Source organism: Bacillus sp. FSL M8-0350 (genome assembly GCF_038593345.1).
GTDB lineage: Bacteria > Bacillota > Bacilli > Bacillales > Bacillaceae > Bacillus > Bacillus safensis.
Map to the genome: position 1 here is coordinate 2,701,295 of NZ_CP151985.1, position 57,671 is coordinate 2,758,965.

Annotated in this window: 53 protein-coding genes (2 of these 53 running past the window's edge); 15 read left to right on the top strand and 38 right to left on the bottom strand. The window is 41.6% G+C overall.

Going from position 1 to position 57,671, the window contains the following annotated elements; genetic code table 11:
- The 10 genes from coaE to NSS80_RS14205 form a co-directional block, all read right to left on the bottom strand.
- A protein-coding gene (gene coaE, locus NSS80_RS14160) for a dephospho-CoA kinase (RefSeq protein ID WP_024426138.1) crosses the window boundary here: on the bottom strand, positions 1-390 show its 5' portion. Its footprint begins 216 nt before the window's first position; the window shows 390 of its 606 coding nt (coding positions 1-390); it begins with the start codon at positions 388-390; its stop codon lies off the left edge, out of view.
- 13 nt (positions 391-403) lie between these two features.
- Complete coding sequence (ytaF, locus tag NSS80_RS14165; RefSeq protein WP_025092255.1) at positions 404-1,036, bottom strand: sporulation membrane protein YtaF; 633 nt, start codon at positions 1,034-1,036, stop codon at positions 404-406.
- 174 nt (positions 1,037-1,210) lie between these two features.
- Positions 1,211-2,044 (bottom strand): DNA-formamidopyrimidine glycosylase, encoded by an 834-nt coding sequence (gene mutM / locus NSS80_RS14170; protein WP_024426140.1) that lies wholly within the window; start codon positions 2,042-2,044, stop codon positions 1,211-1,213.
- Positions 2,045-2,071: 27 nt separating this feature from the next.
- On the bottom strand, positions 2,072-4,711 hold the full coding sequence (gene polA, locus NSS80_RS14175; RefSeq protein WP_342498330.1) for a DNA polymerase I: 2,640 nt from the start codon (positions 4,709-4,711) through the stop codon (positions 2,072-2,074).
- 255 nt (positions 4,712-4,966) lie between these two features.
- Positions 4,967-6,709, bottom strand: a complete 1,743-nt coding sequence (locus NSS80_RS14180) for an ATP-binding protein (RefSeq protein WP_342498331.1) — start codon at positions 6,707-6,709, stop codon at positions 4,967-4,969.
- Positions 6,702-7,430 (bottom strand): response regulator transcription factor, encoded by a 729-nt coding sequence (locus tag NSS80_RS14185; protein WP_024426141.1) that lies wholly within the window; start codon positions 7,428-7,430, stop codon positions 6,702-6,704. Before NSS80_RS14185 ends, NSS80_RS14180 begins: the two co-directional genes overlap by 8 nt.
- Positions 7,431-7,615: 185 nt before the next feature.
- Positions 7,616-8,554, bottom strand: coding sequence for a malate dehydrogenase (gene mdh / locus NSS80_RS14190; protein ID WP_008356047.1), 939 nt, complete (start codon positions 8,552-8,554; stop codon positions 7,616-7,618).
- Positions 8,555-8,588: 34 nt separating this feature from the next.
- The gene (gene icd / locus NSS80_RS14195) at positions 8,589-9,860 is read right to left on the bottom strand and encodes an NADP-dependent isocitrate dehydrogenase (RefSeq protein WP_024424789.1); all 1,272 of its coding nucleotides are present in this window, start codon (positions 9,858-9,860) and stop codon (positions 8,589-8,591) included.
- Between the two features lie 148 nt (positions 9,861-10,008).
- On the bottom strand, positions 10,009-11,127 hold the full coding sequence (gene citZ, locus NSS80_RS14200; protein ID WP_024424790.1) for a citrate synthase: 1,119 nt from the start codon (positions 11,125-11,127) through the stop codon (positions 10,009-10,011).
- 376 nt (positions 11,128-11,503) lie between these two features.
- Positions 11,504-11,968 (bottom strand): DUF441 domain-containing protein, encoded by a 465-nt coding sequence (locus tag NSS80_RS14205; RefSeq protein ID WP_024424791.1) that lies wholly within the window; start codon positions 11,966-11,968, stop codon positions 11,504-11,506.
- Positions 11,969-12,068: 100 nt separating this feature from the next.
- Between NSS80_RS14205 and ytvI the strand changes: the two genes are divergently transcribed.
- Positions 12,069-13,187 (top strand): sporulation integral membrane protein YtvI, encoded by a 1,119-nt coding sequence (gene ytvI / locus NSS80_RS14210; RefSeq protein WP_041115023.1) that lies wholly within the window; start codon positions 12,069-12,071, stop codon positions 13,185-13,187.
- Between the two features lie 26 nt (positions 13,188-13,213).
- Here ytvI and NSS80_RS14215 read toward each other — a convergent pair whose 3' ends face one another.
- The 7 genes from NSS80_RS14215 to dnaE form a co-directional block, all read right to left on the bottom strand.
- A complete protein-coding gene (locus NSS80_RS14215; RefSeq protein ID WP_024424793.1) occupies positions 13,214-13,603 on the bottom strand; it encodes an FxsA family protein in 390 nt (129 codons plus the stop codon).
- A 99-nt stretch (positions 13,604-13,702) separates the two neighbouring features.
- Positions 13,703-15,463, bottom strand: a complete 1,761-nt coding sequence (gene pyk / locus NSS80_RS14220) for a pyruvate kinase (protein WP_024426143.1) — start codon at positions 15,461-15,463, stop codon at positions 13,703-13,705.
- A gap of 27 nt (positions 15,464-15,490) precedes the next feature.
- Positions 15,491-16,450: a 6-phosphofructokinase gene (gene pfkA / locus NSS80_RS14225; protein WP_024424794.1), complete on the bottom strand. Its 960-nt coding sequence runs from the start codon at positions 16,448-16,450 to the stop codon at positions 15,491-15,493.
- 342 nt (positions 16,451-16,792) lie between these two features.
- A complete protein-coding gene (accA, locus tag NSS80_RS14230; protein WP_024424795.1) occupies positions 16,793-17,770 on the bottom strand; it encodes an acetyl-CoA carboxylase carboxyl transferase subunit alpha in 978 nt (325 codons plus the stop codon).
- Positions 17,755-18,630: an acetyl-CoA carboxylase, carboxyltransferase subunit beta gene (gene accD / locus NSS80_RS14235; protein WP_342498332.1), complete on the bottom strand. Its 876-nt coding sequence runs from the start codon at positions 18,628-18,630 to the stop codon at positions 17,755-17,757. The genes accA and accD overlap by 16 nt, the downstream gene beginning before the upstream one ends.
- A 304-nt stretch (positions 18,631-18,934) precedes the next feature.
- Positions 18,935-20,167, bottom strand: a complete 1,233-nt coding sequence (locus NSS80_RS14240) for a malic enzyme-like NAD(P)-binding protein (RefSeq protein WP_025092260.1) — start codon at positions 20,165-20,167, stop codon at positions 18,935-18,937.
- A gap of 141 nt (positions 20,168-20,308) precedes the next feature.
- Positions 20,309-23,644, bottom strand: coding sequence for a DNA polymerase III subunit alpha (dnaE, locus tag NSS80_RS14245; RefSeq protein WP_041115021.1), 3,336 nt, complete (start codon positions 23,642-23,644; stop codon positions 20,309-20,311).
- Between the two features lie 137 nt (positions 23,645-23,781).
- Between dnaE and NSS80_RS14250 the strand changes: the two genes are divergently transcribed.
- From NSS80_RS14250 to NSS80_RS14260, 3 genes are all read left to right on the top strand, one after another.
- A complete protein-coding gene (locus NSS80_RS14250; protein WP_024424798.1) occupies positions 23,782-24,123 on the top strand; it encodes a YtrH family sporulation protein in 342 nt (113 codons plus the stop codon).
- Positions 24,120-24,623: a sporulation membrane protein YtrI gene (gene ytrI / locus NSS80_RS14255; RefSeq protein ID WP_024424799.1), complete on the top strand. Its 504-nt coding sequence runs from the start codon at positions 24,120-24,122 to the stop codon at positions 24,621-24,623. The genes NSS80_RS14250 and ytrI overlap by 4 nt, the downstream gene beginning before the upstream one ends.
- A 108-nt stretch (positions 24,624-24,731) precedes the next feature.
- Complete coding sequence (locus NSS80_RS14260) at positions 24,732-24,917, top strand: hypothetical protein (RefSeq protein ID WP_003216400.1); 186 nt, start codon at positions 24,732-24,734, stop codon at positions 24,915-24,917.
- Between the two features lie 52 nt (positions 24,918-24,969).
- Here the strand turns inward: NSS80_RS14260 and NSS80_RS14265 are convergent, their stop codons facing one another.
- Positions 24,970-25,911 (bottom strand): bifunctional oligoribonuclease/PAP phosphatase NrnA, encoded by a 942-nt coding sequence (locus NSS80_RS14265; protein WP_024424800.1) that lies wholly within the window; start codon positions 25,909-25,911, stop codon positions 24,970-24,972.
- A 147-nt stretch (positions 25,912-26,058) separates the two neighbouring features.
- Between NSS80_RS14265 and NSS80_RS14270 the strand changes: the two genes are divergently transcribed.
- Positions 26,059-26,361, top strand: coding sequence for a YtpI family protein (locus tag NSS80_RS14270; RefSeq protein ID WP_003216665.1), 303 nt, complete (start codon positions 26,059-26,061; stop codon positions 26,359-26,361).
- Positions 26,362-26,398: 37 nt separating this feature from the next.
- Here NSS80_RS14270 and NSS80_RS14275 read toward each other — a convergent pair whose 3' ends face one another.
- The 14 genes from NSS80_RS14275 to sppA all read right to left on the bottom strand — a co-directional run bounded on the left by NSS80_RS14275 (position 26,399) and on the right by sppA (position 39,956).
- Positions 26,399-27,721: a CBS domain-containing protein gene (locus NSS80_RS14275; RefSeq protein WP_041115019.1), complete on the bottom strand. Its 1,323-nt coding sequence runs from the start codon at positions 27,719-27,721 to the stop codon at positions 26,399-26,401.
- A gap of 148 nt (positions 27,722-27,869) precedes the next feature.
- The gene (locus NSS80_RS14280; protein WP_024426146.1) at positions 27,870-28,553 is read right to left on the bottom strand and encodes a metal-dependent hydrolase; all 684 of its coding nucleotides are present in this window, start codon (positions 28,551-28,553) and stop codon (positions 27,870-27,872) included.
- 65 nt (positions 28,554-28,618) lie between these two features.
- A complete protein-coding gene (locus tag NSS80_RS14285) occupies positions 28,619-29,374 on the bottom strand; it encodes an SDR family oxidoreductase (protein ID WP_034624202.1) in 756 nt (251 codons plus the stop codon).
- A 95-nt stretch (positions 29,375-29,469) separates the two neighbouring features.
- Positions 29,470-30,375, bottom strand: coding sequence for an aminoglycoside phosphotransferase family protein (locus NSS80_RS14290; protein WP_342498333.1), 906 nt, complete (start codon positions 30,373-30,375; stop codon positions 29,470-29,472).
- Positions 30,376-30,493: 118 nt separating this feature from the next.
- On the bottom strand, positions 30,494-31,867 hold the full coding sequence (gene argH, locus NSS80_RS14295) for an argininosuccinate lyase (protein ID WP_342493630.1): 1,374 nt from the start codon (positions 31,865-31,867) through the stop codon (positions 30,494-30,496).
- Positions 31,864-33,075, bottom strand: coding sequence for an argininosuccinate synthase (locus tag NSS80_RS14300; protein WP_024424806.1), 1,212 nt, complete (start codon positions 33,073-33,075; stop codon positions 31,864-31,866). Before NSS80_RS14300 ends, argH begins: the two co-directional genes overlap by 4 nt.
- 173 nt (positions 33,076-33,248) lie before the next feature.
- Positions 33,249-33,764, bottom strand: coding sequence for a MogA/MoaB family molybdenum cofactor biosynthesis protein (locus NSS80_RS14305; protein ID WP_056768188.1), 516 nt, complete (start codon positions 33,762-33,764; stop codon positions 33,249-33,251).
- A 105-nt stretch (positions 33,765-33,869) separates the two neighbouring features.
- Positions 33,870-35,054, bottom strand: a complete 1,185-nt coding sequence (locus tag NSS80_RS14310; protein ID WP_024424808.1) for an acetate kinase — start codon at positions 35,052-35,054, stop codon at positions 33,870-33,872.
- A 412-nt stretch (positions 35,055-35,466) separates the two neighbouring features.
- Entirely contained in the window at positions 35,467-36,441 is a 975-nt protein-coding gene (locus NSS80_RS14315; RefSeq protein WP_025092266.1) for a class I SAM-dependent methyltransferase, read from the bottom strand.
- A gap of 88 nt (positions 36,442-36,529) precedes the next feature.
- Entirely contained in the window at positions 36,530-37,030 is a 501-nt protein-coding gene (gene tpx, locus NSS80_RS14320) for a thiol peroxidase (RefSeq protein ID WP_024424810.1), read from the bottom strand.
- Between the two features lie 112 nt (positions 37,031-37,142).
- Positions 37,143-37,595, bottom strand: coding sequence for a GerW family sporulation protein (ytfJ, locus tag NSS80_RS14325; RefSeq protein WP_007501733.1), 453 nt, complete (start codon positions 37,593-37,595; stop codon positions 37,143-37,145).
- A 14-nt stretch (positions 37,596-37,609) separates the two neighbouring features.
- Positions 37,610-38,317: a DUF2953 domain-containing protein gene (locus NSS80_RS14330; RefSeq protein ID WP_342498334.1), complete on the bottom strand. Its 708-nt coding sequence runs from the start codon at positions 38,315-38,317 to the stop codon at positions 37,610-37,612.
- A gap of 98 nt (positions 38,318-38,415) precedes the next feature.
- Positions 38,416-38,940, bottom strand: a complete 525-nt coding sequence (locus NSS80_RS14335) for an RDD family protein (RefSeq protein WP_024424812.1) — start codon at positions 38,938-38,940, stop codon at positions 38,416-38,418.
- A 14-nt stretch (positions 38,941-38,954) separates the two neighbouring features.
- Positions 38,955-39,956, bottom strand: a complete 1,002-nt coding sequence (sppA, locus tag NSS80_RS14340; protein WP_024424813.1) for a signal peptide peptidase SppA — start codon at positions 39,954-39,956, stop codon at positions 38,955-38,957.
- A 445-nt stretch (positions 39,957-40,401) separates the two neighbouring features.
- On the opposite strand from sppA, the gene NSS80_RS14345 reads away from it, so the two are divergent.
- The 8 genes from NSS80_RS14345 (at position 40,402) to NSS80_RS14380 (ending at position 48,778) form a co-directional block, all read left to right on the top strand.
- Positions 40,402-41,205, top strand: coding sequence for an NAD kinase (locus tag NSS80_RS14345; protein WP_024424814.1), 804 nt, complete (start codon positions 40,402-40,404; stop codon positions 41,203-41,205).
- A gap of 114 nt (positions 41,206-41,319) precedes the next feature.
- Complete coding sequence (locus NSS80_RS14350; RefSeq protein ID WP_224426968.1) at positions 41,320-42,762, top strand: DEAD/DEAH box helicase; 1,443 nt, start codon at positions 41,320-41,322, stop codon at positions 42,760-42,762.
- 188 nt (positions 42,763-42,950) lie between these two features.
- Positions 42,951-44,006 carry a fatty acid desaturase gene (locus NSS80_RS14355; protein ID WP_342498335.1) on the top strand — a complete coding sequence of 352 codons (1,056 nt, stop codon included), beginning with the start codon at positions 42,951-42,953 and terminating at the stop codon, positions 44,004-44,006.
- A gap of 118 nt (positions 44,007-44,124) precedes the next feature.
- Complete coding sequence (locus tag NSS80_RS14360; protein WP_024424817.1) at positions 44,125-45,261, top strand: sensor histidine kinase; 1,137 nt, start codon at positions 44,125-44,127, stop codon at positions 45,259-45,261.
- Positions 45,258-45,857 (top strand): response regulator transcription factor, encoded by a 600-nt coding sequence (locus NSS80_RS14365; protein WP_041115006.1) that lies wholly within the window; start codon positions 45,258-45,260, stop codon positions 45,855-45,857. The genes NSS80_RS14360 and NSS80_RS14365 overlap by 4 nt, the downstream gene beginning before the upstream one ends.
- Before the next feature lie 197 nt (positions 45,858-46,054).
- Positions 46,055-46,975, top strand: coding sequence for an iron-hydroxamate ABC transporter substrate-binding protein (locus tag NSS80_RS14370; RefSeq protein ID WP_034279589.1), 921 nt, complete (start codon positions 46,055-46,057; stop codon positions 46,973-46,975).
- A 109-nt stretch (positions 46,976-47,084) separates the two neighbouring features.
- Positions 47,085-47,774, top strand: coding sequence for a response regulator transcription factor (locus NSS80_RS14375; RefSeq protein ID WP_025092270.1), 690 nt, complete (start codon positions 47,085-47,087; stop codon positions 47,772-47,774).
- On the top strand, positions 47,774-48,778 hold the full coding sequence (locus NSS80_RS14380; RefSeq protein WP_041115005.1) for a sensor histidine kinase: 1,005 nt from the start codon (positions 47,774-47,776) through the stop codon (positions 48,776-48,778). Before NSS80_RS14375 ends, NSS80_RS14380 begins: the two co-directional genes overlap by 1 nt.
- 57 nt (positions 48,779-48,835) lie before the next feature.
- Here the strand turns inward: NSS80_RS14380 and NSS80_RS14385 are convergent, their stop codons facing one another.
- Together NSS80_RS14385 and NSS80_RS14390 are read right to left on the bottom strand one after the other, a co-directional pair.
- Positions 48,836-50,089, bottom strand: coding sequence for an FtsW/RodA/SpoVE family cell cycle protein (locus NSS80_RS14385; RefSeq protein WP_041115004.1), 1,254 nt, complete (start codon positions 50,087-50,089; stop codon positions 48,836-48,838).
- Positions 50,080-50,424, bottom strand: coding sequence for a PadR family transcriptional regulator (locus NSS80_RS14390; protein WP_041115002.1), 345 nt, complete (start codon positions 50,422-50,424; stop codon positions 50,080-50,082). The genes NSS80_RS14385 and NSS80_RS14390 overlap by 10 nt, the downstream gene beginning before the upstream one ends.
- 327 nt (positions 50,425-50,751) lie before the next feature.
- Between NSS80_RS14390 and NSS80_RS14395 the strand changes: the two genes are divergently transcribed.
- Positions 50,752-51,513: an ABC transporter ATP-binding protein gene (locus NSS80_RS14395; protein WP_041115000.1), complete on the top strand. Its 762-nt coding sequence runs from the start codon at positions 50,752-50,754 to the stop codon at positions 51,511-51,513.
- Complete coding sequence (locus NSS80_RS14400) at positions 51,503-53,440, top strand: ABC transporter permease (protein WP_041114998.1); 1,938 nt, start codon at positions 51,503-51,505, stop codon at positions 53,438-53,440. The genes NSS80_RS14395 and NSS80_RS14400 overlap by 11 nt, the downstream gene beginning before the upstream one ends.
- 38 nt (positions 53,441-53,478) lie before the next feature.
- Here the strand turns inward: NSS80_RS14400 and NSS80_RS14405 are convergent, their stop codons facing one another.
- The 4 genes from NSS80_RS14405 to NSS80_RS14420 all read right to left on the bottom strand — a co-directional run.
- On the bottom strand, positions 53,479-54,831 hold the full coding sequence (locus NSS80_RS14405; protein ID WP_041114996.1) for an amidohydrolase family protein: 1,353 nt from the start codon (positions 54,829-54,831) through the stop codon (positions 53,479-53,481).
- A 264-nt stretch (positions 54,832-55,095) separates the two neighbouring features.
- A complete protein-coding gene (locus NSS80_RS14410) occupies positions 55,096-55,710 on the bottom strand; it encodes a LysE/ArgO family amino acid transporter (protein WP_041114994.1) in 615 nt (204 codons plus the stop codon).
- 128 nt (positions 55,711-55,838) lie between these two features.
- On the bottom strand, positions 55,839-57,422 hold the full coding sequence (locus NSS80_RS14415) for an acyl--CoA ligase (RefSeq protein WP_041114992.1): 1,584 nt from the start codon (positions 57,420-57,422) through the stop codon (positions 55,839-55,841).
- 226 nt (positions 57,423-57,648) lie between these two features.
- Positions 57,649-57,671 carry the final stretch of an alpha/beta-type small acid-soluble spore protein gene (locus tag NSS80_RS14420; protein WP_024424829.1) on the bottom strand. Its footprint extends 190 nt past the window's final position, so only the last 23 of its 213 coding nucleotides appear in the window; its start codon lies beyond the right edge, outside the window; the stop codon is at positions 57,649-57,651.

Consider the following 57,671-nt stretch of genomic DNA (forward strand, 5'->3'; position numbering starts at 1 on the left):
GATGCGGTCGACGAGGCTTTCCAGCTGACTTTCAAATAAAAGCGGGATATCGAGGACAACGAAGGTTTCCTTCTGACTAACCCCTTCCTCTCGCTGTTTGAGCATTTCTTTTCTCACTTCAGGATGAACAATCGCATTCAGCTGCTTTCTTTTCTCTTCATCAGAAAAAATGATGGCTCCAAGCTGCTGCCGGTTCAGCTCCCCATTTGGCAGAAGAACATCCTCACCAAAGGTTTGAACGATTTGTTGAAGAGCTGGTGTACCTTTGGCAACCGCTTCTTTTGCAATGACATCTGCGTCCACGACCCTGATGCCCTGCTCTTTTATCATTTGCGAGACGGTGCTTTTTCCACTAGCAATCCCGCCTGTTAATCCAATGACAAGCGTCAATTGATTTCCTCCTTTACAGCTTCCACACCCCAATTAAAATGAGCAGAAGCCCTGGTAAGCATGCAAGTTTATCGATCCAGCGCCAATTGGCCAAGTAATGACCGGCACGGAGCCCGATACACACAAAAAGTGAGCTCATCACGGCCACAGTGATACTCATGACAATTGGAGAAAAGCCTAGAATCGCAGCGCCAATCCCTGCGCCAAATGCATCAATGGATAAAGCAATCCCAAGAAGCACCGCTTCCATTCCATTGATCGTCCCAGAACGGTCAATATCTGCACTTGTCGGCTTTCGCAAAATTTGAATGACAAGACCAAGTGACTGCACTTCCACATTAAGCAATGTCTTTTCATGAAGAAGCAAATCACGCTCTTTCGCTGGTTTGTAAAATTGATAAAGGACCCAAAGTCCAATGGCGATCAAAATGCCTCCACCAAGTTTATCTGTCACTGAGACAGGGAGGAATGTCGTCAGCAGGCTGCCAATCAGCATGGAAATGAGCAGCACAATCCCTGAACAGCATGCAATAATGACAATCGCTTTAAATGGAATCTTCATTTTACGAAGGCCATACGTAAAGCCTACAGAAAAGCTGTCAATGCTGACTGCAATAGCTAAAAACAGGAGCGAAATCGAAATCATACCTGAACTCTTCCTTTCTGTTCATGCAACGATGATCAAGAGTCTCTAGGCGTCCTTAGACTCTTCTTCACTATATGAAGAGCAGGTGGGCTGTGTGTCAGTCTACACCTTGCTGAAAAATGAATGTTTTTTATCGTATGCACAGCAAAAAGGAAGCATGCTGATGGCTGATTTTTATTGAGGACGTTTTTGGCAGGTTACACAAAAATGAGTGCCGCGCCCTCCGACTACTGTTTTCTCAATGATGCTTCCGCATGTTTGACAAGGCTCTCCCCGCCGGTCATACACAAGAAGCTGCAGCTGAAATGTTCCAATATCACCTTGTGAATTGATATATGATCGAATCGTGCTGCCTCCTGCATCTACCGCCACTTGAAGTGTATCGATAATATGCCTGTGAAGCACTTTACAGGATTCAAGGCTGAGCTGATTCGCTTTTGTTTCTGGATGAATGCCCGCTTTAAACAAAACCTCATCTACATAAATATTACCTAGTCCCACGACAATCTTTTGATCAAGTAACGCTGTTTTGACCACACGGGATGTTTTTTTCAATTGCTCCCATAAATATTCCGGAGTGAATTGATCATCAAAAGGCTCATATCCCAGCTGTGAGAGCGGGAGTTCCTTTTCTTCTTCACCCGGCTGAAATAAATGCATCGTGCCAAATTTACGCACATCATGATACCGAAGCTCAGTACCGTCTGTAAACGTAAAGACAACGTGGACATGTTTATCGTATGGCTCATGCGCTTCATGTACACGGTATTTCCCTTCCATCCTTAAATGGGAGACCATCACGTAATGGTCTAAATGAAAGAGCAGGAACTTCCCTCTTCTTTCAATGGTTTGTATCGTTTCTCCTACCATCCTTCTTGCGAACTCTTCCGGCTCCCCAGGACGTTTGATGATATTTGGCCATTTAATATCGACCGTTTCAATCGTTTTTCCTTCGACTAACCGCTTGAGTGTGCGCCGGACGGTTTCAACTTCTGGTAATTCCGGCATGCTCCTCGCTCCTTTTTCTCTCTCTAATTATTTTGCGTCGTACCAAGATGGGCCTGAAGCAAAATCAACTTTTAGCGGCACATCTAGCTGAAGTGCATTTTCCATGACTTCAGGGACAATTTTTTCAAGTATGGCAATTTCTTCTTTCGGTGCTTCAAAGATCAATTCATCATGCACCTGTAATAAAAGATTTGCCTGCAAGTTTTCTTCTTTTAACTTTCGCGCCATATCAATCATGGCTTTTTTAATAATATCAGCTGCACTTCCTTGGATCGGTGTGTTCATGGCTGTTCGTTCAGCAAAGCTTTTGATATTAAAATTACGGCTTGTGATATCCGGGATATACCTTCTGCGTTTGAGAAGCGTCGTGACATATCCTTTTTGTTTCGCTTCCTGCACGATCTCTTCCATATAGGTTTTCACGCCTTTAAAGCTTGTTAAATAGCGTTCGATAAAGGCAGCTGCTTCTTTTCTTGTGATCCCAAGATTTTGAGATAATCCATAGTCACTGATTCCATATACAATTCCGAAGTTGACTGCCTTGGCTTGTCTTCTCATAGAGGAAGTCACTTCTTCTTCTGAGACATGGAACACGTCCATCGCTGTCTTTGTGTGAATATCCATATCTTGCGTAAACGCTTCGATCAAATTCTCGTCCTGAGAAATATGAGCGAGTACACGCAGCTCAATTTGAGAATAGTCAGCAGCAAACATGAGCCAGCCTTCTTTTGAAGGGACGAATGCTTGACGAATCTTTCGTCCTTCCTCTAAACGAATCGGGATGTTTTGAAGGTTTGGATCTGTTGAGCTTAGTCTTCCTGTTTGCGTGAGCGCTTGATTAAATCGTGTATGCACTTTATGGGTATCCTTGCGCGTTACTTTCATTAAGCCTTCCACATAGGTCGATTGGAGCTTTCCAATTTGGCGGTAATGCAGAATGGACCGAATGATCTCGTGCTTATCTTCAAGCTTTTCAAGAACATCCGCAGATGTCGAGTAGCCCGTCTTGGTCTTTTTAATAATCGGCAGGCCTAATTTTTCAAAAAGAATCCCGCCAAGCTGTTTAGGAGAATTGATGTTAAACGTTTCACCTGCTAAGCGGTGAATGGTTTCTTCATATTCTTTCAGCTTTTTCGTTAACTCTTCACCCATCTTCTCTAGGCGCTCAATATCTACCTTTACGCCAAGGGATTCCATTTCACCTAAGATGAGGGCAAGCGGCAGCTCTAAGTCTTCATATAGTTCATGCTGATCATTTTTTTCTAGCGCTTCAAGTGTTAAATCATGCAGAGCAGAGATCGCCGCTGCTTTTCGCCCAAGATGTTCCTTCAGTTCATCTTCAGGTGGAATCGCCTGCTTTGCTCCTTTTCCGTACACTTTTTCATCAGAAAGAGCGATGTTAAGACCATATTCCTTCGCCACACTTGCGACGTCCTCATACGATTTCTGAGGGTTGACGACATAGGAAGCGAGCAGAACATCGTTATCGACACCTTTTAGATCGACATCATGCCATCTGAGGGCGACAACTGCTCTTTTTGAATCAAAGACCCATTTCTTCTTCGTTTCATCCTGTACCCATTGTTTAAATGCATCTGATTGAAGCGCATCTTCTTTCGTGATAAAAAACGCACCATTTTCATTATGGATCGCAAACCCAATCAAATCTGCTTCATGATAATTATCTCCAAGCTGCTCTACCACAAGAGCAGCTTGATCTGTCAGCATCTCATCCGTTACTTCGGTCATTTTTTTCACTTCTAATGCTTCTACTTCGACCTGTTCACCTGTTTCCGGTGCTTCTCCTAGACGCTCTAGCAGCGTTTGAAAGCCTAGTTCTTTATAAAGAGAGATCACTTGATCCATATGAGGACCTTCATATGCGAGATCCTTGCTTGATACATCAATTGGCGCTTCTACAAGAATCGTTGCGAGTTTTTTACTCATCACCGCTTGCTCTTTATATTCTTCAAGCTTTTCTTTGAGTTTTTTACCGCTGACTTCGTCAATATGTTCAAGCAGGTTTTCAACCGTTTCAAACTGCTTTAACAATTTAATCGCTGTTTTTTCACCTACACCCGGCACCCCTGGGATATTATCTGAGGAATCTCCCATCAAACCTTTCATATCGATGATTTGATCTGGGCGCAGGCCATATTTCTCTTCAATATGAGCCGGTGTGTAATATTCTACTTCTGTAATGCCTTTTTTCGTAATTGCCACCGTCGTATGGTCTGTTGAGAGCTGCGTTAAGTCCTTATCTCCTGAGAAAATTTTGACTTCAAAGCCGTTTTTTTCTGCCTCCACAGCCAATGTCCCGATAATATCGTCTGCCTCGTATTGAGGAAGCTCGTACCTTTTCACCTGATAGGCATCTAATAACTCACGGATAAACGGCATTTGTTCTGATAGCTCTGGCGGCGTTTTTTGTCTTCCGCCTTTATATTCTTTAAATGTCTCGTGGCGGAACGTTGTTTTTCCCGCATCAAATGCGACAAGCATATGGGTTGGCTTCTCGTCCTCGAGCATCTTCATTAAGATCATCGCAAAGCCATAAATGGCATTTGTATGGACGCCTTTATCATTTGATAATAGCGGCAAAGCAAAAAAGGCTCGATAAGCGAGACTGTTTCCATCCACTAGTACTAATTTCTTTTTGTCTGTCATGTTTTAATCCTCCATCGGCTGAGCCATTTCAGCCGTCTCTTTCACACATTGTATCATCATTTTATCAAAGTTTATTTTGAAAAGAAAATAGTCGAACCTGCATAAAAAAAGGGACGAAAACAACAAGTGTTTTCGTCCTTACAAAATTGGCTCCTTGGATGAAGGGGTTCCTATTCATCCTACCAATGATTGTTTAACTAAACATGAATCCATTGTAAAGATCATGTAAATTTTAACGCGACTTTCCTTTTTTCCCTATTTTGATTTCAGGCTCACTGTAAAAGTCGTTCCTTTACCTTGTTTGCTATGGACCGAAATCGTCCCTTCATGCGCCTCCACAAGGTGTTTGACGATGGCAAGACCAAGTCCTGTACCGCCTGAATTTCTACTTCTATCTTTATCAATTCGATAAAATCTCTCAAATATTCTTGGAATCTCGCTTTTCTTCATGCCGATTCCTGTATCTGCTACATCAAATTCATAGGCGCCTTTCCGCGGTCTTGCCGAAATGGTGACACTCCCTCCCTCTGGTGTATAGGTAAGGGCATTGTTCACGAGATTGAGGAAGATTTGTTTTAACCTCAGCGGATCTGCCATCACATAGACAGGCTCTTTCGGGATACGCACTTGTAGTTGAATGCCTTTTTCTGCGGCCTTTTGTTTTAAAAGGACTTCAATCTCTTGAATGATTTCTGTCGCATTGGCGACTTGAATATTCAGTTTGAAATGCTGCTGCTCGATTTTGGAAAGATCGAGTAAATCTTGAATGAGTGTTTCGAGACGGACACTCTCTTTTAGAATGATGGAAAGGAATTGTGTCAGCGCTACTTTGTCATCAATCGCTCCATCTAGAAGAGTTTCGGAGAATCCTTTAATCGACGTAATCGGTGTCTTTAACTCGTGAGACACATTGGCGACAAAATCTTTTCGCATCTGCTCAAGCTGCTTTGTTTCTGTCACGTCATGAAATACAAGGACAATTCCTTTCCATTCATCGTCTGTACTTAAAATGGGAACACCATCCACCTGGAAGTAGCGCCGTTCAATGTCAACGGCCAGGCGTAAAAACTTCCGCACCTTCGTTTCTGTCATGAAAATTTCGTCAATCAGCTCAATAATTTCTTCATGAGTAAATGCTTCATGATACAGCTTGTGCATGTAAATGTGCTTTTGCACTTTAAACTGCTTGCGGAAGGTTCGATTGACTAGGTTGATATATCCCATCTTATCAATCAAAATAATTCCTGCACCGATGTTTTCAATGACTGTTTGCAGACGGTCCCGCTGCATCTCCCCAGTGCTTGTCATTTCTTGAAGGCTTTCTGCCAGGCGCTTCATTGATGTATTAAGCTCACTTGTTTCAATGATGAGCTCTTCATAATGATTGGTATCATAGTTCCCGCGTTCCAGCTGTTTGGCTACCTTTGTGGCATAATCTATCGGTTTTACATATTTCATCGACATGCGGTATCCAAAGAAAACGATAATAATAATCGCCGTTCCAAGACAAACGGCTAATGCGAGCCAAAGCTGGCCGTCAATTTCATTTAAAGGCTGGAATGACGCATGGAGAAATAAATAGCCTGCCGGTTCGTTTTGTTTCAGGATAGGGACTGCGTAATGAAACAGCGCATCCTTTTCATCCTCAATGACGACTCCTTTTGTTTGAAGGCGTTCATTGTTCAGTGTGTTTTGAATGATGCCCCTTTGCTCCGCTTGACCTGTTGTATGTATGATATTCCCCTTCAGGTCCACAATTGACGCATTCATATCGAGATGCTGCTTTGCCTGATTGAGGATCTCCTTGTTTTGCTTCGCCTGCAGATCATCACCATCCATGGAAGAAAGAAGAAAGCTCGATTCATTTTCCATTCGTTCCGTTAATTTAGTTTCATAAAAAACATGGAACATGTGATCCAAAAAAAGACCAAGTGCAACAAACACAATAAAAAGGAGAAAAATAAGTCCCGAAAACAGGCGGGTTCGAATTTTACTCATTTGGCTTTGGCTCCTCCAATTTGTAGCCTAAGCCGCGAATGGTTTTAATGTATGTTGGTTTTTTCGTATTCTTTTCAATTTTGTCCCGCAAGTGGCTGATATGTACATCCACAATACGAGTGTCACCTGCAAAGTCATAATTCCAAACGGCACTTAGCAGCAGATCACGTGTGAGGACACGTCCTTTATGCTTGGCCAAATAAAGCAGCAGTTCAAATTCCTTCGGCGTAAGCTCTAGGCGTTCTTCTTGGAAGTAGACTTCGTAGTGTTCTGGTAAAATGCGCAGTTCACCAATTTTGATTTGGTCTGCAATGACCTCTTCCTTCTCCTCTTGCGCGGGGACAGGCTGAGATTGCTGCGCTCTTCTCAAGATGGCTTTTACCCGAGCACCCACTTCTCTAGGACTGAATGGCTTTGTCATGTAATCATCAGCTCCAAGTTCAAGACCGAGCACCTTATCAAATTCATCGTCCTTTGCTGTCAGCATTAAAATAGGGAACATCATTTTTTGAATTCTCAGTTGTTTGCACACTTCAATACCGTCCATTTTCGGAAGCATTAAATCTAATACAATGAGATCAGGCTGTTCACTTGCTGCTTTTTCAAGCGCTTCTTCCCCATCTCTTGCTGTGACGACATCATAGCCCGCCCTTTCAAGGTTATAGCTTAGAAGTGTTACAATTGATTCTTCATCATCCACAACTAATATTTTTTTATTCATGTTGTGCCTCCAATTAGTGATTTCCCCTGCATCCGTTTTTTTGTATCTTATGTGAAAAGCGAGAAGTCATGCTTTCTCTTTCATTTTAACGAAAGCTTAACAAGAGGACAATTTAAAATTTCGACAAGATTGGTTTTGTAAACAAAAAGAAGGCCCCTCATAAGAGAAGCCTTCTTTTTTTCATATTAAGACAATACTTTCATGACGTTCTTAACAGATTCAACAGAACGGTCAAGCTGACTTCTTTCTTCTTCTGTCAGCTCAAGCTCAATGATCTGCTCAAGGCCGTTTCCACCTACGATTGTTGGTACACCAAGGTAAATGCCTTCGTAGCCATATTCACCTTCAAGGTATGCAATCGTTGGGATCACGCGGCGCTGATCTTTTAGAATCGCCTCAACCATTTCTACTAGTGAAGCAGCAGGTGCATAATAGGCACTACCGTTACCTAATAGGTTTACGATTTCGCCACCGCCTTTTCTTGTTCTTTCAACAATCGCATCAATACGATCTTTTGGAATCAATGTTTCCAGCGGGATACCGCCTGCGTAAGAGTAACGAACAAGCGGAACCATGTCATCGCCATGTCCACCAAGCACAAAGCCCGTCACATCTTTGACAGATAGGTTTAATTCTTGAGCAACAAACGTACGGAAGCGTGCTGTATCAAGAATGCCCGATTGTCCAATGACTTTTTCTTTTGGTAATCCTGATTCTTTATAAACGGCATATGTCATTGCATCAACAGGGTTTGTTAACACAACAATAATGGCTTCTGGAGAATATTTAACGATTTCGCGTGTCACACTGCGCATGATTTTTTCATTTGTTGACACGAGATCGTCACGGCTCATTCCCGGCTTTCTTGCAATTCCTGCCGTAATGACCACGACATCAGAACCGGCTGTATCTTCGTAGTTAGAAGTGCCTGTAATGTTCGCATCGAAGCCTTGAACAGGGCTTGCTTCCAGCATATCAAGAGCTTTCCCTTTTGTTGGGTTCTCAAGCTGCGGGATATCAACTAATACGACATCCGCTAATTCTTTTTGAGCCGTTAGAAATGCTGTAGTTGCTCCTGTAAAACCTGCTCCGATGACAGATACTTTTTTACGCTTGTTTGCCATTTCCTTTTTCCCCTTTAACTTTAAAGTTTAAGAATCAAGACAAGTTTTTGATGAGCTCGTCAGCAAACTCAGAACATTTCACTTCTGTTGCGCCATCCATTAATCTAGCAAAATCGTATGTGACGACTTTAGAAGCAATTGTTTTTTCAACAGATTGAATCACTAGATCAGCTGCTTCCTGCCAGCCAAGGTGCTCAAGTAAAAGCACGCCTGATAGAAGAACAGAAGATGGATTCACTTTATCAAGACCAGCATATTTTGGTGCTGTTCCGTGAGTCGCTTCAAAAATAGCGTGTCCTGTTTCGTAGTTGATGTTTGCACCTGGTGCGATACCAATTCCACCAACTTGTGCTGCAAGTGCATCAGAGATGTAATCTCCATTTAAGTTCATTGTAGCCACAACATCGAACTCAGCTGGACGAGTTAGGATTTGTTGAAGGAAAATATCTGCAATGCTGTCTTTGACAATGATTTTGCCAGCAGCTTCTGCTTCACTCTGCGCTTTGTTTGCCGCATCTTTTCCATCTTGTTCTACAATACGATCATATTGTGCCCATGTAAAGACTTTGTCGCCAAACTCTTTTTCAGCCACTTCGTAGCCCCAGTTTTTGAAGGCACCTTCTGTAAATTTCATGATGTTTCCTTTGTGAACAAGCGTCACAGATTTACGGCCTTGGTCAATTGCATATTGGATAGCCGCTCTGACAAGACGGGATGTTCCCTCTTCAGAAACTGGCTTGATTCCGATACCTGACGTTTCTGGGAAACGGATTTTATTCACACCTAATTCGTTTTTCAAGAAGTCAATTAACTTCTTCACTTCGTCTGAACCTTTTGCATACTCGATACCAGCATAGATATCTTCTGTGTTCTCACGGAAGATCACCATATCTGTGTCTTCTGGACGTTTCACAGGAGAAGGTACCCCTTTGAACCAGCGAACTGGACGCAAGCATGTGAATAAATCAAGCTCTTGTCTAAGTGCCACGTTTAATGAACGAATTCCTCCGCCAATTGGTGTTGTTAGTGGCCCTTTAATCGCAATTAAGTATTCGCGAATGTCTTCAAGCGTTTGCTCAGGAAGCCACTCTCCAGTTTTATTGTAAGCTTTCTCACCTGCATATACTTCTTTCCAAGTGATTTGCTTTTCACCTTTATATGCTTTTTCTACAGCTGCTTCAAGTACTCTTGATGCTGCTTTCCAAATGTCAGGACCGATTCCGTCCCCTTCAATAAACGGGATAATTGGATTATTTGGTACATTCAATACGCCGCCAGTAACTGTAATTTTTTCGCCTTGTGACAATGATATTACCTCCCAGGTTATGTAGTGAATATTTGAAACTTCTTGGCTTGATGTCTGCAAACAAAGAAGTTTTTCACGTGATTCGTTTTTTTGTTGATATGGAGGCTGATTGGATTTTTGAAATCAGCCCCCGCTTATTCTATAAACATTAGTCTCTTTCACTGATCGGAACAAAGGTTTGAAGATCAGGTCCAATGTAGTCAGCTCTTGGACGGATAAGACGGTTGTTGTCATATTGCTCTAGAATGTGAGCAATCCATCCAGAGAATCGGCTGATCACGAAAATTGGTGTAAACAAGTCATGATCAATCCCAAGACTGTGATATACAGATGCAGAATAAAAATCAACATTTGGTGGAAGATTTTTCTCTGATGTCACGATTTCCTCTGCGCGAACAGACATTTCATACCATTTCGGCTCGCCAGTGAGGTTTGTTAAACGCTGGCTCATTTCTTTTAGATGCTTTGCACGCGGGTCACCTTGACGGTATACACGGTGGCCAAAGCCCATAATTTTTTCTTTCTTCTCTAGCTTACCATGAATATAGGAATCTACGTTTTCAACTTCGCCAATTTCTGAAAGCATCTTCATCACGCCTTCATTAGCGCCGCCATGAAGCGGTCCCTTCAGCGCACCGATAGCCGCTGTCACACCAGAGTAGATATCTGATAGTGTAGCAACACATACACGTGCTGTAAATGTCGATGCGTTTAATTCATGATCCGCATGCAGAATAAGTGCCTTATCAATGGCTTCAATTTCTACTGGTGATGGCTCTTCGCCATTTAGCATATACAAGAAGTTTGCAGCATAGCTGTATTCTTCTTTTGGCTGTACAGGCTCAAGCCCTTTGCGGATGCGTGAAAACGCAGCGACTAGTCCAGAAATTTTCGCCTGTAAGCGAATCGCCTTTCTGTAATTCGCTTCTTTGTCCATAATCTCTGATTCGTCATCAAGTAAACCTAGTAAAGATACTGCTGTACGAATCGCAGACATTGGATGAACCCCATCAAGCGAATAAGATTTAAAATGCTCAATGATTTCTTGCGGAATCTGAGCATTTTCATTGAGCTGCTGTTTTAATTCACTCAGCTCCTGCTCATTCGGCAGCTTTAAGTGCCATAACAGGTAGACAATTTCTTCGAATGTAGCTTTTTCAGTTAAATCATCGATATTGTACCCTACATAAGTAAGAGTATCATCAATAATTGAGCTTACGGATGAAGTTGTTGCCACGATACCTTCAAGACCTCTTGTTGCTGTCATGTTCAATCTCCCCTTTTTAAAAAGATTCCCCTTCGTTGCAGAATTCTCACTTTTTGAAAGCGCTATCCAATCCGGATAAGATAGCAGGCTCAGAAAAGAAAATGCTTACATTTACCTATACGGTTAGAGCGCTTTTAGCCTCATATCTCTTGTGTGATCAATGAGTTCAAAATTAAGCCTATTCCCATTATAAACAATAATCAGACATTTGTTAAATGTTTAACTATAATTTTTTTTGATATTTTTTTTTCCAGTCTCCCATATCAGGCATGGAATAAAGGGATTTTGCTTCTTTTAATATATTTAATTATGTTTTTTTGCAAAAGCTCACGCAAGAAAAAATTTAAAAAAGAAAGTGGCAGGAACCACTCTCTTTTCACCCGCTGAAAAATTTCACAGCCTGCATCGCCAAATAAGCAATCCCAGCCCCGATAAGCGGTCCAACTGCCACACCTTTAAATAAGCTGACTGCCAAAATGGTACCGAACACAAGCGCTGCCGTAATATGCGGATCATTTTCGAGTAGCACAATTCCGTTTTTTGCAATTAATGCTACTAATATACCCGCTCCAAGAGCTATCCAAGCATAGGAAGATTTCATCGCTTCTCCAAGCTGCTTAAATCCAATGTCACCTGTTGCAATCGGGACCAGAACTGCAATGGTAATAACGGTGACCCCCCAATTAATGCCTTTAGATTGGAGAACCGGGAAAATTTTTTGATCCAGGCCAATCAGCTTAATCGCGATCAGCACAGAGACTGCTACAATTAACGAATTGTTTTTTGCAATAAGTGCAATAACGAGTAAAAGTACCAAAAATAAATTTGCTTGAGTAAACATACGCCGCTCCTTTCTTTCTTTTTATTGCGACCTTTTCATATTACTAATCTTTTTGAATAAAATGAAGTATCGGACATGCTTGTTTTTTGGAGGGGATTGTGTGAATCACGCCTATGTGGCCATTTTTTTGCGAAGTTTGATGATGATCAGCATTGCTGTTTTTGCTGTTGTCTTTTTATATCAGTCTTTTCCGTTTTTATATCCTTTTTGGATTGCCCTTATTGTGTCTTGTTTGATTCATCCTGCCGTATGCAAAATCGAAGAGATCACCGGAATGCCGAGAGGATTTGTTGTGGTCATTGTGCTCTTGCTCTTTTTAGTCGCAGCCGCCGGCTTAATGACGCTTCTAGTTGCGGAAATCATTTCAGGAAGTGCTTATTTGGCAAAGGTGCTGCCCCGTCATCTTGATCAAATGATTGGGATTGTAGAGCAATTTTTCACAGACAAGATTCTGCCTTTATATCATGATATGACGGCCCAATTTAATACGCTTCAAGCAGGTCAAAAGGAATCGATTTTGGGACAAATTCAAGCACTCGGTGATGAAGCGGCCGCAAAAATCGGGACTTTTCTTTCGAAAACACTCGAGCTTATTCCAGCGTTTTTAGGTCTTTTGCCTGATGCAGCAGCCACTCTGTTATTTTCTGCTCTCGCAACTTTTTTTATCACGAAAGATTGGTTTACGTTAAAAACATATGGCTCACGTATCTTTCCCGCAAAATGGATGCAGCATACACGCGCCATTTTATCTGAAATCAAAAAAGCCATTACCGGCTTTATGAAAGCCCAGCTCCTACTTGTGGCCATGACGATTGGTATTGTATTGATTGGACTCATCATTTTAAAAGTTGAGCACGCCCTTGTGATTGCTTTATGTATTGGGCTCGTCGATTTACTTCCATATATCGGGAGCGGCACTGTTTTTCTACCGTGGATCATTTATTCTGCTATGACAGGAAATCTTTCCCTTGCCATTGGGCTGGGCATTTTGTATATTGTCGTCCTCATTCAAAGACAAATATCAGAGCCAAAAGTCTTAAGCAAATCCATCGGACTTAATCCTTTAGCAACGCTTGTGGCGCTATTTGTCGGGTTAAAATGGTTTGGTTTTCTTGGACTTGTGATTGGCCCTGCCTCACTTGTCGTGTGGCAGGCATTCCGTAATGCAGGAGTTTTCAGAGATATTTATGAGTACATTCGGTATGGCATGCAAAAATAAAAGAGACCTTCAGCCTGAAGGTCTCTTTAACGAATGATCGTGTAGCGGTTACGATTAGACATGTTTCTAAGCCAGCGTTCAAAGAGCGGCTTGATTCCCTTTCTCGTCACCGGAATGAGCAGCAAAGCCCCAATGAGATCCGATAAGAAGCCTGGAATGAGCAGCAGCAGACCGCCGATTAGAATGCAAAAACCATCGACAATCGCTCCCCCTGGCATCTTTCCATATTGCAAATCTCGCTGCACTTTTTGGAAGGCTTCTATTCCTTGTTTTCTTGCGAAATAAGCACCTAAGGCACTTGTCAGCACGATGAGCAGCATCGTTGGCAAAATGCCAATGATTTTACTTGAGATTAAAAATAAACTAATTTCCACCGCAGGGAACAGAATTAATAATAGTAGAAAATATTTCTTCAACCATATCACCTCATGGGGTATCTTTCATCGAAAGCTGTTTACTTTTTTTAGTGTAACATAAAAAAAGAGAGGAGTCAGACAACTCCCCTCTTGGATGAATTAAAGGACGCTCGCACGGCCTTTGTAGATCGCTCCGCGTGCTGGATCTACTGTAATCTCTTCGCCTTCTTTTAAAAGTGTCGTGGCGCTGTCAAGACCAACAATCACTGGAATACCAAGGCTTAGTCCAACAACTGCTGCATGGCTTGTTAAACCGCCCTCTTCTGTGATAAGGGCAGATGCTTTTTCTAAAGCTCCCATCATATCACGATCTGTGCAGTTTGCAACTAGGATCGCACCATCGTACATTTTTTCTTCTGCTTCTTTTCCGCTTTGTGCAATGACAACCGGTCCAAATGCAGATTTACGGCCAATACCTTGACCTTTCGCAATGATGTCACCGACAACATATACTTTCATTAAGTTCGTCGTACCTGTTTCACCAACTGGCACACCTGCTGTAATGACAATTAAATCGCCGTGCCTTACATAGCCTGTTTCAATTGACTTTTCTACTGCATTCTCAAGCATTTCATCAGTAGACGTCGTTTTTGATCCGCTCTTTGCAAATACACCGAATACGAGTGAAAGCTTTCTCGCCACTGATTCGTTTGCAGTAACTGCTACGATTGGTGCTTTTGGTCTATATTTTGAAATCATTCTTGCTGTATGTCCGCTTTCCGTCGGTGTCACAATCGCTGCTACATCAAGCTTCATTGCTGTATGTGCAACAGATTGACCGATCGCGTCTGTAATGCTGACTTCTACTTCTTCGCTTCTGCGGGAAAGAATGGCTTTATAGTTTAGTGCTTCTTCTGAACGTGATGCAATGTTATGCATTGTTTGTACGGCTTCTACTGGATATGTTCCTGCTGCTGTTTCACCAGAAAGCATAATCGCATCTGTGCCGTCAAAAATAGCATTTGCCACGTCACTTGCTTCCGCACGGGTAGGACGTGGGTTACGCTGCATGCTGTCGAGCATTTGAGTCGCTGTAATGACAGGCTTGCCTAAACGATTGCATTTTTTGATCAGCATTTTTTGAACAAGCGGTACTTCTTCTGCCGGGATCTCTACACCAAGATCTCCACGCGCAACCATTAAACCGTCAGATACCTCAAGGATCTCGTCGATGTTATCAACACCCTCTTGGTTTTCAATCTTAGGGATGATTTGAATATCAGTCGCATTGTTCTTTTCAAGAAGCTCACGAATTTCAAGAACATCAGAAGCTCGTCTCACAAAAGAAGCTGCGATGAAATCGACGCCTTGTTCAATTCCAAACAGAATATCATTGGCATCCTTTTCTGTAATACCTGGCAGGTTCACACTGACGCCAGGTATGTTGACGCCTTTTTTGTTTTTGAGTGTGCCTGTATTCATGACTTTAGTGACGATTTCTTTGCGGTCCTTGTTAATTTCTTTTACTTCTAAACCAATCAGACCATCATCTAATAGAATCGTTGAACCTACTTCTACATCATGAATTAAATCTTCGTATGTCACACTAATTTTTTCCGTATTTCCAACAATGTCTTCCATACTCACGATAAGATCAGCACCAGCGACTAGCTCAATTGAGCCGTTTTCAACTGTACGTGTACGGATCTCTGGACCTTTTGTATCTAGAAGGATCGCAATGTCCTTGCCTAATGTTTTACCTGCTTTACGTATGTTTTCAATGCGTGCACCATGCTCTTCAAAATCTCCATGGGAGAAGTTGAGTCTGGCTACATTCATTCCTGCTTCAATCAATTCAGTCAGCTTTTCAATGCTTTCACTTGCTGGACCGATTGTACAAACGATTTTTGTCTTTCTCATTACTGTTCCTCCTAAGGTCTTCTCGTTTTATATAGAGAGCTCTTGTGAAAGTCGGTACATATTTTTATCGACTGTATGTTTTTTATCTAAGATTTCTAAAATATCGTGATGAACGAGTTCATTGCTTTGAATGCCTACACAGCGTCCGCCTTGTCCTTCAAGAAGAAGCTCGACTGCATATGCTCCTAAACGGCTTGCCAGTACACGGTCAAACGCACTCGGAGAACCTCCGCGCTGAATATGCCCTAAGACAGATACACGTGTTTCAAGGCTTGTCTCCTCTTCAATCCGCTTACCAAATTCAACACCGCTGCCTACGCCTTCTGCAACGATGATGATACTATGCTTCTTGCCGCGTTCGTGACCTCTTCTTAACCTAGCAATAATTTCGTCCATGTCATAGTCTGCTTCAGGAATCAAAATAGATTCGGCTCCGCCCGCAAGACCTGACCAAAGGGCAATATCACCAGCATGTCTTCCCATTACTTCCACTACGTATGTACGTTCATGAGATGTGGCTGTATCACGAATTTTATCAATGGCATCAATGACAGTATTCAGTGCTGTATCAAAGCCAATAGTGAAATCAGTACCTGGAATATCGTTGTCAATCGTGCCTGGAACACCTACACATGGAAAACCGAGCTCTGTTAATTTCTTCGCTCCCATAAATGACCCGTCTCCACCAATGACTACAAGTCCTTCAATACCGAATTTTTTTAAGTTTTCAATTCCTTTTTCACGACCTTCAACTGTCTTGAATTCAGGACATCTTGCCGTGTAAAGTTTTGTTCCTCCACGATGAATGATATCGCCTACTGAACCTATTTCGAGTTTCTCAATTTTACCGTTAATTAGACCTGAGTATCCATTATAAATACCGTAAACTTCAACATTATGGTAAATTGCTTTCCTTACAACTGCGCGCACAGCTGCATTCATTCCTGGGGAATCCCCACCGCTTGTTAAAACTCCTATACGCTTCATCTTTTTCACCTCAGAGACCATATATGAATTAAACATACCATTTCCACTGCTTGAAAACAATCATGAGCAAATTTGGATGTTTTCAATACGAATTTCTAAAACCGTACTTATTATACAATTAAATAAACCGTTTTTAAACAAAAGTTAAGAACGTCATGAAAGCAAATCTCTCTGAAATCTGTGAAGGGAGGTGCTATAAACCTTATCATATCAAGGTTTTCAGACGTTTCAAATTTTATGAAAACAAAAGAAAATTATTTTCAAATAGCGCTTACATGAAGTCGGTTTTCATGAAAAAAGATGAAAAAAAATAAACGCCAGCCAAAATGGCTGTACGTTTATTTAGTTTACCCCAATATATTGATTTTCAATCGATACTTTCCCGATTGCTTTATATTTTTCATATCTTTGTTCGACTAGTTCTTCAGGTGTTAGTTTGAGCAAAGATGTAAGTGACTGTTTTAATGTTTTTTCCATGTAAGCTGCTTGTTGTTTCACGTCTCGATGTGCTCCACCTTGCACTTCTTTAATAACATCATCTATAATATCTAATTCTTTTAGGTCTGGAGCGGTAATTTTCATTGATTCTGCAGCTTTTTTCGCAAGTGATGAGTCCTTCCAGAGCAGCGCTGCTGCACCTTCAGGTGAAATCACTGAATACGTTGAGTTTTCTAGCATGAATAGGTGGTTTCCTACGCCTAAGCCTAGTGCGCCGCCGCTTCCGCCTTCTCCAATGACAATACAGACAACTGGTACACGAAGTCCTGCCATTTCGAATAGGTTTTTCGCAATTGCTTCACTTTGTCCGCGCTCTTCAGCTGCTTTACCAGGATAAGCTCCTTTTGTATCAATAAAGCAAATGATCGGGCGATTAAATTTATCTGCTTGTTTCATCAAGCGCAGCGCTTTACGATAGCCTTCTGGATGAGGCATTCCGAAATTACGGCGCAAGTTTTCTTTTGTATCTTTACCGCGCTGATGGCCAATAACAGTGACAGGAAGCCCTTTAAACGTGGCAATTCCTCCAACGATCGCTTCATCATCACCATAAAAACGGTCACCGTGACATTCGAAAAAGTTGTCAAACAGCTCTTGAATGTAATCGAGAGTTGTTGGGCGCATCGCATGCCGAGCAATCTGCACTCTGTCCCACGGCTTTAAATTTGTATAAATGTCTGCTTCAAGCTTGCTCAGACGTGTTTCAAGGCGCTCAATTTCTGCACTTAAATCCATTTCTGAGTTTTGTGTGAACTTTTTCAGTTCATCAATTTTCGCTCGAAGTTCAATGACAGGTTTTTCAAATTCTAGTTCTCCAGCCACTCTCGTTCACCTCCTGTGCTGTGTAGTGCTAAGATTCGGCCTAGTGTTTCTTTCATTTCTGCACGATGGATGACAGCATCAAGCTGTCCATGCTTCATTAAAAATTCAGCCGTCTGGAAGTCCTCTGGCAGGTCTTCACGAATCGTTTGTTCAATGATTCTTCGTCCTGCAAAACCAATTAAAGCACCAGGTTCTGCAAAATTGTAATCACCGAGAGACGCAAAACTAGCTGATACACCGCCAGTTGTTGGGTTCGTCATCACAGAGATAATCAAACCTAGATCCTCGCTGAACAGTTTTAATGCTGAACTTGTTTTTGCCATCTGCATGAGACTAAGAATTCCCTCTTGCATTCTCGCTCCGCCAGATGCAGTAAAGATAATAAAAGGCACCTTGTCCGCTTTTGCTTTCTCGATCGCCAGCGTGATCTTTTCACCAACAACGGATCCCATGCTGCCCATACGGAACGTGGCATCCATGACAGCAATCACAGCACTTTGGCCTTCAATTTCACCTTTACCTGTGACAATGGCTTCATTCAAAGATGTCTTTTCTCTGTCTTTCTCAAGCTTTTCTTCGTAGCCTGGGAAACCGAGCGGGTTTGCTGAAATGAGGTGCCCGTTAAATTCTTCAAATGTGCCTTCATCTACAAGGCTTTCAATACGCTGTTTTGCATTCATTTGCAAATGTCTGCCGCAATTCATACAAACACGTAAATTTTTATCTAGTTCTTTGGTGAGCATTATTTTTTTACATTGCGGACATTTGGTCATGATGCCTTCAGGCACATCTTGACTTGCCTGTTCAGAGGGTACAGATGCATATTTTTTCTTTTTACTGAAAATATTCTTGATTGACAAATGACTACCTCCCTTTTTGAAGGGTTTTTTCTTTACACGCACATCCACTATTATAGGACATGTCATAACTGTACCGAAACTATTGTACTTTTTTTGTCAAACGCTGTCATCCTTCATTCAATTTTTTCAGTGGGGAATTGATGAGAAATGAGTATGTGTTTGGGGCGCTGAGCAGTTGATATGTTTGAATTGTGAACGTCTACAAAAAAATCTCATTCCGGATGAAAAATTTTTCGCATAAGAGAGGAAATGGTGCACGTTTTTCCTCCAATTTCAGAAAGAACGTGCACACTTTTCCAGTTGATTATTCGCCGATAATCGTTAATTTTCTTGTTTTTTCAGCGACAGCTTCTGGGTCGACCTTGATTCTTGCAACGCCAGTTTCCATTGCTGCTTTTGCCACCGCTTTTGCTACCGCTGGTGCTACGCGTGCATCAAATGGTGCAGGGATGACATATTCAGCTGACAATTCTTCATCTGAAACAAGAGACGCAATTGCTTCAACAGCTGCGATTTTCATTTCTTCGTTAATGTGAGTTGCACGTACATCTAATGCTCCGCGGAAAATTCCTGGGAATGCCAGTACGTTGTTCACTTGGTTCGGGAAGTCAGAACGGCCAGTTCCTACAACACTTGCACCTGCTGCATGTGCATCTTCTGGCATGATCTCTGGATTTGGATTAGCCATAGCAAAGATGACAGGATCTTTTGCCATTTTTCCAACCATTTCTTTTGTTAAAGCGCCTGCTACAGAAACCCCGATAAAGACGTCTGCACCTTCAATGACCTCTTCTAATGAACCTTCTTTGCGGTCTTGGTTCGTGAATTTAGCTACTTCGTTTTTCACTGCATTCATACCGTTCGGGCGGCCTTCGTAAATAGCACCTTTCGTATCACACATAATGATATCACGTACACCGAAATGATAAAGAAGCTTGATAATCGCAATTCCTGCTGCCCCGGCGCCGTTTGCCACTACTTTGATTGAAGACATGGATTTTCCAGATAGCTTCAGTGCATTCACAAGTCCTGCTACTGTCACAATGGCTGTTCCGTGCTGATCATCGTGGAAAACTGGAATGTTTGTCTCTTTTTTCAAGCGCTCTTCGATGATAAAGCAGTTAGGTGCTGCAATATCTTCAAGGTTCACACCGCCAAAAGTCGGCTCAAGAAGCTTCACTGTTTCAACGATTTTGTCAACATCGTTCGTTGCAAGCGCGATTGGGAAAGCATCTACGCCTGCAAAACTTTTGAATAATACAGCTTTCCCTTCCATTACTGGAAGAGATGCTTCTGCGCCAATATTTCCAAGCCCTAAAACAGCGCTTCCGTCTGTGACAACAGCGACCATATTGCCTTTCATTGTATAATCATACACTTTGCTTGTGTCGTCATAAATATCTTTACATGGTTCTGCAACACCAGGTGAATAAGCCAAGCTCAAGTCTTTCGCATTTTTCACTTGTACTTTTGATTTTGATTCGAGTTTGCCTTGATTCTCTTTGTGCATATGTAATGCTTCTTCTCTTAATGACATGTGATGAACACTCCTTCAAGTGGAAAATGATTTAATGATTTGCTAAGTTGATAAGCACATACTGGCAGTTTTAAATACACAGAATCTTTAAAATGATAACACAATAGGTGAATTTGTAAAACATATTCAGGCGATTTGTCATCATTTAATCACAACGTTTTGTTCACCGAGCAGCTCTTTTAACTGGAAAATCACAGCATGATTTGCATGAACTTTGTATGCATCTGGAAGTCTCATCGTCTTTTTTTGCTTCTCATAATACAAATAGACATCTGCTTCTCCGCTGTGCATCGAGAGGACTCGTTTTACTTGCTCTAGCAGCTCCTGCGTATGATTCTCTTCTTTGACCCGAATGTAGACAGACTCTTTTCTTTTTGCGTCCATCTCTTCCAGCAAAGCAGCTTCTTGCACGATGATTTGACTGCTGTCATTTCTGACCTCTACTCTGCCTTCAACATAAAGCATGGTGCCCTCCTCAAGTAAGGGGGACAGCTTTCTAAATTGCTCTGGAAAGACGACGCCTTCCATTTCTCCCGTTTCATCCCCAAATGTAACAAATGCCATCGATTGTCCATTTTTTGTCCGAATCGATTTCACTTTTGTCAAAAGACCACCCATTGAGATTTTACGCTTTATATAGGAAGAAAGTCTGATGATTTCCACTGCACCATTCTCTCTTAAGCGGTCTCGGTACGCTTGTACTGGATGATTTGATAAATATAAACCGAGTGCCTCTTTTTCAAATTGCAGGAGGTCAACAAGCGGCATTTCTTCTATCTCCGCATATTTTGGCTTAATGGAGAAGGTTGTATCCCCAAGAAAGTCCAGCTGATCCTCTGGATTTAAAAATGACACGTGGTCTAACGCAATATCTATCGATGCTAATAACGAAGCACGATTGGGATAAAATTCATCCATCGCCCCTGAAAAAATGAGCGCTTCAATCGTTTTTCGGTTGACACTCTTTGGTGATACTCTTGCGCAAAAATCAAATAAATCTTCAAACGGCTTTTCCTGTCTTGCTCTGTATATATCCTTTACAGCTGACACTCCGACATTTTTGATCGCTCTTAAGCTGTAGCGGATCTCCCCTTTTTCAACCGTAAATGGAAACTCACTCTTATTAATAGAAGGCTTCAACACAGATATCCCTTTTTCCTTCGCCTCATAGAAATATTGAGCAACTTTGTCTTCATTTCCAATTACACTCGTTAAAAGACCGCACATAAAATATAACGGATAATGCGCTTTTAAATAAGCAAGCTGAAAGCCAATCATGCTATATGCAACAGCATGGCTTCTATTAAAACCATAGTTTGCAAATTTGACGATTAAGTCATAAACGTCATTTGCAATGTTAACAGGATACTCCTTTTTTAGGCATCCTTCAACAAAATGGCTTCGCTCTTCATCAAGGACCTTTTTATCCTTCTTCGAAACAGCTCTTCTTAATAGATCTGCCTCGCCCAGCTGAAAACCAGCCATCTTCGCTGCAATCAGCATGATTTGCTCCTGATAGACGATGACCCCATATGTATCCTTTAATATGTCATACAAATCAGGATGAGGATAGGAGACCTTGACTCTGCCATGCTTTCGGTCGATAAAAAGCGGGATATTTTCCATTGGACCTGGACGATAGAGGGCATTGACCGCCACGATATCTTCTAAACTAGACGGCTTCAGGCGTCTCAGCACCTGTCGCATTCCCTGTGATTCAAGCTGGAATATTCCAGTTGTATCTCCGGCGGATAACAATTCAAACGTTTTCTGATCCTCGTATGAAATGTCACTAAAGTTAATGTGGACGTTTTCCTGTCTTTCAATCTGGTTTTTAATGGATTCAATTAATGTTAAGTTTCTGAGCCCTAAGAAATCCATCTTTAAAAGTCCAAGGTCTTCTAAATAATTCATGGCGTACTGCGTTAAATACACACCTTCATGGCCGTCTTGAATCGGAACGACCTCTGTCAGCGGCTCTTCGCTCAGCACAACGCCAGCTGCATGTGTCGAGGTGTGTCTTGGCAAGCCTTCTACTTTTAAAGCCGTTTGGAAGACCTTTCGAAGCTCTTCGGATTGCTGAAGCATCGTTTTTAATTCAGAAGATGCAGTCACCGCTTCTTTCAGCGTCGTTCCTGGCTTTGATGGAATCAGCTTGGCAAGACGGTCCGCTGCTTTTGAATCAATTCCCATCACACGTCCAACATCCCTTAAAGCAGCTTTTGCTGCAAGTGTTCCAAACGTGACAATTTGCGCCACATGCATGTCTCCGTATTTGTCTTTTACATAAGAAATGATTTCATCTCTTCTCGTATCGGGGAAATCAATATCAATATCTGGCATACTGATCCGCTCTGGATTTAAGAAACGCTCAAATAAAAGACCGTGACGGATCGGATCGACATCCGTAATAAACAGAACATAAGCAACAAGTGAACCCGCTGCTGATCCCCGTCCAGGGCCTGTGACAATCCCTTTGTCATGCGCATACTTCATAAAATCCCACACAATGAGAAAATAATCACTGAAATTCATTTTTTGGATAATGCTCAGCTCATATTCAAGCCTTTTAACATACATGTCATTTGAAGCAATCTTTCTTTGCTTCATCCCTTCTGCGCACACTCTGCGTAAAAACTGATCTGCTGTTGATTGATCAGGAGTTGGATAGGATGGAAGTTTTGTCTGCCCAAGATTTAAATCGACTTCACAGCGGTCTGCAATCTCCACCGTTCTTGTCAGCAGCTCTCGATCATCTCTATACCATTCCAACATTTCTTCAAAGGATTTGAAATGCTTTTCTCCTCGGTCTTCCTCTATCTCTGAAAGCTGCTTACCTGCTTTAATCGCCTTTAAGCACGTATAAGCCATTTTGTCTTCTCGATTGATATAGTGAACATCACCCGTCGCAACAAGAGGAATGTCTGCACTTTGTGAGACGTCCCGCAGTTTGCCGGCGAGCGATTCGTCCTGCTGAAATGGCTGAAGTGCGATATACACATGTCCCTCGCCGAATATATGCTTCAATTGTTTGGCGGCTTCACGCGCTTCTTCTAACTGATCATGCTGCAAAAGCGTTTCAATATACCCAGATGCGCCTGGTGTGATGGCAATGAGCCCGCGGTGATAGCTTTTGAGCCACTTTTCTTTCAGACCGGCTTTTGATTTTGATTTCAGCACACTGCTGATTTTGATCAGGTTTTGATAGCCTTCATTGTTTTTTGCAAGGAGTACCAAGGGATAAGCCTCTGTCTCTTGTTCATCTATGAAGACAGAAGCTGTTAAACCGATAACCGGCTTGATGCCATGTTTTTTACATTCCTTATAAAATTCAACCGTGCCATACATCACATGGTCATCGGTAAGAGCAAGCGCCTTGCAGCCAAGTTCTTTTGCTTTCAGCACAAGCTCCTTTACTTTAGCTGCACTGCTTAATAAGCTGTATCCACTGTGGACCTGAAGATGAACATAAGACATGCTTAATCCACTCCTTTCGTCTAAAGTCATTCTTTCATTATAAAACGCGATGCGATGAGAAACAAATGTTCTTTCTTTTCTGTCCGTTCATACTTGTCCAGCACACGCCATATATTGAATAGAGTGAGGTGGACAAAATGGATGTGAAGGAAGCTTTTATTCCGAATTTTATCAGCTGTTATTTTATCGCCCTTGGGGTCATTTTGGGTGGTGCTATCATAGGCGGTGTTGGTGCGTATTTATCTGGTCAGCCGCCTTTATCCATTATTACTAGTCTTGCCAACCGTTTAAAGATTTGGGCGCTTGTCGCCGCTATCGGCGGAACATTCGATGCTGTTTATAGCTTTGAACGAGGCATTTTCGAAGGAAACACGCGTGATATTTTCAAGCAGATTTTATTAATTATCTCTGCCATGGGCGGTGCACAAACGGGGTATCTCATTATTACGTGGCTCACCCAGGAGCATGTGTCATCATGAGGGTGCCGGAGCTGTATAAACGCCCAGGCTGGCAGCGTTTTTTTGCAGGAATGATGTTTGGTGCGATTATAAGCTGGCTCATTTTTCTCTTTACATACGGAACCTTTCAGGAAAAGCAAGTGACACTGCTGAGAAGCCAGCAGCATCATATGGACAGTCTGAAAGAACAAATCACACTCTATCGGGAAGATTTGCATAAGTTAAATGAGGATAATAAGAAGCGGCTGCTGATTCAAAGCGTAGATGTTCATCTCGTGAATCGTGAGCAGTATAAAATCCCAGAGCCAGATACGCTAAAGTTTGAAGATCAGGTCAAGGAGGATATCTCAGAAGTCATTACAAAGGATATTGAAAGTGTCTATAAAACAAAGGAATTACTAAAACGGACAGTGGAAAATAAAGAATATACCATTCGGGAAAAGGCATATCGCGCGAAAGTGACAGAGCTGACAATTTATACGAAGCTTTCACTTGAAGTACGTATTTCATTTGCTGAATAAGGAGGTTGTGGAATTTTTATGAATTTCTGCCCTCAATGATCGCTTTTCACGCTTCATTTTTATACACTAAAAGTAGAACGAGATCTTAAATAGAAAGAGGTGAGGACAATGGAGGTTTACAGCTATCGTCAAATGGCACGAGACAAAGCAAGCCGGATCAAAGACGGCATGTGCGCCTATGCTGAGACAGAAATGATGGCTCATTTAATTAAAAAAGAATTAAAGCATCAAAATCTCCAAGCCTATGAAGATTCAACAGACATCGGCTGCTGGTTTATCCCTGTATGCAAGTAACCCTTTTCTCCATGACAAAAAAGAGAGAAGGGACTTAAGTATCCCTCCTCTCTTATGATGATGATTTACATACTTCCTCTAAATCACGCAAAATCTCATCTGCTACTGCCCAATCATAAATGGACGCACCGGCTGCAAGCGGGTGGCCGCCGCCATGATATTTTTTCGCAATGGTGTTAATGACGACGCCTTTAGAGCGGAATCTAACACGAATCTGATCGTTTTCTTCCACAAAAAAGACCCATGCCTTAATGCCTGCAATATTTCCTAGTGTCCCAACAAGCTGTGAGGCTTGCTGCGCTGTTGTTTGGAACGATTCCAAAATTTCACGCTTAATGAAAACAGATGCAACCCCGTTCTCTGACAAAGAAATATGTTGAAAAATATAACCATTTAATTTCACGACATTCAAATCTGTCTCATACAATTGATTGAAAAGATCTGAAGATGAAAATGGATATTCGATGAGTTCACCTGCATATTTGAGTGTCTTTTTCGTTGTGTTTGGGAAAAGGAAGCGGCCTGTGTCTCCTACAATGCCGGCATAGATCAATTCAGCCGCCTTTGTATTCAGCTGATATCCTTCTTCTTTCCCCTCTAAGTACAATTCATAAATCATCTCGCTCACAGAGCTTGCCTCTGTATCCACCCAAAGCAAATCACCATAAGGATCTTCATTTGGATGATGGTCGATTTTCATCAGCTTATCGCCCATTAAATAGCGCTGATCATCGATTCTTGCTTGATTGGCCGTATCACAGACAATGACAAGGGCCCCTTTATACACGTCGTCTGGTACCTCATCGAGTTCATATAAAAATGAAAGGGATGGCTCAGGCGTTCCTGTCGCATAAATATTTTTTTCTGGATAGGTGGCACGCAAGATTTCCGTAAGGCCGCACTGCGATCCATACGCATCAGGATCTGGTCTTACATGTCTATGGATGATGATGGTGTCATATAATGATATGGTTCTAATCAGTTCTTTTTTCATAAAAACTCCTTCTCATGCGATACTCTTTTTATTATTAAATCATAATCTATCGTGACGGAAAAGTGAGGAATAGACAATTTATTCTAGTAAGCAAGCCTATTTACGTTTAAAATAGGGTTGTAACCACTTACAATGGAGGCTTGGCACATGCTTGTTTTGATTGTGTTTATTATTTGTTCTGCCATGTTTTATTTATACTACAAAGCAAAAAATGTCCGTACGAACCGGCCAGTCGAGAAAAAATTCTGGTCGGCGAAATCCAGTATGGCACTTGGCTGCTTTGTCCTGCTCTTCGGTGTGAATCAATTATTTTTAAACCGCTCGTCACTCGCATTTGTCATCGGATTTATTTTTGTTGCCGTCGGTATCGGCAGTACTTGGGCTGGGTATAAAGCCTACAAGCATTACCTTCCGCTCTTCTTAAAGGAAGGCGAAAAAGATCACGCGTAATAAGGAAAGGGGCGACATAAGTTCGCCCTTTTTATCATTATCCCCTCTCCATCAGCTGCACCATCAGCATCGCTTTGCCTACGATATTCGATTGGTGATAAACCTCCACTTCCAGCTTTCCAAACTTGCGTCCTACTTCTAAAATATTCGGCTTAATCTGGATTGTGGATTCCATTTGGACCGGTTTTAAGAAATAGACAGAGAGACTCTCGACGATCAGTTCGCCCTTTTTATGAGATTTTAAGAAGCGGTTGGCAGATTCGATTAAAATTTGTGTGAACACCCCATATGAAATGTTTCCAAGCTGATTCGTCATTTGCGGGGTAACCTCGTATTGATAAACCGCATCCGCTTTTGGTTTCTCTGTATCGGTTTCTTTAAACCCTCTTGAGACAACATCATCCAGCTTTTCTCCGACCTGCGGCTGCTTTTGAATCATTTGGAGCGCCTTGAGCACATCCTGACGGCTGATCATACCGATCAACTTCGCATGATCATCCACAACTGGCAGCACCTCAATGCCTTCCCACACCATCATTTGTGCAGCTGAGGCGACAGATGTCTTGCCAATGACCGTCAGCGGATTTTTCGTCATCACTTTTTCAATCGGTGTGGAGCGGTCATGCCCCGCAATATCCTTTGAGGTGAGGATTCCGTGAATCTTCATTTGATCATCTGCGACCGGGAAACGGCCGTGGCCAGTTTCATAATTCTTTTCATACCATTTTTCAAGCTTATCCTCTGGTGATAAATACACGGTGCGTTCAATCGGCGTTAAAATATCTTCTACAAGCACAATTTCTTTTTTAATTAATTGGTCATAAATGGCTCTGTTAATGAGGGCCGCTACGGTAAATGTATCGTAGCTTGTCGATAAAATCGGCAGCTCCAGCTCATCTGCGAGCTGAATGATTTCATCATCTGTTGAGAATCCGCCTGTGACCAGCACAGCCGCCCCTGCCTCTAATGCCTGTCTGTGGGCATTGATTCGGTTTCCGACGATGAGCAGGTTGCCAGCAGCCGTATAGCGCATCATTGCGTCCAGCTCCATCGCTCCAATGACAAATTTGTTTAACGTTTTATGTAATCCGGCGCGTCCTCCAAGGACCTGGCCATCAATGACATTGACCACTTCTGCATATGTCAGTTTTTCAATATTTTCTTTTTTCTTTTGTTCAATTCGAATGGTGCCGACTCGTTCAATGGTACTGACGAATCCTTTATTTTCAGCATCTTTGATGGCCCGGTAAGCGGTGCCTTCACTCACTTTCATTTCTTTCGCTATGCGCCGGACAGAGATTTTCTCCCCGACTTCTAATGAATCAATATACGATAAAATTTGCTCATGCTTTGTCGCCAATCCCGTTCACCCTTTTTGTTTTCAGCGTTTTCATCTATGTTTCATTATAAGGGCAGGAGGCTTTTAATAGCAATTTGTCTTTTCTTTCGGCAGATGAAGGCAAATAAAAAAAGCCGGCATTTGTGTGCCAGCTTTTTTCATATGAGGATTAAATGTCGATTGATTCCCCGCTGTTTAACACATGACCGACGCCGCCATGCAGGCTGTCTGCAAACGCATGCGGGTCCTGTTCAATTGGCGGGAATGTGCTGTAGTGAATCGGAACGACCTGTTTTGCCCGCAGCCATTCTGCTGCGATTCTTGCATCTTCCGGTCCCATTGTGAAGTTATCACCAATTGGAAGGAATGCGAGCTCAATATGATTCAGTTCACCGATCAGTTTCATATCTGAAAAGAGTGCAGTGTCTCCTGCATGATAAATTGTTTTACCCTCTGCGGTAAATAAAATACCTGATGGCATCCCTGTATACGTAATTGTCTGTGCCTCTTCATCAATGACAGCTGAACCATGAAACGCTTGCGTGAGCTTCACTTTACCAAATTCAAACTCACGTCCGCCGCCGATATGAAGCGGGTGCGTTTTCACCCCTTGCCAGCTTAAATAAACGGCAAGCTCATTTGGCGCAACGACGAGAGCGTCATTATTTTTAGCAATTTCAATAGTGTCACCAAGGTGATCTCCATGTCCATGTGTCAGTAAAATGACATCCGCTTTCACATCTTGCGGTTTGATCTCTGTGTGCTTATTTCCATTTAAAAATGGGTCAATCCAAATATGATATCCGTTTGTTTCAATGTGTACAACTGAATGTCCATGATATGTAGCTTTCATGTAGTATATCCACCTTTCAATTTTGATCTCATATCATTTATTCCCTCTATAAAAAGCTGAAAAACTTAATGCCTGTGAATCACGTTAAGACCACCTGTTGCTTCAATGACGGTCCCTGTAATGAGATCTGAACGGTCATCGCATAGAAATGAAATGATACGCCCTATATCCTCTCCAGTGCCAGACCTGCCTATCGGCGTTTCATCGTCTTTGATTTGACGGGCTTTCTCTATTGTCGATTCTTTCATGTCTCCAACGATTTTGCCTGGACAAACCATATTAGCAGTGATGCCATTTTCGGCTTCTTCAATCGCAATCGTTTTCGTCAATGACGCAAGGCCCACTTTTGCCGCTCCAAAGGCTGATCTGTGCATCCAGCCTGGCGCATGGTCTGCACCTTGGAAGCCATAAGTGATAATGCGGCCAAAGCCTTGTTTTCTCATCGTTGGGATGACCATTCGGAACAAATGGAATACTGCTGATAGGTTGCCTTCTATCATTTGATACCATTCATCTTCAGAGTAATCCGCCAATTTTTTTCGTTCAAAAATATAAGGACCGGCATTGTTAATCAAGGCATCAATCCGTCCAAATCGCTCTGCTGCCAGCTCTACCATGTTTTTTAAATCTTCTTTTTTTGTCACATCACCTTGGACAAATTGAAGCTTATCTTCGTACTGGTGTAATTCTTCTTTCATCTGCCGGACAGCTTCATCATCACTTCGATAATTCACTGTCACAGAATACCCCATATTCAGTAAAGACTCGGTAACTTTCCGGCCAAGTCCTTTAGAACCCGCTGTTATTAATGCGTGTCGCACACAATCTCCTCCTAAAGCAAAGGTTGCAAGTTCACGTGTTTCTTTTGTTATCTTTACTTTACTATAAACCGGCATCTGGCGCACTTATGAACCCTTTATCGATATGAGTCAAACAATATAGGGTGATTCATCCACATTTTCAAATCCCATGAGCCATGGATATCGAGCAGCAGAGAAACAAAACGATAGCACTCTCTCACCTCATGAAGATCACGAGGAAGCGGGCAAATCTCTTCATAGCCCAATTGAACATTGCGGGCAGCTTCTTTCGTCAAAAGGTATTCCAATGCAATAAAATCAAACGCAGCTGGTCCATATACGACATATTCTGTATCAACTAAACTCGTCACTTGATCATCTTTTTCAATATATTGAGACGGATCTAAATCAATTAAAATGAGACTTGCTGAATCAGGGGGCTTTAGCTTTTCCATCTTTTGCAGCACAATTTCTGCATAACAGTGAAATTCATGCTGATCAGCGTAATAGCGGCCTATGAGTTTGGATACAGCCTTTTTTAACACAGCATGGAATTCTCTCAAATGCTTCTTTTCAGCTCCGTAGACTGCACCAAAAAAGTCAGTACGATATGAATGAAGATGTGCTAGTTTCCTCCCATAATCCTTATAAAAGTCTGATGAACGTCCCTCAAAAGATGTACAAGGTGTTCCTTCTACTTTTTCCATTACATAAAAATGTCTCCCTGCCTTCTTCACTTTACGAACAACTTCTGGAATATGAAAGGAATTCGTATGAGACAGCTTTTGATTGATTTGATCGATATGCTCTTGTACAGTACGGTCATCTACTCCATAGATCATCTTGATCCCAGACACAAATTCACTTTCTTCTCGTGCAGTTTTAGGAGATTTGACTACATATTCCGTTTTATCTTGTAAGGAGATCAGCCACACATCATTAGCCCGTCCGTTATATTGTTCTCCTAACGTTTTCACTGATTCGATCGGTTGATGAAACAAAGCCTCAAGCGTTTTCTTCATGATCTGCTGTCACTCCCTCTTCTGCTTGGCGACGTATGCTTTCATTTTCTCCAATGTTCATCAATCTCCTTTTTCCATGACAAAAAAACCATCCGTATAAACGAATGGTTTTGATAAGTTATGCCAAGCAGGCTTTTGCTTTTTCTAAAGCGAGCTGAATTTGTTTGAATCCAGTTCCGCCTGCACTTGTTCTTTTTTCAACCGCAACATATGGATCAAGAACAGTGTAAATGTCTTGTTCAAAAAGATCGCTTGCTTCTGTGAATGTTTCAAAAGAAAGATCACTTAGATAGATGCCTTTTTGAATACATGTATACACAAGCTTTCCAACGATTTCGTGTGCTTCACGGAATGGCATGCCTTTTTTCGCAAGGTAGTCAGCCACTTCTGTCGCATTTGAGAAATCTTCTTTTGTTGCCTTTTTCATGACATCTTCGTTCACTGTCATCGTTTGAATCATGCCTGTGAAGATTTGCAGGCTGCCAGCGACGGTTTTCACTGTATCAAACATGCCTTCTTTATCTTCTTGCAGATCTTTGTTATACGTAAGCGGCAAGCCTTTCATAATCGTGAGAAGCCCCATCAGGTTGCCATACACACGGCCTGTTTTCCCGCGGATTAATTCAGCCATATCCGGATTTTTCTTCTGCGGCATCATGCTGCTGCCTGTTGCATACGTATCATCGAGTTCAATGAATTTGAATTCTTGCGAGCACCATAAAATGATTTCCTCACAAAAACGTGAGAGGTGCATCATCACAAGACTGCTATTAGACAAAAACTCTAAAATGAAATCCCGGTCACTCACACCATCGAGGCTGTTTTCGTAAATATGGTCAAAGCCAAGCTGCTCTGCTGTATATTCACGATCAATCGGGAATGTCGTTCCTGCTAACGCTCCGCATCCAAGCGGCGACACGTTAATTCGCTTCAATGAATCTTGAAAGCGCGCTTTGTCACGCTCAAGCATCCAGAAATAGGCAAGCATATGATGGGCAAACGAAATAGGCTGTGCACGCTGCAGGTGCGTATATCCTGGAAAAATCGTTTCAACGTGCTGTTCTGCCTTTTCTACAAGCACCGTTTGAAAGGAAGAGATCAGTTCAATGATATGCTCGACTTGGTTATTCAAATACAAGTGCATATCGGTTGCAACTTGATCATTCCGGCTTCTCGCTGTGTGCAATTTGCCTCCAAGCGGACCAATCTCATCAATGAGCATTTTCTCAAGGTTTAAATGAATGTCCTCATAATCGACTGAGAATTCCAGCTCATCCGCCTCTGCCTTTTTCATGAGCGTATTTAGTCCGTCTTTGATGGCAGCGGCCTCCTCATCACCGAGGATACCGCATTTATTCAGCATACTTGCATGAGCAAGGGAGCCGGTCAGATCTTCTTTGACTAATTGTTTGTCGAAATGAATGGACGCGCCAAACTCATCGACCCATTTTTCTGGTGTTTTTTGAAATCGGCCTCCCCAAAGCTTTTTCATGCTTTAACCTGCTCCTTTTTATTCACGATGCTGTTTACTTTTGTCGGTAAGCCCCAAAGATTAATAAATCCTACAGCTGCATCATGATCGAATTCATCTGCTTTTGTATATGTTGCTAGATTTTCATCATAAAGTGAATATGGTGATTTACGTCCTTCTACAATGGCATGACCTTTAAATAGTTTCACACGTACAACACCTGTTACGTTCTGCTGTGTTTCTTGTAAGAATGCATCTAGTGCTTCTTTAAGCGGTGAGAACCATAAGCCGTTGTATATTAATTCAGCCATTTTTTGTTCAACGATTGGTTTAAAGTGAGCGACTTCTTTGACTAGCGTTAAGTCTTCAAGCTCTTTATGCGCTTTTAGAAGTGTGACAGCACCTGGGCATTCGTACACTTCACGAGATTTGATGCCGACAAGACGGTTTTCAACGTGATCGATTCTGCCAACACCATGCTGTCCAGCGACTTCATTTAAATGAAGGATGAGATCAGATAATGAATACTGGATACCGTCAATGGCTGTTGGTTTTCCTTTTTCAAACGTGATTTCAATGATTTCAGGTGTGTCAGGCGTTTTTTCAAGTGGATTTGTCAGATCGTATGCACCTTCTGGCGGCGCAGCCCAAGGATCTTCTAAAATGCCACATTCGTTGCTTCTGCCCCAAAGGTTTTGGTCGATTGAATATGGGCTGTCTAAATTAATCGGAATTGGAATACCGTGTTTTTGTGCATAATCGATTTCTTCATCACGAGACCATTTCCATTCACGCACTGGTGCAAGAACTTCTAGGTCTGGATTCAACGCTTTAATGGATACTTCAAAACGAACTTGGTCGTTCCCTTTTCCAGTACATCCATGAGCAACTGCTACTGCATTTTCTTTTTCTGCTACTTCCACTAATTTTTTGGCAATAAGCGGACGCGATAGTGCAGATACTAGTGGATATTTTCCTTCATACATTGTGTGTGCTTGTAATGCAGTGAGTGCAAACTCTTCAGCAAATTCTTCTTTTGCGTCAATCATGTATGATTGAACCGCTCCGACTTGAAGTGCTTTTTGTTGAACGAATGCTAAATCTTTTCCTTCACCTACGTCCAGGCAGCAAGCAACGACTTCGTATCCTTGCTCTTGTAACCATTTAACTGCAACAGAGGTATCAAGACCTCCGGAATATGCTAATACGACTTTTTTATTTTGTGACATGATTGAAAAGCTCCTCTCGCTTGTTTTGATTCTGTGAATGTTTTTTGCATAAAAATAAGTTTTAATTTATAAACATGCATTTAGTATGTATACACTGTAACAAGGAAAAATTGTTTTTTCAACCCCTTTATGAAAAAAACTCTGCCAAATTTTCTTGGCAGAGTCATTTTGGGCTATTTTTGATCCTTTTCAAGCTCTCGTAAGACATGAGGAAGCTCTGGAATCACGAGTTTGGTCATGGCTAAACGAACGGCTCCGGTAGATCCCGGCGTGGCAAAGACAGCCTTTTGATTGACGACCCCTGCCGTTGCCCTGGATAAAATAGCAGCTGAACCTATGTCTTCTGTATAACTGAGCATGCGGAAGATTTCACCAAAGCCAGGCAGTTCCTTGGAAAAAAGAGGAGTGATCGCTTCAATGGTCACATCCCTTGCGGCAATCCCTGTTCCGCCATTTAACAAGACGGCATCTATTTTCGGTTCGCTTGTTCCTTCGAGCACAGCGTCTTGAATCGATCCTATATCATCTTTTACAATATCGTATGCAAGAACAAGATGTCCCTGTTCTTTGACCAAATCAATCATCAGACGGCCGCTTTTATCTGTATCTTTCGTTCTTGTATCACTGACCGTAATGACTTTCACATAAAGCCTTTCTTTCGCCTCACGTTTATGTTCTGTCACGCTCATCTTTCGCACCGCTCCCTTTTGCTTCATATTGGACAACATTATAGCATGCTGCTTTCAACAGAAAAAAGCTCTTTTCCTTATTGGAAAAGAGCTTTTCAAACTTGATTACGCTAAACGCATAACGTCTCTTGCAATCATTACTTCTTCGTTTGTAGGGATGACAATCACTTTTACAGGAGAGTGCGGGTAGCTGATGAATGCTTCTTCGCCTCTCATGTTGTTTAAAGAAGGATCCCAGTAAACGCCCATGAATTCTAGACCACGAAGTACACGTGCTCTTACTTCTGAACTGTTTTCACCGATTCCAGCTGTGAAGATGATCGCATCTACGCCATTCATTCTTGCTGCATAAGAACCGATATATTTATGAATACGGCTCGCAAAAATATCAAGAGCAACTTCTGCACGGTCGTTTCCTTCTTCTGTTGCTTCTTCGATATCACGAAGGTCACTTGACAGACCAGACACACCTAAAAGACCACTCTTCTTATTCAAAGTAGAAAGCACTTCTTCAGCAGTATGTCCTGTTTTTTCCATAATAAATGGAATAAGGGCAGGGTCAATGTTACCAGAACGTGTACCCATTGCAACACCTGCAAGTGGTGTAAAGCCCATAGATGTATCGATTGATTTTCCGCCTTCAACTGCTGCAATACTCGCACCATTTCCAAGGTGGCAAGAAATTAGACGAAGCTCTTCAAGCGGACGGCCTAATAGCTCTGCTGCACGCTCTGTAACGAACTTGTGGCTTGTCCCGTGGAATCCGTATTTACGAATACCAAAGTTTTTGTAGTAGTCGTACGGAAGGCTGTATAGGTAAGACTGCTCTGGCATAGTTTGGTGGAATGCTGTATCGAACACAGCAACCGCTGGTACGTCAGGCAGAATTTGTTTGAATGCTTTGATTCCTACAACGTTTGCAGGATTGTGAAGTGGTGCAAGCTCTGAAAGCTGATCAATGTCATTGATCACTTCATCAGTTAAAAGAACAGAATCGCTGAATTTCTCTCCGCCGTGAACAACGCGGTGTCCTACGCCATCAATTTCATTAAAGTCTTTGATGATGTGAAATTCAGTTAGTTTTTCAAGCAGCATTTTGACCGCTACTGCGTGATCTGGAATATCTGTCACTTCTGTTTTCTTTTCTCCATCTACAGAAATCGTGAAGATACTGTTGTCCATTCCGATTCTTTCAACAAGCCCTTTTGTTAAAACGGTTTCTTCTGGCATGTCGAACAATTGGAATTTAAGAGATGAGCTTCCTGCGTTGATTGCAATAATTTTGGACATTACTGTCGCTCCTTTTACTCAGTTGTTATATAAGGTTTCACGTTTTTTCCGGTGCTATATTCAACCTGTTTGACGGGTCTTTTATAGTTTAACGATAAGTCCGAAAAATATCTGACTTTTTCATTTAAACATTGAAAACTTTGCATTTCAAGTGCACCTTCAAACTGTTATCGCTTACATCAATAAGTCGTTATTTTCTGAATAGTAAAATATCCAGATTATTGACAAAGAGCTAAAATGATTTTTATTTTAGCTCTTTGTTTTCTTTTCAGCGTGATAGAAAACCTTTGCAGCTCTAGGAAGGGCGAGCACCGGAGTAGAGCGAATTTGGGATTCGTGAGCACCGGAGCGCAGAACTGCGGGCGAATGCGAGGGTTTGTTTACACGCTGAAATAGCCAGAAATCACTCTGGCTATTCTTTCGTTTCTTTTTCTTCTATAAACCACTGGTCTAATTTTCTCATCACACCGACCATTGCTTCCTTCTGTGAGAAAGATGGAAGATTGGCAAACAGCATTCGTTTTGGTGCTTTCAGCCCTTCTTTTTTCTTTTGCATCACAAATAAGCTTTTGGCGTGTTTTTTATCCTTAAACATGGACACTGGCAGCTGAATTAACGCATTCATATACGCATGATCTTTGATGAAATCCTTTAATTGTACGCTCTCTTTTCCTTCAAACAAATCATTTGGAATGATGAAGAATAAGAAGCCGCCTTCTTTTGTGTAGCGAAGGCTTTGTTCAATGAATAAATAATGGGCAAAGGCATGTCCTTCTTTTGCCTTTAATTCAAAGTCTGCTGCACGCTCATCATTTGGATAATAGCCCACTGGGAGACTGCATACAGTGACATCTGCCGGTGAGATCAGAAGCGGCTCAAGACTGTCCTGGTGGAAAAGCTCAACTTCTTTCTCCTCTAAATTCGCCTGGGCCCAAGCAATTTTAATGAGCACATCATCAATTTCAGATGCAAAGCCGCGTTTTGTTTCTGCAGTGAGATTATTTAAAACAGCAAGAAGTAAGTTTCCTGTTCCCGCTGCTGGATCAAAGACTACGAGCTCTTTTTGACCGTCTAAAAATTTATTCACCAAATAGCTGACAAACAGTCCAATCGTATCTGGTGTCATCTGGCGATTTGGGTGAGAAATATCCTTTTGACCTTTCAATACGGCGAGCTGAAACGCTTTACGAATCTGCTCATGATCATAAGAAGCAAAATCTGCTTTTTCTATTAAATCCTTTAATAAACCGTTTCGATCATTTGCTTGGAAAAAGGCTTCTCCTGCTTCTGCCAATGCTTCAATATAGGAAATGCCCTGTTCCTTTTTTAATCGAATAGAAGCTGTATCGAGCAGTTCAAAAATAGTACTTACTTGATCTTTCTGCAATGCTTTTCTCTCCTCGCTTTGTTAAAAGCTATATTTTCTCATTGAAAAGAGCCCCAGGATGAAGCCGGAGCTCTTGTCGATGCTGCTTTTATAACAGTGATTTTGCAGCTTCAATGGCTTTTTCATAATTTGGGTGATTCGTTGCTTCACTTACGTATTCAGTGTAAACCACTTTTCCGTTAGGGTCTAATACAAAGACTGCGCGTGCCAATAAACGCAATTCTTTCATATACACTCCGAATGCTTCACCAAATGACATATCTCTGTGATCAGATAATGTTTCGACATTTTCAATTCCGTTTGCTCCGCACCAGCGTGCTTGTGCAAATGGAAGGTCTGCACTAATCGTATAAATATTGACCGGACCTAAACCGGCTGCCTCTTCATTGAAACGTCTTGTTTGTGCGTCACACACACCTGTATCAATAGAAGGAATCACTGAGATGATCGTCACTTTTCCTGCTAAATCAGAAAGTGAAACTTCTCCAAGTGAGTTCGTTAATACCGTAAAATCAGGAGCCTGCTCGCCTACTTTTACTTCATTTCCTACAAGCGTGACAGGACTTCCTTTAAATGTGATCGATGCCAAAACAATTCCTCCCTTTTCAAATGTATGGTTCTATCATAGTAGAGAAAGCAAAAAACTGCAAAGCCTAATCGTCCCTTTTGCAAAAAAAGTTAACTGCAGCGCAGCTAACTTTTTAAAGGTCTATGTCATCTAGTTTTCGTTCTTTGTGACGGTGCTCCCGCTCATCCTTCTTAAACATGTGCTGAAGACGTTCAATTGCTTGAGGAGCAGAATCCAATATTTTATCGAGCAGATGTGTGTGTTCATCCAAATGAAGCATTCGAACTCCGTTTGTTCCTACAATTAAGAAGGCGATTGGTGTAATCGACACCCCGCCGCCGCTTCCGCCGCCAAATGGGAGTCTCGGCTCTTTTCGTTCCTGTTCATCAGAACGTTTTTCTTTCTTTTGGTTCCCGTTAAATTCACTGCCGCCGGCTGCAAATCCAAAACCAACCTTTGACACAGTGAGAATGACACTGCCGTCAGGGGTTTCGACTGGATCGCCGATGATTGTATTCACATCTATCATTTCTTTTAAGTTTTCCATCGCTGTCTTCATGAGACCTTGGATTGGATGATCTGCCATTTTCGGGTTCCTCCTTAAACAGATGATTCATTCTTCGTTGCTTGAAGAGAGGCACTTTTTCTCGCCTTTCTTCCTTTTAACCAATGGACAAGTAAACGAATGGCTGCAAGCATAGCATGTCCAATACGAAAATATGATATACATGTAAACTGAGTCTGTGACACATTGTGCTGAAAGGCTGGAATGACTTCATACACCGGTTTATGCTTAAAGGTGAGATGCTCCTGCATAAAGGCAAGCAGTGCTCCTTTCACTGACCACACACCGCCAGCTGCTACACCTGTTAAAGCGGCGTCATGAAAGCCGATCCATGTCGACCAATGAAATGAGACAACCCTTATGTGAATGAAGAATTTGCGCATGATCCGGTTTAAATCGACAATCTCTTTTGTGATGCGCTCCATTTGATGAAGGATTTGCTTCATATCACGCTTTCCTACTTTTTTATGCATCGATTCTTTTTCGTGATCAGGGTTTTTAGCGCTTCCCATTTTCTTTTCACGAATATCAATCGTTTGGTCTTCTGGATTGACCCTCACCATCGGAATATCTTTTTTGAGTCTGACCAATCCATATAAGGTGATGACCTTCAGTGCAATGTGGTCATTGTCGTTTGTATGCGAATAGTCCAGCGAAATGGTTACTTTCATGAAAATCAACAAGATCACAAGAAACAAAAACGCTGCGATCCAAACGTAAAGCACTGTGCTCACTTCCTCCATAACAAATGATGCTTCCCCTACGATTATGGCTCTCATTCTGGATTTTATACCCAATCAACAAAAAAGAGTTTGACCGGTACCCGGCCAAACTCCTCTGATTATACGTTTGATTCTGTTTTTTCATATAAATGTTCATGGACGACCACCGTATCGGCAAAGTAATCATGAACCCCTTGCTTTTTCGGTGAGAACCCAACGATAGCATAGAGAATAAAGATCGTATTAATGTAGCGCCCCACAATCTCTCTAAAGAAAATAACATCCCATGCCAGCTTCTTCTCAGGCTGAAGTGAGACCACTTTAATTCCAAACACCATCTTGCCAAGTGTTTGTTGAAAGATTTTCGTCATGATGGCGAAATAAAGGAGGAATACAATCGTCGTTGTGACGGAAAATGGAGAAAACCATCCCCCTCCTTTGGACCAGCCAAACAGACTAAAGATTGGAGAAACCGTCAAATGGTTTACACCCCAGACGACGAGCCAATCAAGAATAAATGCCCAAAATCTAATCCAAAAACCTGCAAACGCCTGTGCTTCAATTGAAGCGCGCTTCACAAAGGCCGGCTTCGATTCTTCCTCTTGGCTGCGGCTTTCGCTTACTTCATCGAATGTAGAATCCATCTATGATCCCTCCTTTATTTTGAATAGAGATACATCGGTTTAGACCCATTTGAGCCAGCCAGTGTTTCTTTTAAATTCAGAAAATCAATTTCGCTTTTAAAGAGCTTGCTTGCACTCATGTTGAAGAGAGAGTTCCAGCCAAAGCTTTGAGAATAGCTGACCACTGTTGCTCCTTTTAAGCCTTTTTCATTTTTCTTCATCGCTTTTAATGCATCTTCATAATACCCAAGCTCATCGACTAATCCGTTCGATTTTGCCTGTGTCCCGTCATATACTCGGCCGTCGGCAATTTTCTTGACTTCCTGTTTTGACATGCCGCGTCCTTCCGAGATTACTTTGACAAATCCTTCATAAGAGTTATCGACCATGCTTTGCATGATGTTGCGCTCATCTTTTGTCATATCACGGTTTGGAGACATGATATCTTTGAATTTCCCGCTCTTAATCGTTTCATATTTAATACCCAGATTATCTGCAAGCTTAGAATAATTCAAGCTTTGCATGATGACCCCTAACGACCCTGTTAATGTTTCAGGTGAAGCAAAGATTTTCTTCGCTGGAGTTGACACGTAGTAGCCGCCAGAAGCTGCCATTGAACCCATAGATACGTAAATCGGCTTCTTCGCTTTTTTCACTTCTTCTAATTTTTTATGTATTTCAGCACTTTCATAGACACCGCCGCCAGGAGAGTTTACGCGCAGAAGTACACCTTTTACAGAAGCATCCTCTTTCGCCTTATCTAGTTCCTTGAGGAATGCACGATGATCATAACCTTCTCCGCCTAATAGGCTCGATGCGCCGCCATTATCTTGAATGGTTCCATTAATCTCAAGAACAGCAATCTTGCCTGCACCGCTGCCATTCTCTAGTACCTTCTCTTCTATTTCATCCCCGAATTGATAGCTCATTTTATTGTCATTGAAGCTATCGAACAAGGCCATCGTGACACTAATCACAATTGAAAATCCGAAAACACCAAGTGCAATAATTAGCGCTACCCATCTTTTCGCATTCATCTTTTTCTCCTCCTTTTTATCTCACTTCATTCATACGAATGCCCACATGAAATGTTTCACAGGAATTGTGGTTTTTTTACATTTCATGTAGGCATATGATAGCACCTCTCTTAAATAACGATCAACTTTACATCGTCTACTTAGACATGCGCATGACGAAAAATTGGCTTTTTTATCCTCTCCCTGCACCTAATAGGCTATATCTTCACCGCAACGAAACACCTAAACCATTCTTTCATGAGAAAACGACTATTCAATTATGCTCAGGATTCAGTCATTTCAAATCACTCACATCGACTCATTTCTCATAAAGCATTCCGGTCATCAGACGGTTCTTTCTAAAGTTTTTACTTTCATATGAAAAAAGTGTAAAATGTGAGCAAGGGTTTTCATGTAAGCCCTTTATCATTGAAAATTATTTTTGACAGCAAAGGGGAGAACGTCAATGACAGACAATCGTCGCAATGTATTTTTCTTTTACAAAAAAGATCATGAATTGGATGGACACATTTCTTCTCTCGAGAAGCTCGCTACCGATCAGGGCTTTCACGTCGTCAAGCGTGCAGAGGATGCCCATATTATTGCTTCAATTGGCGGGGATGGCACATTTCTTCAAGCAGTACGTAAAACAAACTTCCGGGATGACTGCTTGTATGTAGGGGTATCAAAATCAGAAAATACGCACTTATACTGCGATTTCTCGTTAGAGCATTTTGATAAAATGATTGATGCCATGAACACTGAACAGCTTGAAGTGAGAAAATATCCGATCATCGATGTAAGCGTTGACAGCACAAACCAGTTCCATTGCTTAAATGAACTGTCGATCCGCTCCAGCATTATTAAAACATTTGTGATCGATGTGTATATAGATGATTTCCACTTTGAAACTTTTAGAGGCGACGGCATGATTATTTCCACTCCGACTGGTTCAACGGCTTACAATAAATCCGTGAGCGGCGCCGTGGTTGATCCGATGCTTCCTTGTATGCAAGTCACAGAGCTTGCATCGCTGAATAACAACTCGTACCGTACATTAGGCGCTCCTTTCATCTTGAGCAGTGACCGCAAGCTGACGCTCAAGGTAGTGCAAGATGGAAACGATCATCCAATTATCGGGCTTGATAACGAAGCGCTCGGCACAAAACACGTCAAACAAATTGACATTGGCCTTTCAGGAAAAGTCATTAAAACGGTGAAATTAAAAGACAACTCTTACTGGGAAAAAGTAAAACGCAGATTCCTTTGAGAATTTGTCCGCACGCTGAAAGCTCCTTTACGGGGCTTTTTTTTATGGCTTTTCATTCACCCTTATGGTTATGGTATGATGTCACAAGTATGAATGTACGAAAAGGAGAACACGATGACATTACAACATTTTGATCAATATCCATTAAGTGATGAATTGAAACAAGCGTTAGAAGCGCTTCACTTCCATACACCTACACCCGTTCAGCACGAGACATTATCCGTTGCTTTTTCAAAGCAGGATTTAATCGTCAAATCTCAGACTGGGAGCGGCAAGACTGCAGCCTATGGTCTGCCGATTTGTGAAATGGTTGATTGGGCTGAAAATAAACCTCAAGCCCTCATCCTCGTTCCGACACGAGAACTAGCCATGCAGGTCAAACAAGACCTCACAAGCCTTGGGCGATTCAAACGAATCAAAGCCGCAGCCATTTATGGAAAAGCCTCTTTTCAAGCGCAGAAAGTAGAGCTTTCACAGAAAAACCATATTGTGTGCGGGACACCAGGCCGCATTTTGGATCACCTTGAGAAAGGCACCCTTTCTTTAGAAAATCTCAAATTTTTCGTGTTAGATGAAGCGGATGAGATGCTGAACATGGGATTTATCGATCAAGTCTCTTCTATTATTCAGTATCTGCCGCCAAAGCGCATGTCGATGCTGTTTTCAGCGACAATGTCTGATGACATGAAAAAATTGAGCGAACAGTTTTTACAATCTCCAAAAGTCATTGAGATTGCACGTGAAGAAACGTCTGTACAGCAAATCACCCACACCGTCATTGAAACGGAAGAAGAATCGAAATTCTCCCTTCTTCAGCGTACGATCGTCATTGAAAATCCAGATAGCTGCATTATTTTCTGTAATACACAAGACAGGGTGAATGAACTCACGCTGAAGCTGGACGAATGGGATGTGCCCTGTGACAAAATTCATGGCGGTATGAGACAGGAAGACCGCTTTGATGTGATGGATGAATTTAAAAAAGGTGAATTCCGTTATCTGATCGCAACAGATATAGCAGCCCGGGGAATTGATGTCAGTGATATGACACATGTCATTCATTATGATCTTCCTTATGAAAAAGAGCGCTATATTCACCGGACTGGCAGAACAGGCAGAGCGGGAAAAAGCGGGAAAACGATTGCGTTTATGACAAAGAATGCAAAACCGCTCATTGATGAATTAAAGCAGGATGCCGGCATAGACTTTCAAACTCAGCCTTATCCGACAAAGGAAGAAGCAGAAAAGCATGTAGAAAGCTTTGAAGAAAAGATTGAAACGCCTATTCAAAAGGAAAATAAACAGGCAGGCGTTGAGAAGGATATTATGAAGCTTTATTTTAACGGCGGAAAGAAAAAGAAGCTGCGGGCTGTTGATTTTGTTGGGACCATTGCCAAAATAGAAGGCGTTGCATTCGATGACATTGGGATTATTACGATCCAAGACACAAAAACATATGTAGATATTTTAAACGGCAAAGGCCCTCTTGTGCTGAATGCCATGCGCCACACAACCATTAAAGGCAAGCAGTTAAAAGTACATGAAGCACGTTCATAAAAAGTGAGGGCCCAGCGCCTTTACTTTTTTTATTTATATTGAAATAAGCTCAAAACCGTATCCCATCAGCCTTTTTGATGACAAACATGACAAATGTCATATTGAATACATGATGGGTGCTACTATGAGCATGACACCTTTCCTTCTATACTTTGAAGTAGAAAGAAACGGAAAGGACTTGAACGTTCATGACGACTTCAACAAACACACAGCAGCAAGCTACTTTAAGAAAACAAGTGGGTCAATTCTCTGGTGCTGATTCGAAAAAAAGTATCATTCAACTCTTTAATACATTCATTCCATTTTTAGGGCTTTGGTTTCTTGCCTATTATAGCCTGAATATCTCCTACCTTTTAACCCTCTTTTTCGCGGTTATTGCAGCTGGTTTTTTAGTGCGTGTCTTTATTATTTTTCACGACTGCTGCCATCAATCCTTTTTTAAACAGAAGCCGCTGAATCACCTGTTCGGTTTTTTAACGGGCGTACTCACCCTTTTCCCTTATCTTCAATGGCAACGAGATCATTCAATTCACCATGCCACAAGCAGTAATTTAGACAAACGAGGTACTGGCGACATTTGGCTCCTAACAGTCAAAGAATATCAAGAAGCATCAGCATGGACGAAATTTCGCTACAGATTTTATCGTAACCCTTTTGTGATGTTTATTTTAGGACCGATCTTTGTTTTTCTCTTAAAAAACCGTTTCAACGTCAAAAATGCTCGTAAAAAAGAGCGTTGGAACACGTATTTCACAAACGTGAGCATCATTGCGTTAGCAGCCGCAACATGTCTCCTTATTGGCTGGCAGGAATTCCTGCTTGTTCAAGGTCCGATCTTCCTGATCTCAGGATCTATCGGTGTATGGTTGTTTTATGTACAGCATACGTTTGAGGACTCTTATTTTGAAGCAGATGAACATTGGAACTATGTGCAGGCAGCTGTTGAAGGAAGCTCCTTTTACAAATTGCCAAAGCTTCTTCAATGGTTGACAGGTAATATCGGCTACCATCATGTCCATCATTTAAGCCCAAGAGTACCGAATTATCTTTTAGAGCATGCCCATGACCAAAGTGAACCGCTGCAAAATGTCCCGACCATCACGTTGAAAACAAGCCTTGAGTCGATGAAATTTAGACTGTGGGATGAGGAAACGAAAGCATTTGTGACGTTTAGAGAAGCACGGCAAGCTAAGAAGATGAACGTTCCTGTTATCAAAGGAGACATTCTCAAGAAAAATGCATAATCGGCGCAGGCTCTTTCTTACACGAGAAGGAGCTTGTTGTCATTTACAGGATGCACCAATAGGCTGAATTTGATAAAGTAAGGAAAAACAATGAAAAACGAAAAAAGGTGGCACACGGATGAAAAAACAGTTTAAACTTCAAAAATTGCATGGGATTTCCCCCTATATATGGGCCATTTTTTTCATCCTGCCCTTCTATTTTATCCTTAAGACACCTTCGACTTTAGGTATTGTGATCGGCATTATTTTGAACGTCGTCTTTTTCGCTGTGTATCGTTTTGCCTTTGTTGCAAAAGGCTGGTCATTATATGTCTTTGGCCTATTATTGATCGGTATTTCAACTGGTTATGTGATGCTCTACAGCTATATTTATTTCGCTTTTTGCATCGCCTATTTTAACGGACATATTAAACGAAAAGTTCCCTTTTATATCTTGTACTATATCCACTTGGCGAGTGCCGCCGTGGCAGTGAACTTTAGTTTGATCTTAAAAAAGGGCTGGTTTCTCACACAAATTCCTTTTGTCGTCATCACTCTGATTAGTGCCATTCTTCTTCCTCTCAGCATTCGGAGCAGGAAGGAACGTGAACGGCTTGAGGAGAAATTAGAATATGCCAATGAACGGATTGCAGATCTTGTGAAACTTGAAGAAAGGCAGCGCATTGCACGCGACCTGCATGACACCCTTGGACAAAAGCTTTCTTTGATCGGTTTAAAAAGTGATCTTGCCCGTAAACTCGTGTATAAAGACCCTGAACAGGCTCGTGCCGAACTCAAAAGCGTCCAGCAGACCGCCAGAACGTCTCTCAATGAAGTGCGGAAGATTGTTTCCTCCATGAAAGGCATCCGAATCAAAGATGAAATGTCGAACATCGAGCAAATTCTCGAAGCAGCTGGAATTGAATTGATTTATGATGAAAAGGAAGCACCGAAACACATCTCACTTCTGAACGAAAACATTGTGAGCATGTGCATCAAAGAGGCGGTGACGAATGTCGTCAAACATAGTGATGCAACGGTTTGTAAAATCACCATTCACCAAAAGTCAAAGGAAGCCATCATCACCGTTGAGGATGACGGAACATTTAAAGGCGACTATCCATCCTCTCAAACGAAGGGTCACGGCCTTTTAGGAATAAGAGAAAGATTGGAATTTGCAAATGGCCGCCTGCGGATTGAAACAAAGGACGGGACAAAGCTCATTATGAGCATTCCAAATGATTCAGCAGCAAAAGAAAAGGAGGGAATGAAATGATCAACATCTTTATCGCGGAAGATCAGCAAATGCTGCTTGGTGCACTCGGTTCACTTCTCGATTTAGAAGACGATATGACGGTTGTTGGGAAAGGTACGAACGGCCAAGATGCCATCGATTTTGCCAAAACACACCCTGTTGATATTTGCTTAATGGATATTGAAATGCCGGGAAAAACCGGGCTTGATGCAGCGGAAGAGCTTAAAGGATCAGATGTGAAAATCATCATTTTAACGACCTTTGCCCGCTCCGGTTATTTCCAAAGGGCGCTAAAAGCTGGCGTCAGCGGCTACATGCTGAAAGACAGCCCAAGCGAGGAGCTGGCAAGTGCCATTCGCAGTGTGATGAAAGGGAAAAAAGTGTACGCACCTGAATTGATGGAAGACTTATATAGTGACGAAAACCCTTTAACGGAGCGAGAGAAATCGGTTCTTGAACTCGTCGCAGATGGTAAAAACACAAAAGAAATTGCAAAAGAACTCAGCATTAAAAGCGGCACTGTCCGGAACTACATTTCCATTATTTTAGATAAGCTGGAAGTGAAAAACCGCATCGAAGCCATTACACGATCAAAAGAAAAAGGCTGGTTTAAATAAAAAAAAGATCAGGACACATGCTGCCTTGATCTTTTTTTATCGAAAATCCCCTCTTTATTTTTTTATCACCAGCTATCAAAATGTCATTGACAACAGCCCACAGTTCTATGATATGATATCCAAGTGATAATAATTATCATTATCACTAATACAACCAATATCCGGCTTATGTGCCGATTTCAAAGGAGTCTACATTCATGAAGAAAATATTGTTCCCTCTGATGCTCATCTTTGTACTTGCATTGAGCGCATGTGGCAATAGCAGCAGCTCTTCCTCAAATAAAGGAAATCAATCCACATCATCAGACAAAATTACATATCAATCTGAAAATGGGCCTGTGAAGCTGCCAGCGCATCCAAAACGTGTTGTTGTGCTCGGTTCTTACACAGGGAATGTCATGTCACTTGGTGTGAACCTTGTCGGCGTTGACTCTTGGTCCAAAAAGAATCCGCGTTTCCAAAAGAAATTAAAAAATGTGGAAGAAGTATCTGATGCAAATGTAGAGAAAATCATGAAGCTAAAGCCTGATGTCATCATTGGCTTAAGCAATACTAAAAATGTAGAAAAGCTCAAAAAAATCGCACCAACCGTTTTATTTACGTATAACAAAGTTGATTACCTTCAGCAGCACATTGAAATTGGAAAAGTATTAAACAAAGAAAAAGAAGCAAAAGCTTGGGTTAAAGATTTCAAAAAACGCGCAGCTGAAGCTGGAAAAGAAATCAAAGCAAAAATCGGCGAAGATGCAACCGTTTCTGTCTTTGAAAGCGGCACAAAAGATCTTTACGTCTTTGGAGATGCATGGGGCCGCGGAACAGAAATTCTTTATCAAGCCATGAAACTGAAAATGCCTGAGAAAGTAAAAGAAAAAGCATTAAAAGCCGGCTACTACGCGGTTTCACAGGAGGTCATCCCTGAATTTGCAGGAGACTATATGATCATTAGTAAAAACAGCGAAATGGACAATTCCTATCAAAACAGTGAAATTTACAAGTCCATCCCGGCTGTCAAAAAACATCGTGTGTATGAAGCCAATGCAGAGGAATTCTATTTTAATGACCCACTCACACTTGAATTCCAACTATCATTCTTTAAAAAGCACTTTTTAGGTAAATAAGCTGAAGCAAGGGACCTCTTCCCTTGCTTTTTTCTTGTCTGCTTCTAGCGGCAGGGACTTTTTTCCGCTACAATGACAACAAGCGAATACAAAAAGTGTGGTGCTGATTTTGTTTAAGATTCTACTGATTGAAGATGATACAACCCTCTTCCAAGAAATCAAAGAACGTCTAGTCAACTGGTCCTATGATGTCTATGGGATTCAAGATTTTCATCAGGTGCTGCAGGAATTCACGTCTGTCCAGCCTGATCTCGTCATTATTGATATACAGCTGCCAAAATACGATGGCTTTCACTGGTGCCGGATGATTCGGCATCATTCAAATGTTCCGATCATCTTCCTCTCCTCAAGAGACCACCCTGCTGATATGGTCATGTCGATGCAGCTCGGAGCCGATGATTTTGTGCAAAAGCCCTTCCACTTTGACGTACTCATTGCCAAAATTAGTGCTGTTCTTCGCCGCGTGCATGATTATAATGCAGAACCGGCCAGCCTAAAGGTATGGTGCGGCGCTGCGATTGACCTAGAAAAAAACACCGTAACAAATGATCACGGTGAGGTTGAATTAACGAAAAATGAGTTATTTATTCTCAAGGAATTGATTCAGCATAAAAATCATATCGTCAGCCGTGAATCACTCATTCAAGCATTGTGGGAGGATGAACGGTTTGTCAGTGACAATACACTGACTGTAAACGTCAACCGCCTCAGAAAAAAACTAGACGAGATCTCCCTTGGCGCCTTCATTGAGACAAAAGTGGGTCAAGGCTATCTTGCAAAGGAAAAGGATGATCAATGATGCTGCAAGCATTTTTAAAAGAACGAAGAAGCTGGATTCTTTTCTTTCTTAGTTTGCAGCTCCTCATTCTGTTTGTTGCTTATTTGGATACGACCATTCCAATCGCTTCTCTTTTTTATATTGTGCTATTGTCTACATTTCTCATGATTGTCTTTCTCTTTTTTCGATATCGAAAAGAAACGGCTTATTATGAGAGGCTCAAAGAATGGGATGATGACATTGAACATCAAATGCGGCTAACCCCCTCTTCCCCATTTGAGCAGCTCATCCATGATGCGACGTCAGAGCAAATTGCACGCTACCGGCGGATGGCAGCAGAGCAGAAAATCGCTCTTGAAGAAGAAAAAGATGAATTGCTCTCTTGGATACATGAGGTCAAAACACCGCTTACAGCGATGCGTTTAATGATTGACCGCTTAACAGATCAGCCGCTGAAATCAAATATGACGTATGAGTGGCTCAGAATCCATTTATTACTTGATGCCCAGCTGCACCAAAGCAGAGTACGTCATATCGAAAATGATTTATTCATTGAAAAGCTGGACCTGCAAAGCATCATAGCGAAAGAAATCAAGGCTCTCCAATCATGGTGTATGCAAAAAGGAATCGGCTTTGAGCTGACGCTGGAGGAACGTACCGTATTAAGTGATATAAAATGGTTATCCTTTATGATCAGACAGGTACTCACAAATGCAGTCAAATACAGCCATTCTTCCGATATTGTCATTGAAAGCAAGCAAATAGATGAAAAAGTCATGCTGACGATCACAGATCAAGGCAGAGGAATTGATCCAAGAGACATCTCTCGTATTTTTGAAAAAGGCTTTACCTCAACAAGACATCACAATGACACCGCCTCAACAGGAATGGGGCTCTATTTAACGAAAAAAGGAGCAGACGCTCTTCAGATCACGATCGAGGTCAACTCCACGATAGATGAAGGTACAACCTTCACCTTCATCTTTCCGAAAAAGAATGATTTTGTTCATATTGCGAGCATGTAGCAATCGCAATCTCTTCGCGGCTGTCAAAACTTGCGCGAAGAGATTGCGGTGGTTTACTTAGGAAATACTCCCCGCTTCTTGGCGAAAAACATCTCCCATCTGTCTCCGTCTATAAATACTTAAGATCAGCCCAACAGCCATCATTTCTAGAAGAATATGTGAACCTCCATAACTCATGAAAGGCATAGACACTCCAGATAAAGGCAGAAAGCCAAAGTTTGTGAAAATGCTTAAGAGACATTTTGCTGCAAACACAGCGGCTAAACCTGTCATGACCATTTTGCCATAAGCCATTTTCACTCGTTTTGCTGTATGAAATACTCTGTAAATAAAGATGACAAACAACATGAGCGCAATGAGCCCTGCGAACCAGCCAAATGAATAAATGATATATGTAAACATCCAATCCGTGTGAACTTCTGACATGGCATAAGGGGTGATCTGAAGCCCGTTTGAGCTGAATTCATGAACTCTATAAAAGGAAAGGTGCCCATCTGCTTGAAAAAGAGAAAATAATTCAACCATCAGATATAAAATGCCTGCTGCTGTCAGCATAATGATTTGCCATAAACTTGCGCTAGACACATACATCACGGTTAAGCACATGACCAGACAGATAACGGTCGCAGGAAGAAAACCAATCGTACTGATTAAAATAATCGGTAAAGCCATAATCCCTACTCCAAGCCAAGCTTTGAGCCCATTCTCCCAACTCCAATTGTGAAAGATACCTGCTAAAGAAATAGCTAGAAGAAAAGGCATAATCTCAGTCAAATTTATTGATACATCACTTATTCTTAAAAAAAGTATACCGTTCACTCTTGCCCCGAACATCATCGAAAAAATCAGCATTCCGAGTGTCCCAATGTATAAATGCCAAGAGTATTTCAATAAGCGCCGATAATCGAATGAAAACAAACCAAACATAAGCACTAGACCCACTAAATAAAAGGCAAGGCTTTTATAAAAAATGTTCATGTTTTGAAGATTTGTAAAATCTGAATGAAACTGCAAAAAGTACATCACAAACAGCCCGCAAAAACAAGTGGCTAACACTAGAAGAATCATTTTAAAATCCATTTGGGTTTTATGAGTTTCATGAAGCTGCATTCCAAGAATTTCCGCATCACCAATTTGGTTCAACGCTTGATCTACCGCCTCTTCTTCAGACACCCCAGCATTCATTGCTTCCTCTTTTAGTGTGTATAAATGATCCATCAGTTCAAGCTTTACACTCGAATGAACATCTTTATTTTTAATTCGTTTACATACACTTTTGACATACTTCTCGAACTTTTTATCTAATCCCATGCGATTTTCTCTCCATTCAAAACGCCATCAACTGCATGTTTAAATACTTTCCATTCTTCTTTCTTTTCCTGTATCAATGCTTTCCCTTGTTCATTGATTTTGTAATACTTTCTTTTCCGGTTGCCACTCCCTTCGCCCCAGTAAGAGATAATGAATTCTTTCGCCTCCAAATTGTGCAAAATAGGATAGATTGTCCCTTCTTTAAAACTGAAAATCCCTTCCGACTTCGCCTCCAATTCTTTAATCATTTCATATCCATACATTGGTCTTTCATTTAATAAGCTTAATATAAGGGTAGATGTACTTCCCTTTAGAAGCTCTTTACTCACTTTCATTCTTAGTTACCTCCAATACATAGATTTACTATGCATATATTCAATATGCATATCATACATGAATAAAATGACCATGTAAAGCTTCCAAACAACATCATGACATGAAAAATCAGAGAAGATTGATACATAAGAGTAAAAAACAGATAAAATAAATGGGGAAAGAAAACTCATCCTGATAAGAAACTGGTATACATACAATTTGTTTAAAAAACAGGCATGTGACAACAATGTCACATGCTCGTCTATTTTGTTCGCCAAATCGAAGGACGTCCAGCAGGCTTCTTTTTATACTAGAGATATCAATTAAAAGAAAAAGGGGTTCAGCAAATGAACATTTTAGAAGCTCGCAAAATTTATAAAAGCTATGGAAATAAATTCAACAAACAAGAGGTGCTGAGCGGTATTGATTTGAACATTGAAGCCGGGGAATTTGTCAGTATTATGGGGCCATCAGGCTCGGGGAAAACAACCCTTCTGAACGTATTGTCGTCTATCGATCATGTGTCCAGCGGATCCATTCGTATTGCAGATGCTGAGATGACGCAAATGAAGGATCAGCAGCTTGCGGAATTTAGAAAAAAGCAGCTTGGCTTTGTTTTTCAAGATTATAATTTACTTGATACACTCACGGTCAAAGAAAATATTCTTTTGCCTTTATCCATCTCCAAAACACCAAAAAAAGAAGCTTTTGAACGTTTTCAGCAGCTCGCAGAAGACATGGGGATTTATGAACTAAGAGACAAATACCCGAATGAACTCTCTGGTGGACAAAAGCAGCGGACATCGGCGGTGCGTGCCTTCATTCATGAACCAAGTCTTATTTTCGCTGATGAACCTACAGGGGCACTTGATTCCAAATCTGCATCTGACCTGCTCAACAAGCTGCAAGATTTCAATCGTAAACGAAAAGCGACCATTGTGATGGTGACACATGATCCTGTCGCAGCCAGCTATTCAAGCCGCGTCATTTTTATCAAGGATGGACAGATTTATACACAGTTGAATAAAGGCGCTTTAGAAAGAAAAATGTTTTTCGAGGATATTATGAAAACGCAAGGTGTCTTAGGCGGTGTGAAGCATGAACATTAATCAGCTCATCTTCCGTAACCTGAAGAAAAATTTGAAGAATTACTATTTATATGTGTTTGCTCTCGTGTTTAGTGTCGCGCTCTATTTTTCCTTTGTCACCTTGCAGTACTCACCAGCACTTGATGATGTAAAAGGCTCCATTAAGGGCGGTGCGGCGATCAAAGCCGCTTCTGTACTACTCATTGCCATTGTTGGGATCTTCCTGTTATATGCGAACAGCATTTTTATTAAACGCAGAGGGAGAGAAATAGGCCTCCTTCAGCTCATTGGCATGACGAAACAAAAAATTGCCAAACTGCTTAATGCAGAAAATTTTATTCTATACGTATTCTCCATGGGTGTTGGCATCATAGCTGGATTTATCGGTTCAAAACTCATGCTGATGGTGCTATTTAAAGTAACCGGCGTCAGCGCCATCGCCAACCTGCACTTTTCAGGCAGGGCCCTTTTACAGACACTTATCGTCTTTTTCATCATCTATGGATTAATCATGTTAAGAAATAGATGGTTTATTAATAGACAGACCATTTTATCTTTGTTTAGAACAACATCTTCGACAGAACAGCGTGTGAAAAAGATCTCTGTGTTTGAAATCATCATTGGGGTTTTCGGTATTGTCCTGATCAGCTCAGGCTATTATATTTCTTCTAAGCTTTTTACCGGGTCATATACGTCGATGCTTGAGTTACTTTTAGCCATGATTTATATTCTAGCCTCTGTCATCATCGGTACCTTTCTTTTTTACAAAGGCTCTGTTTCTTTCATTGCCAATATCGTACGTAAAAGAAAAAATGGCTATCTCGCCATTCATGAAGTGTTATCTTTGTCATCCATTATGTTCCGGCTAAAATCAAATGCACTGCTTTTAACGATTATTACAACCGTATCTGCACTTGCCATCGGTTTGCTGGCTCTTAGCTACATTTCCTATTACTCAGCAGAAAAAACCGCTGAGCAGCAAATTCCAGCTCATTTCGTCATGGGCTCAGAAAAAGAAGCAGCAACCTTCACTCGTGCACTTTCTGACAAACATATTGCTTATGATCAAAAGCAGGTCAAAGTGATTCAAGCAAAATTTGATGCGAAAAAAATCATGGATTCAGAGTTGAAAAATATGAATAATGATCCAGGCGTATTGACACTGCCTGTGATCAGTGAGAAAAACGCACCAAATATTCATGTGGAGAAAAGCGAAGTGATTTTAAGCGGCTACAGTGATCTATTAAAGAAATTCATGCCGATTCAAAGCTCAGGCGATGTGAAGCTTCTCATCAAGGAGCCTGTTGATTTGAAAGTCATGGATATGAAGAAAGATTATCTCATTTCTTACAACTTCACTTTTGGCGGTCTGCCTGTTGCCGTCGTGAGTCAAAATGTTTTTGAGGAGCTCGACAAGCAGAAAGATCCAAAGCTGCAGCTTGAGAATAGCCAATATAACGCAGTTAATATAAAAGATGATAAAAATCTTGAACAAGCAAATAGCGTGTTTACATCTTTAAAACTAAGTGACAAAAGCATGTCTCAATTAGCTTCAGCTCAGCAGCAAAAACAAACAATAGGACTAATGATGTTTGTGGTCGGATTTTTAGGTCTCAGCTTCCTTGTCACATCAGGCTGCATTTTATACTTTAAACAAATGAATGAAAGTGAAGAGGAACAAAGCTCCTACACGATCTTGCGTAAGCTTGGTTTTACTGAGAAGGATCTATTAAAAGGCATCCGGCTTAAACAGCTGTTTAACTTTGGGATTCCGCTCATCATCGGATTGCTGCACAGCTACTTTGCTGTACAATCAGGCTGGTTTTTGTTCGGCGGAGAATTGTGGACTCCAATGCTCATCGTCATGTCGATTTACACTGCCCTCTATTCTGTCTTCGGATTTCTGTCTGTCCAATATTATAAAAAGGTCATTAAAGAATCCTTGTAATCAATTCCCCATAGGCATCGCCTATGGGGTTATTTTATTTACGAAGGTGTTGATTCAAACTTGTGTGATAAAATATGGTCTCTTGCTGCATAAGCTTTTCGTTTGACCTCTTCTAGATTCACACCGACAAGCTTTCCGTTTTGTTTCACGGCTTTTCCAGCCACATAAACAGAATCAACATTTGAAGGGTGTGCCGTTTGGACAACCGCGCCAGCCGGATCTGTCATCGGCAGAAGATTCATGCTTGTCCGGTCGATTAGGATGAAATCAGCTTCTTTCCCAGGTGTAAGCGACCCAATTTTATGATCGAGCTGTAATGCACGAGCGCCATTGATCGTCGCAGCCTCAAGCATTTGATGAGCAGACAGCCCAAGTTCAGGCCCCGGCATGATCCCATCCATTAACAACGATTGATTTTGGATCGCGCGCTCTGCTTGAAGTCCGAATTTCATTTGGGCAAACAAATCTCCTCCTGTCGCTGTCACTACGTCTACACCGAGCGTTGGAAGAACACCTTGTGCAATCGCAAGTCCTGTGACAGGATAACCGTGACCCATCATCATTTCAATTTCAGGGGTAATGGATATGGAGCTTCCGCTGTCTGCCAGCATCTTCATTTGATCCGCATCAATTGCATTAATATGCACCATGTTCAAATCCGGTCCGAGTAACCCTGCTTTATGAAGCCGCTCAATCGATCGATCCTCCGCTCCCCAATTCCCAAAGCCGATGTGCATACTGCATAGAGCATCTAGAGACCGGGCTGTTTCAATTTCAAATACCGACGTCTCCCATGAAGAAAACTCTGGTCCACGAATCGCAAGTCCCATTGTTAAAAGCTGATCTGATGATTGAAAATGCGCTTTTTTCACACGTGCTGCGTCCTCCATATTGGTGAGCGTACTCTCTCTATCCCAATATTCAGCATCTCCAGAGGAACCAAAAGCAAAAACAGCTCGAATACCCGCATCTTTTAATCCTTCAATGAGCTCTTCTGTATGATCCATTGAATTGATCATCGTCCAGTCTAGAAATGTGGTCACGCCTGCATCTAAAGCCTCTAATGCCCCTAAATAATTGGCGATTCGATCGTCGGATGGGCGTCTCATCGATCCATAGTTGCCATAATAGATTTTGCTCAAATATGTCTGCAAAGACCAATCTGTTCCTATGCCCCGGATGACAGACTGCCACACATGCCGATGTGTATCTACAAGACCTGGCATGATGACCATATCAGATGCATCAACAATGTCAGCATCACTTACTTCAATTGAAGGTCCAACTTCTAAAATATGTTTCCCTTCAATTAATAAATCTCCCTTTTCAAGAAAACCTAAAGATGGATCCAGTGTTAAAAGAGCTGCATCTTTAAACAATGTTTTCTTCATCCATATCCCCCTTTTCAAATGACGAGGATGAGTGACCCCGCCTCAATGTCATTTTAAAACATAACAGGATCAAATTAGAAGAAAAGTGACTTATCTCAACATATGAAGAGCAGACGTTTCTGAAATAGTTCTTTCGATCATCCCAAACTCAAAGAATTTCATAGGTTTGATTCCGATATATTGTAAGACTGCTACACTTCCAACATAAAAAAAGCGCAGGATCATTACGTCCAAACGCTTCTTTGTTTGATTCTCTATGTACCTTTACACAATCAATTGATACGCAATGTATAACGCAACCAGCCAGATCATGACCGCTGAAGCCTTATTAATACGGTTCATCCATTTGCCGTTTGTATCTAACTTTCCTAACATCTTCCCTAAAAGGGCGAGCCCAATAAACCATAACCAGGACACGATGATACAGGCAAGTGTAAACGCCAGATTTTCTGCTCCGCTATATTGCAGCGAATTCGTACCAATGACACCAATCGTATCGAGAATCGCGTGGGGATTTAAAAGAGAAACTGAACAAGCAAATAAAATTTGTTTTCTTGCAGGCATTAATTTCTGCTTCTCTTGATCCCCTGCTGATGAGCTTGTGTTCCATACAGACCATCCCATATAAACTAAAAAACAGAAACCAATGATATAAAGACCGATTTGCAGCACTGGAATGGTAAACACCACAACAGAAACACCTATGACAGCTAAAGCAATTAAAAGTGTGTCACAAAGAGCAGCCGTGATGACGACAGGCAATGCTCGATATAATCGAGGCTGCAGCGCTCCTTGTTGAAATACAAATACATTTTGTGCGCCCAAAGGTAAAATGAGACCAAAGGCAAGTACAATTCCATGAATGATCGCAATGGACATCTACTAACATTCTCCTTTTTCAGCAATTCCTACACATTTTAACATAAAACATTATGCTCACTTTCAACGAATTTGATTTTCCATACAAAAAAGCGCTGGATGCTTCCATCCATACGCTTCTCACTTCTTTATGATTGACCTTTTCGTGCAAGCTCTCTTTCTCTCAGCTCTACACGGCGAATTTTCGCTGACGGTGTTTTTGGCAGTTCGTCAATGAATTCGATTTCTCTTGGGTATTTGTATGGTGCTGTTGTGTTTTTCACATGTGTTTGCAGCTCTTTGATCAATTCATCACTTTGCACAGTTCCATCACGAAGGACGACGTATGCTTTCACGATTGATCCTCTGATTTCATCCGGGCTTGCCACAACTGCACATTCCTTCACTGCTGGATGCTTGATCAGCGCATCCTCTACTTCAAACGGTCCAATTGTATAGCCTGAGCTGACAATGATGTCATCTCTGCGGCTTTCAAACCAGAAGTACCCATCTTCGTCTTTTTTCGCGCGGTCACCCGTAATAAAGTAATTGCCGCGGCGCTGCGCCTTTGTACGCTCTTCGTCTTTATAGTATTCCTTAAATAAAGCCGGCGTTTCAAGATGGACCGCAATGTCACCAATTTCTCCAGGTGCGCAGATGTTTCCATCCTCATCAATGATGTCTACTTCGTTGCCAGGGGTTGGTTTTCCCATACTGCCTGGCTTGATGTCCATTCCTTTTAGCACCCCTACGAGCAGTGTGCTTTCAGTTTGGCCATAGCCGTCTCGTACTTCTATATCGAAATGCTTTTTGAATGTATCAATGACTTCACGGTTCAGCGGCTCTCCCGCAGAAACAGCACTATGCAGCTTTGGCAGCTCATACTGACTTAAATCATCTACTTTTGCCATAAAGCGATATTCTGTCGGTGTACAGCATAGGACATTGATTTCATTTTTTTGAAGCAGCTCTAAGTATGTATTTGGATTGAATTTCCCTCCATACACAAAGCCTTCTGCTCCACTTCCTAACACAGATAAGAGGGGGCTCCACACCCATTTTTGCCAGCCTGGTCCTGCTGTTGCCCATACTTTATCTCCTTCACTAATGGAGAGCCATGCTTTTGCAGCTGTGCGTAAATGTGCATACGCCCATCCGTGTGTATGAACAACCCCTTTTGGGTTCCCTGTTGTACCTGATGTGTAGGATAAAAACGCCATGTCTGTGCGCTTTGTATCTCCCAATTCAAGTTCGTTTGATTGCTCTTCTTTTTGCGCTAGAATGTTTCTCCAGCCATGATCGTTTTCACCGATTGAGAATGTTTTAAAATCGTTTGGCTGTTTGGTTCCGTCGAACGATTGAATGAATGAAGAGTAAACGATCGCTCCCTTTGCTTCTGCATGTTCAATTCGATAATCTATATCTTTTGCACGCAGCATTTCTGAACAAGGAATCACGACCATTCCTGTTTTCAAAATCGCTAAATAAATGCTGTATGCCTCGAGCATGCGCGGCACCATCACAATGATTTTATCGCCTTTTTTGAAGCCTGCTTTTAATAAAACATGTCCAATTTTATTTGCCTCTTCCACTAATGCTGCATACGTCACATGCGCTTCGTGGCCATTGCCGTCCTGCCAGTGCAGGGCCATTTTCTCCTTGTCATGACTGAACGCTTCAATCTCGCTGACTAAGTTATATTGTTCTGGTGCAATTAAGTCTTCTCTTTTCATGGTACAGCTCCTTTTAGCCTCTTTCTTATGAAACGAAACATGTTTCAATTTACCTATTTTAACACTCATAACTGAAAAATGCTTGAATTAGGACCTACTCCTAGTATTATGCCATAATTTTTTTCATCCGTCTTCTTTTTTAAAAATATTCTAACTATTTATATGTACAAAAAGAAAAGAGCGGGAAGGATCCCGCTCATAAGCCATAGCTTTTAAATTGTGTGTCTTAGAAAGATCCGCCACCCATAT

Bases quoted from the DNA above. Each gene is read 5' to 3' on its own strand.
- ytaF (WP_025092255.1), bottom strand. From the start codon at position 1,036: ATGATTTCGATTTCGCTCCTGTTTTTAGCTATTGCAGTCAGCATTGAC.
- mutM (WP_024426140.1), bottom strand. From the start codon at position 2,044: ATGCCGGAATTACCAGAAGTTGAAACCGTCCGGCGCACACTCAAGCGG.
- polA (WP_342498330.1), bottom strand. From the start codon at position 4,711: ATGACAGACAAAAAGAAATTAGTACTAGTGGATGGAAACAGTCTCGCT.
- NSS80_RS14180 (WP_342498331.1), bottom strand. From the start codon at position 6,709: ATGAGTAAAATTCGAACCCGCCTGTTTTCGGGACTTATTTTTCTCCTT.
- NSS80_RS14185 (WP_024426141.1), bottom strand. From the start codon at position 7,430: ATGAATAAAAAAATATTAGTTGTGGATGATGAAGAATCAATTGTAACA.
- mdh (WP_008356047.1), bottom strand. From the start codon at position 8,554: ATGGCAAACAAGCGTAAAAAAGTATCTGTCATCGGAGCAGGTTTTACA.
- citZ (WP_024424790.1), bottom strand. From the start codon at position 11,127: ATGACAGCAACAAGAGGTCTTGAAGGTATCGTGGCAACAACTTCATCC.
- NSS80_RS14205 (WP_024424791.1), bottom strand. From the start codon at position 11,968: ATGTTTACTCAAGCAAATTTATTTTTGGTACTTTTACTCGTTATTGCA.
- pyk (WP_024426143.1), bottom strand. From the start codon at position 15,463: ATGAGAAAGACAAAAATCGTTTGTACAATCGGTCCAGCAAGTGAAAGC.
- pfkA (WP_024424794.1), bottom strand. From the start codon at position 16,450: ATGAAGCGTATAGGAGTTTTAACAAGCGGTGGGGATTCCCCAGGAATG.
- NSS80_RS14240 (WP_025092260.1), bottom strand. From the start codon at position 20,167: ATGTCATTAAGAGAAGAAGCATTACATATGCACAAAGAGAATCAAGGC.
- dnaE (WP_041115021.1), bottom strand. From the start codon at position 23,644: ATGTCTTATGTTCATCTTCAGGTCCACAGTGGATACAGCTTATTAAGC.
- NSS80_RS14250 (WP_024424798.1), top strand. From the start codon at position 23,782: ATGGATGTGAAGGAAGCTTTTATTCCGAATTTTATCAGCTGTTATTTT.
- ytrI (WP_024424799.1), top strand. From the start codon at position 24,120: ATGAGGGTGCCGGAGCTGTATAAACGCCCAGGCTGGCAGCGTTTTTTT.
- NSS80_RS14260 (WP_003216400.1), top strand. From the start codon at position 24,732: ATGGAGGTTTACAGCTATCGTCAAATGGCACGAGACAAAGCAAGCCGG.
- NSS80_RS14265 (WP_024424800.1), bottom strand. From the start codon at position 25,911: ATGAAAAAAGAACTGATTAGAACCATATCATTATATGACACCATCATC.
- NSS80_RS14270 (WP_003216665.1), top strand. From the start codon at position 26,059: ATGCTTGTTTTGATTGTGTTTATTATTTGTTCTGCCATGTTTTATTTA.
- NSS80_RS14280 (WP_024426146.1), bottom strand. From the start codon at position 28,553: ATGAAAGCTACATATCATGGACATTCAGTTGTACACATTGAAACAAAC.
- NSS80_RS14290 (WP_342498333.1), bottom strand. From the start codon at position 30,375: ATGAAGAAAACGCTTGAGGCTTTGTTTCATCAACCGATCGAATCAGTG.
- argH (WP_342493630.1), bottom strand. From the start codon at position 31,867: ATGAAAAAGCTTTGGGGAGGCCGATTTCAAAAAACACCAGAAAAATGG.
- NSS80_RS14300 (WP_024424806.1), bottom strand. From the start codon at position 33,075: ATGTCACAAAATAAAAAAGTCGTATTAGCATATTCCGGAGGTCTTGAT.
- NSS80_RS14305 (WP_056768188.1), bottom strand. From the start codon at position 33,764: ATGAGCGTGACAGAACATAAACGTGAGGCGAAAGAAAGGCTTTATGTG.
- NSS80_RS14310 (WP_024424808.1), bottom strand. From the start codon at position 35,054: ATGTCCAAAATTATTGCAATCAACGCAGGAAGCTCATCTCTTAAATTC.
- ytfJ (WP_007501733.1), bottom strand. From the start codon at position 37,595: ATGGCAGATCATCCAATCCAAGGTCTCATGAAGACAGCGATGGAAAAC.
- NSS80_RS14330 (WP_342498334.1), bottom strand. From the start codon at position 38,317: ATGGAGGAAGTGAGCACAGTGCTTTACGTTTGGATCGCAGCGTTTTTG.
- NSS80_RS14335 (WP_024424812.1), bottom strand. From the start codon at position 38,940: ATGGATTCTACATTCGATGAAGTAAGCGAAAGCCGCAGCCAAGAGGAA.
- sppA (WP_024424813.1), bottom strand. From the start codon at position 39,956: ATGAATGCGAAAAGATGGGTAGCGCTAATTATTGCACTTGGTGTTTTC.
- NSS80_RS14345 (WP_024424814.1), top strand. From the start codon at position 40,402: ATGACAGACAATCGTCGCAATGTATTTTTCTTTTACAAAAAAGATCAT.
- NSS80_RS14350 (WP_224426968.1), top strand. From the start codon at position 41,320: ATGACATTACAACATTTTGATCAATATCCATTAAGTGATGAATTGAAA.
- NSS80_RS14355 (WP_342498335.1), top strand. From the start codon at position 42,951: ATGACGACTTCAACAAACACACAGCAGCAAGCTACTTTAAGAAAACAA.
- NSS80_RS14360 (WP_024424817.1), top strand. From the start codon at position 44,125: ATGAAAAAACAGTTTAAACTTCAAAAATTGCATGGGATTTCCCCCTAT.
- NSS80_RS14365 (WP_041115006.1), top strand. From the start codon at position 45,258: ATGATCAACATCTTTATCGCGGAAGATCAGCAAATGCTGCTTGGTGCA.
- NSS80_RS14370 (WP_034279589.1), top strand. From the start codon at position 46,055: ATGAAGAAAATATTGTTCCCTCTGATGCTCATCTTTGTACTTGCATTG.
- NSS80_RS14380 (WP_041115005.1), top strand. From the start codon at position 47,774: ATGCTGCAAGCATTTTTAAAAGAACGAAGAAGCTGGATTCTTTTCTTT.
- NSS80_RS14385 (WP_041115004.1), bottom strand. From the start codon at position 50,089: ATGGGATTAGATAAAAAGTTCGAGAAGTATGTCAAAAGTGTATGTAAA.
- NSS80_RS14390 (WP_041115002.1), bottom strand. From the start codon at position 50,424: ATGAAAGTGAGTAAAGAGCTTCTAAAGGGAAGTACATCTACCCTTATA.
- NSS80_RS14395 (WP_041115000.1), top strand. From the start codon at position 50,752: ATGAACATTTTAGAAGCTCGCAAAATTTATAAAAGCTATGGAAATAAA.
- NSS80_RS14400 (WP_041114998.1), top strand. From the start codon at position 51,503: ATGAACATTAATCAGCTCATCTTCCGTAACCTGAAGAAAAATTTGAAG.
- NSS80_RS14405 (WP_041114996.1), bottom strand. From the start codon at position 54,831: ATGAAGAAAACATTGTTTAAAGATGCAGCTCTTTTAACACTGGATCCA.
- NSS80_RS14410 (WP_041114994.1), bottom strand. From the start codon at position 55,710: ATGTCCATTGCGATCATTCATGGAATTGTACTTGCCTTTGGTCTCATT.
- NSS80_RS14415 (WP_041114992.1), bottom strand. From the start codon at position 57,422: ATGAAAAGAGAAGACTTAATTGCACCAGAACAATATAACTTAGTCAGC.